The organism is Chryseobacterium sp. ON_d1 (genome assembly GCF_006829085.1).
GTDB lineage: Bacteria > Bacteroidota > Bacteroidia > Flavobacteriales > Weeksellaceae > Chryseobacterium.
The window spans coordinates 57,672-115,342 of record NZ_BJTC01000015.1 but is presented as its reverse complement, the minus strand read 5'-3'; the positions used below and the strand labels follow the sequence as shown (position 1 = coordinate 115,342).

52 protein-coding genes and 1 riboswitch (2 of these 53 cut by a window edge) are annotated in these 57,671 nt (G+C 37.6%); of the genes, 25 read left to right on the top strand and 27 right to left on the bottom strand.

Annotated features, from left to right (window positions below; translation table 11 throughout):
* Both dnaG and clpP read left to right on the top strand, forming a co-directional pair.
* Positions 1 to 560, top strand: partial view of a DNA primase gene (gene dnaG / locus CRS_RS21060; RefSeq protein ID WP_142725913.1) — the final stretch only. It extends 1,423 nt beyond the left edge of the window; the window shows 560 of its 1,983 coding nt (coding positions 1,424–1,983); its start codon lies beyond the left edge, outside the window; its stop codon occupies positions 558 to 560.
* A 110-nt stretch (positions 561 to 670) separates the two neighbouring features.
* Entirely contained in the window at positions 671 to 1,357 is a 687-nt protein-coding gene (gene clpP / locus CRS_RS21055) for an ATP-dependent Clp endopeptidase proteolytic subunit ClpP (protein WP_050021502.1), read from the top strand.
* A 350-nt stretch (positions 1,358 to 1,707) separates the two neighbouring features.
* On the opposite strand, the gene CRS_RS21050 is transcribed toward clpP, so the two are convergent.
* On the bottom strand, positions 1,708 to 2,811 hold the full coding sequence (locus tag CRS_RS21050; RefSeq protein WP_142725912.1) for a T9SS type A sorting domain-containing protein: 1,104 nt from the start codon (positions 2,809 to 2,811) through the stop codon (positions 1,708 to 1,710).
* Positions 2,812 to 2,873: 62 nt separating this feature from the next.
* A riboswitch (cobalamin riboswitch) is annotated at positions 2,874 to 3,065 on the bottom strand.
* Positions 3,066 to 3,288: 223 nt separating this feature from the next.
* On the opposite strand from CRS_RS21050, the gene CRS_RS21045 reads away from it, so the two are divergent.
* Positions 3,289 to 4,557, top strand: a complete 1,269-nt coding sequence (locus CRS_RS21045) for an esterase-like activity of phytase family protein (protein ID WP_142725911.1) — start codon at positions 3,289 to 3,291, stop codon at positions 4,555 to 4,557.
* 69 nt (positions 4,558 to 4,626) lie between these two features.
* On the opposite strand, the gene tpiA is transcribed toward CRS_RS21045, so the two are convergent.
* The 5 genes from tpiA to CRS_RS21020 form a co-directional block, all read right to left on the bottom strand.
* Complete coding sequence (gene tpiA, locus CRS_RS21040; protein WP_062671267.1) at positions 4,627 to 5,385, bottom strand: triose-phosphate isomerase; 759 nt, start codon at positions 5,383 to 5,385, stop codon at positions 4,627 to 4,629.
* A gap of 63 nt (positions 5,386 to 5,448) precedes the next feature.
* Positions 5,449 to 7,575: a S9 family peptidase gene (locus tag CRS_RS21035; protein WP_142725910.1), complete on the bottom strand. Its 2,127-nt coding sequence runs from the start codon at positions 7,573 to 7,575 to the stop codon at positions 5,449 to 5,451.
* 20 nt (positions 7,576 to 7,595) lie between these two features.
* Positions 7,596 to 7,943, bottom strand: coding sequence for a TerB family tellurite resistance protein (locus CRS_RS21030; protein ID WP_123870468.1), 348 nt, complete (start codon positions 7,941 to 7,943; stop codon positions 7,596 to 7,598).
* A 119-nt stretch (positions 7,944 to 8,062) separates the two neighbouring features.
* Positions 8,063 to 9,172 (bottom strand): BT_3928 family protein, encoded by a 1,110-nt coding sequence (locus tag CRS_RS21025; protein WP_142725909.1) that lies wholly within the window; start codon positions 9,170 to 9,172, stop codon positions 8,063 to 8,065.
* A 1-nt stretch (position 9,173) separates the two neighbouring features.
* A complete protein-coding gene (locus tag CRS_RS21020; RefSeq protein WP_142725908.1) occupies positions 9,174 to 9,740 on the bottom strand; it encodes a DUF1599 domain-containing protein in 567 nt (188 codons plus the stop codon).
* A 401-nt stretch (positions 9,741 to 10,141) separates the two neighbouring features.
* Between CRS_RS21020 and folP the strand changes: the two genes are divergently transcribed.
* From folP to ilvA, 7 genes are all read left to right on the top strand, one after another.
* Positions 10,142 to 10,912, top strand: coding sequence for a dihydropteroate synthase (folP, locus tag CRS_RS21015; protein ID WP_142725947.1), 771 nt, complete (start codon positions 10,142 to 10,144; stop codon positions 10,910 to 10,912).
* Positions 10,913 to 11,281: 369 nt separating this feature from the next.
* On the top strand, positions 11,282 to 12,154 hold the full coding sequence (ilvE, locus tag CRS_RS21010; RefSeq protein WP_142725907.1) for a branched-chain-amino-acid transaminase: 873 nt from the start codon (positions 11,282 to 11,284) through the stop codon (positions 12,152 to 12,154).
* 179 nt (positions 12,155 to 12,333) lie between these two features.
* Positions 12,334 to 14,016 (top strand): dihydroxy-acid dehydratase, encoded by a 1,683-nt coding sequence (gene ilvD / locus CRS_RS21005; RefSeq protein ID WP_142725906.1) that lies wholly within the window; start codon positions 12,334 to 12,336, stop codon positions 14,014 to 14,016.
* 6 nt (positions 14,017 to 14,022) lie between these two features.
* Complete coding sequence (gene ilvB / locus CRS_RS21000) at positions 14,023 to 15,747, top strand: biosynthetic-type acetolactate synthase large subunit (protein ID WP_142725905.1); 1,725 nt, start codon at positions 14,023 to 14,025, stop codon at positions 15,745 to 15,747.
* An 11-nt stretch (positions 15,748 to 15,758) separates the two neighbouring features.
* Positions 15,759 to 16,040 (top strand): hypothetical protein, encoded by a 282-nt coding sequence (locus tag CRS_RS20995; protein WP_142725904.1) that lies wholly within the window; start codon positions 15,759 to 15,761, stop codon positions 16,038 to 16,040.
* A 44-nt stretch (positions 16,041 to 16,084) separates the two neighbouring features.
* Complete coding sequence (gene ilvC / locus CRS_RS20990) at positions 16,085 to 17,131, top strand: ketol-acid reductoisomerase (protein ID WP_142725903.1); 1,047 nt, start codon at positions 16,085 to 16,087, stop codon at positions 17,129 to 17,131.
* Between the two features lie 11 nt (positions 17,132 to 17,142).
* Positions 17,143 to 18,405 carry a threonine ammonia-lyase IlvA gene (ilvA, locus tag CRS_RS20985; RefSeq protein WP_142725902.1) on the top strand — a complete coding sequence of 421 codons (1,263 nt, stop codon included), beginning with the start codon at positions 17,143 to 17,145 and terminating at the stop codon, positions 18,403 to 18,405.
* 98 nt (positions 18,406 to 18,503) lie between these two features.
* Here ilvA and CRS_RS20980 read toward each other — a convergent pair whose 3' ends face one another.
* The 6 genes from CRS_RS20980 to alaS form a co-directional block, all read right to left on the bottom strand.
* A complete protein-coding gene (locus CRS_RS20980) occupies positions 18,504 to 19,973 on the bottom strand; it encodes a M20/M25/M40 family metallo-hydrolase (protein WP_142725901.1) in 1,470 nt (489 codons plus the stop codon).
* A gap of 8 nt (positions 19,974 to 19,981) precedes the next feature.
* Positions 19,982 to 20,218 (bottom strand): hypothetical protein, encoded by a 237-nt coding sequence (locus CRS_RS20975; RefSeq protein ID WP_110009324.1) that lies wholly within the window; start codon positions 20,216 to 20,218, stop codon positions 19,982 to 19,984.
* A gap of 74 nt (positions 20,219 to 20,292) precedes the next feature.
* Positions 20,293 to 22,623, bottom strand: a complete 2,331-nt coding sequence (locus tag CRS_RS20970; protein WP_228451316.1) for a hypothetical protein — start codon at positions 22,621 to 22,623, stop codon at positions 20,293 to 20,295.
* A gap of 292 nt (positions 22,624 to 22,915) precedes the next feature.
* Positions 22,916 to 24,730: a cytochrome-c peroxidase gene (locus tag CRS_RS20965; RefSeq protein WP_142725899.1), complete on the bottom strand. Its 1,815-nt coding sequence runs from the start codon at positions 24,728 to 24,730 to the stop codon at positions 22,916 to 22,918.
* 69 nt (positions 24,731 to 24,799) lie between these two features.
* A complete protein-coding gene (locus tag CRS_RS20960) occupies positions 24,800 to 26,278 on the bottom strand; it encodes a hypothetical protein (protein ID WP_142725898.1) in 1,479 nt (492 codons plus the stop codon).
* 419 nt (positions 26,279 to 26,697) lie between these two features.
* The gene (alaS, locus tag CRS_RS20955; RefSeq protein WP_142725897.1) at positions 26,698 to 29,301 is read right to left on the bottom strand and encodes an alanine--tRNA ligase; all 2,604 of its coding nucleotides are present in this window, start codon (positions 29,299 to 29,301) and stop codon (positions 26,698 to 26,700) included.
* 251 nt (positions 29,302 to 29,552) lie between these two features.
* Between alaS and CRS_RS20950 the strand changes: the two genes are divergently transcribed.
* The 4 genes from CRS_RS20950 (at position 29,553) to msrB (ending at position 32,021) form a co-directional block, all read left to right on the top strand.
* Complete coding sequence (locus CRS_RS20950; RefSeq protein WP_142725896.1) at positions 29,553 to 30,107, top strand: sigma-70 family RNA polymerase sigma factor; 555 nt, start codon at positions 29,553 to 29,555, stop codon at positions 30,105 to 30,107.
* A gap of 6 nt (positions 30,108 to 30,113) precedes the next feature.
* Positions 30,114 to 30,383: a hypothetical protein gene (locus CRS_RS20945; protein ID WP_142725895.1), complete on the top strand. Its 270-nt coding sequence runs from the start codon at positions 30,114 to 30,116 to the stop codon at positions 30,381 to 30,383.
* A 79-nt stretch (positions 30,384 to 30,462) separates the two neighbouring features.
* Positions 30,463 to 30,906, top strand: coding sequence for a DUF417 family protein (locus tag CRS_RS20940; protein WP_142725894.1), 444 nt, complete (start codon positions 30,463 to 30,465; stop codon positions 30,904 to 30,906).
* 17 nt (positions 30,907 to 30,923) lie between these two features.
* Complete coding sequence (gene msrB, locus CRS_RS20935; RefSeq protein WP_142725893.1) at positions 30,924 to 32,021, top strand: peptide-methionine (R)-S-oxide reductase MsrB; 1,098 nt, start codon at positions 30,924 to 30,926, stop codon at positions 32,019 to 32,021.
* 110 nt (positions 32,022 to 32,131) lie between these two features.
* Here the strand turns inward: msrB and CRS_RS20930 are convergent, their stop codons facing one another.
* Positions 32,132 to 32,977, bottom strand: coding sequence for an ABC transporter permease (locus tag CRS_RS20930; RefSeq protein WP_142725892.1), 846 nt, complete (start codon positions 32,975 to 32,977; stop codon positions 32,132 to 32,134).
* Between the two features lie 2 nt (positions 32,978 to 32,979).
* The gene (locus tag CRS_RS20925; protein WP_142725891.1) at positions 32,980 to 33,882 is read right to left on the bottom strand and encodes an ABC transporter ATP-binding protein; all 903 of its coding nucleotides are present in this window, start codon (positions 33,880 to 33,882) and stop codon (positions 32,980 to 32,982) included.
* Between the two features lie 116 nt (positions 33,883 to 33,998).
* Between CRS_RS20925 and CRS_RS20920 the strand changes: the two genes are divergently transcribed.
* The 3 genes from CRS_RS20920 to CRS_RS20910 are packed head-to-tail and all read left to right on the top strand — an operon-like array spanning position 33,999 to position 36,978.
* Positions 33,999 to 35,351, top strand: coding sequence for an ATP-binding protein (locus tag CRS_RS20920; RefSeq protein ID WP_142725890.1), 1,353 nt, complete (start codon positions 33,999 to 34,001; stop codon positions 35,349 to 35,351).
* 58 nt (positions 35,352 to 35,409) lie between these two features.
* Positions 35,410 to 36,516 carry an FAD-binding oxidoreductase gene (locus CRS_RS20915; protein ID WP_142725889.1) on the top strand — a complete coding sequence of 369 codons (1,107 nt, stop codon included), beginning with the start codon at positions 35,410 to 35,412 and terminating at the stop codon, positions 36,514 to 36,516.
* A gap of 6 nt (positions 36,517 to 36,522) precedes the next feature.
* Positions 36,523 to 36,978 (top strand): hypothetical protein, encoded by a 456-nt coding sequence (locus CRS_RS20910; protein ID WP_142725888.1) that lies wholly within the window; start codon positions 36,523 to 36,525, stop codon positions 36,976 to 36,978.
* A 16-nt stretch (positions 36,979 to 36,994) separates the two neighbouring features.
* On the opposite strand, the gene CRS_RS20905 is transcribed toward CRS_RS20910, so the two are convergent.
* A complete protein-coding gene (locus CRS_RS20905) occupies positions 36,995 to 37,273 on the bottom strand; it encodes a hypothetical protein (protein ID WP_142725887.1) in 279 nt (92 codons plus the stop codon).
* A gap of 150 nt (positions 37,274 to 37,423) precedes the next feature.
* Here CRS_RS20905 and prfB point away from each other — a divergent pair, with 150 nt between their 5' ends.
* Positions 37,424 to 38,536: a peptide chain release factor 2 gene (prfB, locus tag CRS_RS20900; RefSeq protein ID WP_131438467.1), complete on the top strand. Its 1,113-nt coding sequence runs from the start codon at positions 37,424 to 37,426 to the stop codon at positions 38,534 to 38,536.
* Positions 38,537 to 38,622: 86 nt separating this feature from the next.
* Complete coding sequence (locus tag CRS_RS20895; RefSeq protein WP_142725886.1) at positions 38,623 to 39,318, top strand: DedA family protein; 696 nt, start codon at positions 38,623 to 38,625, stop codon at positions 39,316 to 39,318.
* A 328-nt stretch (positions 39,319 to 39,646) separates the two neighbouring features.
* Here CRS_RS20895 and CRS_RS20890 read toward each other — a convergent pair whose 3' ends face one another.
* From CRS_RS20890 to CRS_RS20880, 3 genes are all read right to left on the bottom strand, one after another.
* Positions 39,647 to 40,516 (bottom strand): alpha/beta hydrolase, encoded by an 870-nt coding sequence (locus tag CRS_RS20890; RefSeq protein WP_142725885.1) that lies wholly within the window; start codon positions 40,514 to 40,516, stop codon positions 39,647 to 39,649.
* 49 nt (positions 40,517 to 40,565) lie between these two features.
* Positions 40,566 to 41,954 (bottom strand): serine hydrolase, encoded by a 1,389-nt coding sequence (locus CRS_RS20885; protein ID WP_142725884.1) that lies wholly within the window; start codon positions 41,952 to 41,954, stop codon positions 40,566 to 40,568.
* A gap of 118 nt (positions 41,955 to 42,072) precedes the next feature.
* Positions 42,073 to 42,555 (bottom strand): tetratricopeptide repeat protein, encoded by a 483-nt coding sequence (locus CRS_RS20880; RefSeq protein WP_172617128.1) that lies wholly within the window; start codon positions 42,553 to 42,555, stop codon positions 42,073 to 42,075.
* Positions 42,556 to 42,710: 155 nt separating this feature from the next.
* Between CRS_RS20880 and CRS_RS20875 the strand changes: the two genes are divergently transcribed.
* Positions 42,711 to 43,595, top strand: coding sequence for a DUF808 domain-containing protein (locus CRS_RS20875; protein WP_142725882.1), 885 nt, complete (start codon positions 42,711 to 42,713; stop codon positions 43,593 to 43,595).
* A 116-nt stretch (positions 43,596 to 43,711) separates the two neighbouring features.
* Here the strand turns inward: CRS_RS20875 and CRS_RS20870 are convergent, their stop codons facing one another.
* From CRS_RS20870 to proS, 6 genes are all read right to left on the bottom strand, one after another.
* On the bottom strand, positions 43,712 to 44,392 hold the full coding sequence (locus CRS_RS20870) for a hypothetical protein (protein WP_142725881.1): 681 nt from the start codon (positions 44,390 to 44,392) through the stop codon (positions 43,712 to 43,714).
* A gap of 123 nt (positions 44,393 to 44,515) precedes the next feature.
* Positions 44,516 to 45,631, bottom strand: a complete 1,116-nt coding sequence (gene dnaJ, locus CRS_RS20865) for a molecular chaperone DnaJ (RefSeq protein WP_142725880.1) — start codon at positions 45,629 to 45,631, stop codon at positions 44,516 to 44,518.
* A gap of 101 nt (positions 45,632 to 45,732) precedes the next feature.
* A complete protein-coding gene (locus CRS_RS20860) occupies positions 45,733 to 46,272 on the bottom strand; it encodes a nucleotide exchange factor GrpE (protein WP_373995772.1) in 540 nt (179 codons plus the stop codon).
* Between the two features lie 219 nt (positions 46,273 to 46,491).
* Positions 46,492 to 47,826 (bottom strand): Nramp family divalent metal transporter, encoded by a 1,335-nt coding sequence (locus tag CRS_RS20855; protein ID WP_142725878.1) that lies wholly within the window; start codon positions 47,824 to 47,826, stop codon positions 46,492 to 46,494.
* A 113-nt stretch (positions 47,827 to 47,939) separates the two neighbouring features.
* Positions 47,940 to 49,277 carry an OmpA family protein gene (locus tag CRS_RS20850; RefSeq protein ID WP_142725877.1) on the bottom strand — a complete coding sequence of 446 codons (1,338 nt, stop codon included), beginning with the start codon at positions 49,275 to 49,277 and terminating at the stop codon, positions 47,940 to 47,942.
* A 118-nt stretch (positions 49,278 to 49,395) separates the two neighbouring features.
* Positions 49,396 to 50,871, bottom strand: coding sequence for a proline--tRNA ligase (gene proS, locus CRS_RS20845; RefSeq protein ID WP_110009327.1), 1,476 nt, complete (start codon positions 50,869 to 50,871; stop codon positions 49,396 to 49,398).
* Positions 50,872 to 51,015: 144 nt separating this feature from the next.
* Here proS and CRS_RS20840 point away from each other — a divergent pair, with 144 nt between their 5' ends.
* Together CRS_RS20840 and CRS_RS20835 are read left to right on the top strand one after the other, a co-directional pair.
* Positions 51,016 to 52,137 (top strand): prolyl-tRNA synthetase, encoded by a 1,122-nt coding sequence (locus tag CRS_RS20840; RefSeq protein WP_142725876.1) that lies wholly within the window; start codon positions 51,016 to 51,018, stop codon positions 52,135 to 52,137.
* A 53-nt stretch (positions 52,138 to 52,190) separates the two neighbouring features.
* Positions 52,191 to 53,576 (top strand): OmpP1/FadL family transporter, encoded by a 1,386-nt coding sequence (locus CRS_RS20835; RefSeq protein ID WP_228451315.1) that lies wholly within the window; start codon positions 52,191 to 52,193, stop codon positions 53,574 to 53,576.
* Positions 53,577 to 53,639: 63 nt separating this feature from the next.
* Here CRS_RS20835 and CRS_RS20830 read toward each other — a convergent pair whose 3' ends face one another.
* Together CRS_RS20830 and CRS_RS20825 are read right to left on the bottom strand one after the other, a co-directional pair.
* Positions 53,640 to 54,371 carry a ZIP family metal transporter gene (locus CRS_RS20830; protein ID WP_142725874.1) on the bottom strand — a complete coding sequence of 244 codons (732 nt, stop codon included), beginning with the start codon at positions 54,369 to 54,371 and terminating at the stop codon, positions 53,640 to 53,642.
* Entirely contained in the window at positions 54,371 to 55,096 is a 726-nt protein-coding gene (locus CRS_RS20825; RefSeq protein ID WP_142725873.1) for a class I SAM-dependent methyltransferase, read from the bottom strand. The genes CRS_RS20830 and CRS_RS20825 overlap by 1 nt, the downstream gene beginning before the upstream one ends.
* A 137-nt stretch (positions 55,097 to 55,233) precedes the next feature.
* Between CRS_RS20825 and CRS_RS20820 the strand changes: the two genes are divergently transcribed.
* Positions 55,234 to 56,403: a class I SAM-dependent RNA methyltransferase gene (locus CRS_RS20820; protein WP_142725872.1), complete on the top strand. Its 1,170-nt coding sequence runs from the start codon at positions 55,234 to 55,236 to the stop codon at positions 56,401 to 56,403.
* Between the two features lie 14 nt (positions 56,404 to 56,417).
* Positions 56,418 to 56,843, top strand: coding sequence for a branched-chain amino acid ABC transporter substrate-binding protein (locus CRS_RS20815; protein WP_142725871.1), 426 nt, complete (start codon positions 56,418 to 56,420; stop codon positions 56,841 to 56,843).
* A 112-nt stretch (positions 56,844 to 56,955) separates the two neighbouring features.
* On the opposite strand, the gene CRS_RS20810 is transcribed toward CRS_RS20815, so the two are convergent.
* On the bottom strand, positions 56,956 to 57,099 hold the full coding sequence (locus tag CRS_RS20810; protein ID WP_185150437.1) for a hypothetical protein: 144 nt from the start codon (positions 57,097 to 57,099) through the stop codon (positions 56,956 to 56,958).
* A 154-nt stretch (positions 57,100 to 57,253) separates the two neighbouring features.
* On the opposite strand from CRS_RS20810, the gene CRS_RS20805 reads away from it, so the two are divergent.
* Positions 57,254 to 57,671 carry the 5' end (the start) of a glycosyltransferase family 2 protein gene (locus CRS_RS20805; RefSeq protein WP_142725870.1) on the top strand. The gene runs 587 nt beyond the window's last position, so 418 of the gene's 1,005 nt are visible here — the first part of the coding sequence; the start codon lies at positions 57,254 to 57,256; its stop codon lies beyond the right edge, outside the window.

Genomic DNA, 57,671 nt, shown 5'->3' with positions numbered 1-57,671 from the left:
TCATGGAAAACAAGCTTGTGGATCATATGCTGATGTTCGGAGACATTATCCTGAAAAGGAGAAATGACCAGAATGAAGAATACCAGATTACGGTAATTGAAGAAATTCTTCATCATTTTGAAGAGGAGCAGTATCAGTTTTTAGTTAAAGAAAATGAGATTATTATCAATCAGGTGAAAGAGGGAATTCAAAAAGATGAGCTGAGAAGTGGAAACTTTTTTGTATCTTTTATGGATGAAGAGATTACCACGAAGGTAGTAGATGCTCTGATCCCGCTTGATGAGCTTGAAAACTGGGCTTCCAGAAATATTTACCCTCCCAATTATGGAGATAAAGTGGCAGATCAGATTAAGGGAGATATTTTATTGCATAAATACAGATACATTGATTATCTGATCAAAGAAACGGCTAAGGCGCTTGATCAGTACAGCAATACAGATGAAGTGAAGTATTATGAGCTGATCAAAAAAATCACTTTACTGAAGCAGGCTTCCATCCGGTTGAGCAATATCATCGAATATTCCCCGATCAAAGGGATTTATGTAGATAGGAAGAGATAAACCGAAGTCAGATTTTTGGGTATTCTGTGACAAAAAGTCCTATAAAATTTTAGGAATAAATATTGTAATTTAAACTTCGAGAATATTTAAAAATAATACATAATAGAAATATGGACATTAAAAAAGAATTCAGAGACTTCTCTGTAAAACATTTAGGAAACAACGGTTTGGTTACCGATCAGTATATGGGAATGTATGGGCCTACGAATCTTACTCCGTACATCATGGAAGAAAGAAGATTAAACGTTGCTCAAATGGACGTTTTCTCCCGTCTGATGATGGACAGAATTATCTTCCTTGGAACAGGTATTGATGATCAGGTAGCCAATATCGTTACGGCACAGCTTTTATTCCTGGAAAGTGCTGATCCTTCAAAGGACATACAGATCTACATCAACTCTCCTGGCGGGAGTGTTTATGCAGGTTTAGGTATTTATGACACAATGCAGATCATTAAGCCGGATGTAGCAACAATCTGTACAGGGATGGCTGCTTCTATGGGAGCTGTATTGCTGGTTGCCGGAGAAAAAGGAAAACGTTCTGCGCTTAAGCACTCAAGAGTAATGATTCACCAGCCTTCAGGAGGAGCTCAGGGAGTTGCTTCTGACATGGAGATCAACCTGAGAGAGATGTTGAAATTGAAGCAGGAGCTTTATGAGATCATCGCTCATCACTCAGGACAAACTTATGAGTGGGTGGAAAAATCTTCTGACAGAGATTACTGGATGACTTCTGAAGAAGCTAAAGGTTACGGAATGGTAGATGAGGTTTTACAAAGATCCACAGAGAAAAAATAATTGATGATAACATCATCAGAAAACCGCACCCATCTGGTGCGGTTTTTTGTTGGATTTATATTTTAATCACTCATTTTAAATTATTTATCACATGCTTATATTCCTACGGAATGACACAATTGGAATGATGGTTTATCCATGCAGTTTGTTATTCCGCGGGAATCCAGTCATAATGATCCAAGAATTAGCTGCGAGAGAAAAATTACAATCCTGACTAAAATTCAAACTGAAGACGTAAAGATTCCCCTCCGCTGGAGGGGTGGCAAAAATTCTTTGAATTTTTGCCGGGGTGGTTTTAACAGTATATTTTACCTATATCCTCACAAAAAAAGCGCCTCATGGCGCTTTCTCTATTTCTTAACAATCTTATGTATTGTCGTATTTTCAGCTGTTTTAATCTCCACAAAATAAACTCCCGTGTTTAAAGAATGAATATCAATCTTAGTAATCTGAGAAGTCATTATTTTTTGTCCTGTCACAGAGTAAATATTCACTTCTTTCAGTTTCTCAGCCGTTTCAATCTGAATGAAATCACTTGCAGGATTTGGATAAATATTGAATTTTTTCTTGGTCACAGAAGAAATTCCTAAAGTCAGCTGTGCCTCGGTGGGGGTAAATGGTCTTCTTTGCCCGAAACTTAATCCAAACCAGTCATTGTTACTCAGTTGAATCTGAGAAAGATTGGCTTTTGTTTGCCAGCTTGATAGATCTTTTCCTTTATATAACTTCCAGCTGTCTGATCCGGAAGTATTTCCAGTAAATGAATTCAATGTTAAATTAGTAATCTGATTATTCGCTGATGCAAAATTGAAATAGGAAGCTTGAGACTGGATCAGTTGTAACGCCTGTTCAGCAGTTATGCTTCCGTTATATTTAATTCCAAAAACAAAAGAATTGGCATTTCCGTTGGCATTATCAGTTCCGAAATCAATAACGACAAGACTTTTATTAGTTCCGCTTCCTACCCAGTTTGTAACCTGCGAGGGAACAAACCAAGCAGAACTGTAGGCTGCAACTGGTGGGGAAGGCATTGTAGGAGGGGAAAAACTATAAGAAGCTCCATACCATCTTCCGTCCACTAAAAGATCATTGTTCACACCATTATTGAATGCCATAGTTGATGGAGTGTTTCCTGACCAGGTTGACCAATAGTCGTCAAGGCCGGGAGTATGATGATTGTAATTTAAACTGTACAGAAATCCGGATGGTATTTCAATTTCCATTTTAGGTTCTGCAGCGGCAATAGCAGTAATCATGTCTTCCATGGTTAAGCCATTTCCGTCAAAACGGTATCCCCAAGCATAAGAATTTGGGGTGCTGTCATCATTAAAGTCTGCAATGAAATATGCTTTTTTAGAACCGGTTCCTACCCAAAATTTAATGTCGTTTTCTGTGAATTGGGCCGACAATACCTGCATGCAAAGCAGTAAGAAAAAAAGATAGATTTTTCTCATGATATAATTAATTTAAAGTTTTATTCCCGAAACTTATCTTCAGAGCAGAACTAATTCTTTCTCTGAATCTGGTGTTTTAAGGCAGGTCTCCTGGCTCACATCTTACAACTTCCTTCCCGGATTTTCAGATCCAGTGGTTTTTGTGCAGTAAGTTTAAACAGTTTACAGTTGCGGGTACAGCTCAAGATTTGAATATTATTCTCACTTGATTCCCTATTAATGAACATTGTTCAGCCTTAAAACGCTGCAAATATATCATATAAATTGATAAGTCCGTTTTGTGAATTATTTTCCTTTAAAAAAATGATTTTCAAATTGATTAATAATTTGGTTGGATTGTTGGTTTTTCATTTTAAATAGATTCTTTTCTTATTTATCTTCAATGTATTCTGTCTGTTCAATTGTTAAAAAACAATTATCATTGCATTTAAGATCAGTTTACAATCAAATCCTATTTTCGCAGCCATAAAATAGCATATGAAAAAATTACTATGTTCTGTGGGTATACTGGCTGTATTGGCTTCATGTAAAAGTGATGACGATACCACAATGGTTAATCAGGATATTAATTATTACAAACTCCCTCAGGAATTTCCATTTACAAAGCTGGCCACGATAAACGGAGTAGATGTTATCAATGGCGGATTTGGTTCAGGAGCAGCCGCCCATCCTACAAGAAAAGGTGAGTTTTATGTCATTACAGACAGAGGTCCTAATACTGATTTCCAGAACGGGAAAAAATTCCTTGCACCTAATTTTACTCCAACCATTATGCATTTTAAAATCAATGCTGACGGAAATGTAGAGGTCATCAAATATATTAAACTTAAAAATCCATCCGGGCAGCTTATTACAGGATTACCAAACCCTGTAGGAATGGGAAGTACCGGAGAAATAGCCTATGATGCTTCCGGAAATGTTTTAGGGACAGATCAATATGGATTAGACAGTGAAAGTATTGTAGCAGCAGCAGATGGTACATTTTGGGTTTCTGATGAATATGGTCCTCATATCGTGCATTATAGTGCTGACGGAGTGGAGATGGAAAGAATAAGCCCGGTAGGTGTAAATACCGGACCAAGAAAGTTACCTGCCGTTTTAGCAAAAAGGAGAGCCAATAGAGGCATGGAAGGACTTTGTATTACTCCGGATGGAAGAACACTGGTAGGAACCATACAGTCGATGATACATGTACCCAGCAAAGCATTGGCAACCAATACTACTTTAACGAGAATCGTAACTTTCGATATTATAACAGGGCAGACCAAGCAGTTTTTATACAAGCAGGAGGGAGGAGCTTCTGATTCAGTATGTGATATTACCGCACTAAGTAATAACGAGTTCCTGGTGATCGAAAGAGATGGAAATTTCGGTTCTCAGGGAGGAATCAAAAAAGTATATAGAATCAATCTGAGCAATGCTACCGACGTAAATGGACCTGATATTAATGCCGTGGACGGAATGAAAGTGAATGGTAAAGCTTTGGAACAATGTTCATGGGATGAAATTACAAATGCCGGAATCAAAGCCGTTACCAAAACATTAGCGGTAGATCTGGTGGCAAAGCTGGGATACGAACATGATAAGTTTGAAGGAATCGTTTATCTGGGAAATAATAAGCTGGCAGTTTTCAACGATGATGACTTTGGGGTAGTGGATGATGGAAACGGAAATCCCAAAGCCAAAATTTTACCTAAAACCGGTAAAGTAGACAAAGGAACTATGTACGTAGTCGATATTCAATAATTAGATTTTTTTAACGGAAAACGGCGACATCGAAGATGTCGCCGTTTTTATTGTTAGATACATGAAATTTTAGTTAAAAGCTTCAATAATCTTAGAGAAATCCTCTAATTTCAAAGCAGCTCCTCCGATAAGACCTCCGTCGATATCCGGCTGAGAGAAAATTTCTTTAGCATTGTCCGGTTTTACAGAACCTCCGTAAAGGATTGAAACCTCGTCAGCAACTTCCTGTCCGTATTTTGAAGCGATAATGTTTCTGATATGAGCGTGGATTTCCTGAGCCTGCTCAGGACTTGCTGTTTCTCCCGTTCCGATCGCCCAAACCGGTTCATAAGCAATCACCACTTTTTTGATCTCTTCTGCAGAAAGTGTAAAAAGAGCTACTTCAGTCTGGTTTTTTACAACTTCAAGGTGTTGTCCTGCTTTTCTCTGTTCAAGCGTTTCTCCGTTACAATAAACAGGAATAAGACCTTTATCAAGAGCTAATTTGATTTTTCTGTTACAGTGAGAATCTGTTTCTCCATGGTATTGTCTTCTTTCAGAATGCCCGATTAGTGATCCGGTTGCATCAATAGATTCCAGCATATCTGCAGAAATTTCACCAGTATAGGCGCCACTTTCATGCTCGCTCATATCCTGAGAAAATACTCCGATTTCATCCTTTTCAAAAACGTCTTTTGCCATCATCAAATACAATGCAGGGGGAGCAATCCAAACCTCACAGTTCGTAGCATTGTTGTTTTTATAGCTTAGTAACTGAATCATTAATTGTTGTGCATCAATTACATTTTTGTTCATTTTCCAGTTTCCTGCAACTATTTTTCTTCTCATAAGATTTAAATATAGATTTATTTATTTTTTAATTTTTCTTTTTTGGATAATCTGCGAGGCATACTACTTAGTAATCCCTTCCAGTTTAAACATGAAAGCATATACCAAAGCCACATCCTTCAGATAATCAAACCTTCCGGAAGCGCCACCATGGCCATATTCCATATCTGTTTTTAATAACAGTACATTTTTGTCCGTTTTCATATCTCTTAGCTTGGCAACCCATTTCGCTGGTTCAAAATACTGTACCTGAGAATCGTGTAATCCTGTTGTTACCAAAAGATTCGGATAGCTTTTCTTCTCTATATTTTCATACGGAGAATAAGATTTCATATAGAAATAAGCTTCTTTATTATTCGGGTTCCCCCATTCGTCATATTCATTGGTCGTTAGTGGAATACTTGTATCAAGCATGGTGTTCACTACATCTACGAACGGAACCTGAGAGATCACTCCATTCCATAAGTTAGGACTCATATTGATGACCGCTCCCATTAACAGTCCTCCTGCGCTTCCTCCCTGAGCATACAGATGCTTGGGTGAGGTATATTTTTCTTTAACCAGATATTCTCCGGCATCGATGAAATCTGTAAATGTGTTTTTCTTTTTCATCATTTTACCGTCTTCATACCACTGTCTTCCCATTTCCTGACCGCCACGGATGTGAGCGATAGCCATTGCAAAACCTCTGTCCAAGAGACTTAGCCTGTTACTGTTAAAAGTGGCATCTGTAGAACTGCCGTAAGATCCATAAGCATATAATAATAAGGGATGGTTACCGTCTTTCTTAAATCCTTTTTTATAAACTATTGAAACCGGGATCTGAGTTCCGTCTTTGGCCGTAGCAAAAAGTCTTTCTGTGATATAATTTTCTTTGTTATATCCTCCTAAAACTTCCTGCTGCTTCAGCAGAATTCTTTTTCCGGTTTTTAAATCCTGTTCATATTGAGAATTTGGGGTGATCATGGAAGTATATCCAAAACGGAAATTATCCGTATTGTATTCCGGGTTTCCTGATGAATAAACCGTGTAAACAGGTTCATCAAATTTCAGAAATTCTTTTTTACCCGTTTTTCTGTCGTAAACAACCAATTGTGAAAGCCCGTTTTGCCTTTCGCCGAAAACCAGAAAATTTTTAAATACACTTACACTTTCCATCAGAACATCATTTCTGTGAGGAATAAAATCTTTCCAGTTTTCAACTCCTGTTTTATCTATAGGAGTTTCTACAATTTTGAAATTCAGGGCGTCCTTGTTGGTTTTGATCAGGAATTTATCTTCCAATGGAGTAACGGTATATAAGACGTTCTTCATTCTTGGCTGGAAAACCCTGAATGTTCCATTTGGATTGTCCGCATCCAGGTATCTTGTTTCGGAGGAAGTTGTTGCCCCTGAGTAAATCAGGAGAAATTTTTCATTCTTGGATTTGTATACGGAAATGTAATTTGTTTTATCTTTTTCCTCATACACTGTAGCATCCTTACCGGGATCCGTTCCAAGAATATGTTTTTTTATTTTTTCAGATAAAAGGGTTACAGGATTATTCTCTGTATAAAAAATGGTTTTGTTGTCGTTGGCCCATTCTGCTGACCCACCTGTATTTTTTATACCAAGGTCTATAATATTTCCGGTGGTAAGATCCTTCAGAAATAATGAATACTGCCTTCTGGAAATATTGTCTACACCAAATATCATCTTGGTATTATCAGGGCTGATACTGAAGCCTGAAGCTGCATAATAAGGATGGCCTTCCGCCATTTTATCAACATCCAGAAGAATCTCTTCCGGAGCAGTAAGACTGCCTTTTTTTCTGCAGTATTTAAAATACTGTTTTCCAGTTTCCGTACGGCTGTAATAATAATACCCCTTTTTAAAAACCGGTACAGATTCGTCTTTTTCCTTTATCCTCGCTTTCATTTCCTGGAAAAGCTTTTCTCTGAAGGGTTCCGTATCCTTCATCATGCCTTCCCAATAGGTATTTTCTGCCTTTAGATAATTAACGACTTTCGTGGAGTCTTTTCCTTTTTTAAAATAATCGATCATCCAGTAATAAGGATCATTGACCTTATCGCCATGGATTTCTCTGATATGTTCCTGCTTTTCTGCAACAGGAGCTTTCATGTCCGGAAATTTCTGAGATTGAAATGTTGATGCACTCATTAATAACAGTCCTAGGTAAATTCTTTTCATGGTTTTTATTTTTTGATGGGTTATAATCCCCAAAGATTTTTCAGCAGAACGTAGAACGTATGTTCTTCTTCAGTTACTTTGTTATCTGCTTTGATCAGAGATTTTGCAAACTGAACAAATTTCACACGTTCGTCTTCCGTAGAATCTTCATGGAAACATCTTGCATGGAATTCAAAATGATCTTTCCATTCTTCCGGCTGTAAAAGAGCCAGCGTTTCCAATTCGTTGTCAAGATTCATTCTGAAAGGAAATTCATCTGCCAGATATTGCTGCACCAGCATTCCTTCCTCAGGAGCAAACTCTCCGTCTACAGAAGAAAGGATCATTAATAAGTGGTAACCGGCAATTGATTTATTTGATTTTTGCATGTGCTTTTATGTTTAAGTTTAGTTTAAATTTGATAATTGATTGATAATTGATTGATAATTGATCCAAGATTAGCTCTCTTCAAAAAGATCATTTATAATTCATCATTCATCATTTATAATTAGTTAACGTAGTCTTTGGCAGGCTGTTTGTCTACAATTTTTCCGTTTTCAAGGATCAGTACAAATGGGTTGCTTCTTGCTATCGTTTTGATGGCAGTTCCATCCATCAGGACATTTTTGATGGTCTTGAAAGTATTGGGCTCAGTGGAAACTCCATAGATAAGAGCTCCTTTCTGTGCCTTTACTTTTGCCTCTACTTTCTGCAGCAGATCAGCAGAAACCTCTTTTGGATGATAAGAGAACACCAGAACAGCTTTTGGTGCATTAACGATCTCATTCGTAACCTCCATTCCGGTAGGATCTTCAATTTTGAATTTCACAATTTCAGACTTATAACCTTCTTTCACCAGTACTGATTCATTTTTTCCATCTTCAATTTTCCAGGGAGAACCTTCTGCCCAGTATTCTGTTTTTTTGATATAATCATCCTGGTTTACTTTTACAACCTGTCCTGTTTTCTGGTTTTTCAGAGAGTAAAATGTCTTATATTCAGAAGGGTTTTTCTCAATTTTTGCTTTTTCTCCTTTAATGTCTGTCCCTATTTTATAATCCCGGAAGTCAATGATCGGTTCATGCATAATTCCCTGCGCCATTACATAAATCATACCCAGTGAAAAAACGGCTAAAAGAATGTATTTAAATGTATTGGAGGATTCTTTCTGAGTAATTCCATAAGCATCTTTTTTGCGGAATTCTTTTCTGTACAGAATGAATAAGATAATCAGTCCCACAAGAAGCACAACATCTTTAAGGAAGCTTTGCCAAGGAGTGAATTTAATGGCATCCCCAAAGCATCCACAGTCTGTTACGACATTAAAATAGGCAGAATAAAATGTAAGAAATCCAAAGAAAATGCAAAGGGCAATTAATACGGATAAGGTAAATTTAAGCTTTAATTTAAGCAGCAGCATAAATCCCAGGAAAAGTTCCAGTATCACCACTATAACGGAAAACAGCAGAGCAAACTTTTCTAAAAACGGCATATTGAAAACAGCAGGAGAAAAATATTCTTCCATTTTGAAAGAAAAACCTACAAGATCCACGGCTTTCACAAAGCCTGAAAGGATAAAGATAACAGCAATAATAAAGCGTAATAAACCTTTAAGCATATTAAATAATTTTGGGTTCGAATTGATTTTCTTTTTCTGAGAACTTGATCAGGCAGAAAACCGCATAATTCAGCATATCAAAATAGTTGGCATCAAGTCCTTCTGACACAATTGTTTTTCCCTGGTTGTCCTCAATCTGTTTGGTTCTTAAGACTTTCTGATAAATAAGATCCGTGATGGAAGAGATCCTCATATCTCTCCATGCCTCACCGTAATCATGATTTTTTCTTTCCATCAAAGCCTTAGCTTCATTGGCATATTTATCATACAGACCTAAAATTTCTTCTTTATTTTCATTAAAATCATTGGAAAACCCTTTTTCCAGCTGAATAAGTCCAATGATAGAGTAGTTGACAATTGCGATAAACTCATCTTCCTCACTCTCGTCCACCATTTTTTTATCAGTCATCTGCAGCGTACGGATTCTATTGACTTTAATATAAATCTGATCTGTAATGGAACTGGGTCTCAACACCCTCCATGCTGCTCCGTAATCCTGTAATTTTTTACTGAAAAGATCACGGCAAAGACTGATAACTTTCCCGAATTGTACTGATGTTTTTAGCATAAATTTTCTTAATCTTCCAAATATACGAATTCGGTTTCAGATTTTTGAATTTGAAGAGCTGAGTTTGTGAGTAAGAAAGTTTGAGGGTGGGAGCGTTTGAGTTTTTTAGAGTTTCGGGATTCGAATTGTTGGGTTTAGAATTTTAGAGTAAGAGGGCTTTAGGGGTAGAGAATGGGAGTGTTTGAAAATATAAGAGTCTAATTTATAACTCATAATTCATAATTTCCAGACTCTTTTTCATCTTAAAAACTCATAAATCACTAATTTTGCAGTACAAAAATCATTTATCAATCATCATCCAACTCATGCTTTCCAATTCTCCAACACTCCAGCCCTCCAACGCTCCCATCCACTCAATCAACTGCAATGGCCGTTTAGTACAATTGGATACACCAAAGATCATGGGAATTCTCAATCTGACACCGGATTCTTTCTCTGATGGCGGTAAATTCAATAATGAAAAGTCAGCGTTGAAGCATGCCGGAAAACTGTTACAGGACGGGGCTGAAATACTGGATGTCGGACCACAGTCTACACGCCCCAATGCGGAATTTTTAAGTGCTGAAGAAGAAATAAACAGGATTGGAAATATCATTTCTCTGATTAAAAAAGAATTCCCGCAAGCATTGATTTCGCTGGATACTTTTTATGCAGAAACGGTGAAGTTCGGCTTTAATGAAGGAATTGATCTGATCAATGATATTTCCGGAGGTCAGTACGATGCTGAAATGTTTGAAACAGCAGCTCATACAAAGCTTCCCTATATCCTGATGCATGTAAACCCTTCCTACAAAACCATGCATGATAAAACCGGATTTGAAGATATTACGCTGGAAGTTAACCGGTATTTTTCCCGAAAAGCAAAAGAACTTTTAGAAAAAGGAGTAAATGATATCATTCTTGATCCCGGTTTTGGCTTCGGAAAAACAGTAGAAGACCAGATGAAAATGATTCACGAGGTTGATTATCTCGGATTTGAAAGGTTTCCTTTATTGATAGGTATTTCCAGAAAGTCATTTATTTATAAACCTCTTGGTAAATTACCTTTGGATATTAATGAAGAAACACAGAAACTTCATATGAAAGTGCTGGAACAGGGAGCAAAGATTTTAAGAGTTCATGATGTGGCTGAAACTAAGGAAACACTGACCGAATTTTTACGAAAAAAATAAAAAGTGTAAAAAAAGCTTGTGAGTATTTAAAAAGTTTATACATTTGCAGTATGAATTTTAAGAATCAGAAAAATATTATTGTCATTTCTATTATTGCTGTTGTCATTAACAACAGTACGGAAACGGCATTTTAAATAGATTTTAATTTAAATTATATATAGGCCGTTTCATATTTGAAACGGCTTTTTTGTTTTAATTTTTATAAAGTACAAAATATGTATCAGTTATTATCAGTAATTATTATCGTCATTATTATTCCCTTGCGTCTGTGAGAAGGAAGATGTATGACTATACATATATTAAGCCCTCTCACGTTGTGAGAGGGCTTTTTTTATTCCATTTGTTAATTTTTTTTAAATCTCTTATAACATGTATTACAACGATGACACGACCATCTATTTTGACGGAAAATTTATGAAAGCGAAAGAGGGCGGAACAGATCTTTACGGGCAATCCCTTCACTATGGCTATTCGGTTTTTGAAGGAATTAAATCTTACAATACAGATCATGGAACCAGAATTTTCAAAGCAAAAGAACATTATGAAAGGCTGAAAAGATCAGCAGAGCTGATGTACATTCCCTTCGATTATTCTGTAGATCAGCTTACAGATCTTACCTATGAGCTTCTGGAACGTAATGGCTTTACTGATGCCTATATCCGCCCTTTGGTCACGTGCTCCCCCAATATGTCACTTTCAAAAGGACAGAAATCTTATCTGTCACTTCTTGCCTGGGAATGGAATAACGGATATCTGGCAGATAAAATGAAAATTATGACCTCTCCTTTTCAGCGTCCTAATCCTAAAGCTTTCAAGGTTGAAGCAAAAGTAGGAGGACATTATGTAAACTCAATATTGGCCTGTCAGGATGCCAAAGATAAGGGGTATGATGAGGCGCTGGTTTTGGATGAAAACGGAAACGTTGCCGAAAGTTCAGGAGCTAATGTTTTCTATGAAAAAGATGGAGTTTTGTATACGCCGGCTAAAGGAAGCATCCTTCCGGGAATCACAAGACAAACTGTTATGGAGATTTGTAATGAGCTTGATATTCCTGTAAAAGAAACATTCTTTAAACCAGAGGAAATGCGTGGTGCCGATGCCGGTTTTTTCTGTGGTACAGCAGCAGAAATCGTTGCTCTTGACTCACTTGATGACGTTCCTTTTACCAAAGATTGGAAAGATACAGCTAGCGGGAAGGTACAGGAGGCATATTTGAAATTGGTAAGAGTTCTGTCATTGTAAATTTTTGTAATTTAAATATTTGATTATTAGTTAAATAAGTCTGTTTTTCAAACAATTGAATATTGTAGTTTTAGTGAAAATGAAAATGAAAAGAATATTACAAAATGTAGTTTTGGATAAAAATTTAGTAAAAAACTTCATCTTAAATAGATAAAAAGAACAGGAAAAGTAGCAGAAATATGTTAAATAAATATTCAAAAACATTCACGCAGAACAGTGAACAGCCCGCCGCCAAAGCTATGTTGTACGGGATAGGATTTACAGAAGAAGATATGCACAAGGCACAGGTTGGAATTGCCAGTATGGGTTATGACGGGAATACCTGTAATATGCATTTGAATGATCTGGCTCAGGTTGTAAAAAAAGGAACATGGGAACATGGATTAGCCGGATTGATTTTTAACACCATTGGAGTAAGTGACGGAATGAGCAACGGAACAGATGGAATGCGCTATTCTCTGGTAAGCCGTGATGTGATTGCAGACAGTATCGAGGCGATCTGTGGCGCACAGTATTACGACGGGCTGATCGCATTGCCGGGCTGTGATAAAAATATGCCGGGAACTGTTATTGCCATGGGAAGACTGGACAGACCATCCATTATGGTATATGGAGGAACTATTGCACCCGGCTGTTACAAAGGTGAAGCATTAAATATAGTTTCTGCTTTTGAAGCTTTAGGAAAAAAGATTGCAGGAGAAATCACTGAGGAAGATTTTGACGGTGTTGTGAAGAACTCCTGTCCCGGAGCCGGGGCATGTGGCGGAATGTATACTGCCAATACCATGGCCTCTGCGATAGAAGCATTGGGAATGAGTCTTCCGTATTCCTCTTCCAACCCTGCTTTAAGTAAAGAAAAAAAAGAAGAATGCCTTGAAGCAGGAAAATACCTGAAAGTATTATTGGAAAAAGATATTAAGCCTTCTGATATCATGACCCGCAAAGCATTTGAAAACGCCCTTCGTCTTATTGTTATTCTGGGGGGAAGCACGAATGCCGTTCTGCATTTTATAGCAATGGCGAAAAGTGTCGGGGTATCTCTTACCCAGGATGATTTCCAGAAGATGAGTGATCAGACCCCGGTATTGGCAGACCTCAAGCCGAGTGGAAAATACCTGATGCAGGATCTGCATGAGCACGGAGGAACTCCTGCAGTGATGAAATATTTGCTGGAGCAGGGTCTCCTGCATGGGGACTGTCTTACTGTTACCGGAAAAACCGTCGCCGAGAATCTTCAGGATGTTCCGGGATTGAATTTCAATACACAGAAAATTATAAAACCACTTTCAGAACCTGTAAAAGCTACCGGGCATCTGAGAATATTATATGGTAATCTTGCCGAAAAAGGAAGCGTTGCTAAAATTACAGGAAAGGAAGGAGAACGTTTTGTAGGAAAAGCCCGGGTATTTGATGGTGAAAAAAATCTGATCAGAGGAATCCAGGATGGAACGGTACAGCATGGTGACGTTATTGTCATCCGCCATGAAGGTCCGAAAGGAGCTCCCGGAATGCCGGAAATGCTGAAACCTACAAGTGCACTGATTGGCGCAGGCCTCGGAAGCAGCGTAGCTCTGATTACAGATGGAAGGTTTAGTGGAGGGACTCATGGTTTTGTAGTAGGGCATATCACACCGGAAGCCCATGAAGGAGGTCTGATAGCCTTTGTAAATAATGATGACCTGATTGAGATAGATGCGGTAAACAACACTATACAGCTCAAAGTTTCAGAAGAAGAAATAGAAAGAAGAAAAAAAGGATGGCAAAAGCCTCCTCTTAAAGTACAGAAAGGATTGCTTTATAAATATGCATTAACAGTATCATCAGCCGCAGAAGGTTGTGTAACGGACGAAATCACTCAATAAAAGTATATGGAAAACCCGAACTTATCAACAGCAACACAACTTACCGGAAGCCGGATTATTCTTGAGGCATTTCTTCATGAAGGGGTAAAAACTATTTTCGGATATCCTGGAGGGGCTATTATTCCTATTTATGATGCACTTTATGATTATCAGGAAGCGTTGAAACACATCTTGGTACGTCATGAACAGGCTGCGGTACATGCAGCACAGGGACTGGCAAGAGTATCGGGAAAGGTCGGTGTTGTACTGGCCACCAGCGGTCCCGGAGCTACCAATCTTGTTACAGGATTAGCCGATGCCCTGCTGGATAACACTCCTCTGGTTTGTATTACAGGGCAGGTTTTTGACCATCTTCTGGGAACCGACGCCTTTCAGGAAATCGATGTGATGAACATCACAAGCCCGGTCACCAAATGGAATTATCAGGTGACCGATGCCAATGAGCTTCCTGAAGTATTGGCAAAAGCATTTTATATTGCAAAGTCGGGGCGTCCTGGACCAGTACTGATAGATGTTACCAAAAATGCCCAGCTGCAGTCTGTTGATTATACAGGATATTTCCCATGCCATTCGTTGAGAAGCTATAAGCCGGATCCGGATCCCAGTATTGAAAATATTGAAAAAGCAGCAATGCTCATCAATAATGCAGCCAGGCCATTTATTATCGCCGGACAGGGGATTATGCTTGGAAAAGCTGAAAAAGAATTTTTAGAATTTGCTGAGAAATCAGGGATTCCTGTGGCATGGACGGTTTTAGGAATGAGTGCTATTCCTACCGATCATCATCAGGCTGTTGGGATGGTAGGAATGCATGGAAATTATGGACCGAATATACTAACCAATGAATGTGATGTTTTGATTGCTGTCGGAATGCGTTTTGACGACCGTGTGACTGGAAGATTAGATCAGTACGCAAAACAGGCAAAAATCATTCATCTGGATATTGATAAAGCAGAAATCAATAAAAATGTAAAAGCTGATGTTCCGGTTCTGGGAAACTGCAAGCATACACTTCCTCTTCTTACAGAAAGGATTACCCACAGAGAACATCTTGACTGGCATGAAAAATTTAAAAAATGCTATGAAGTTGAACATCTCAATCTGATCAGCAGGGAGCTTTATCCTGAACAGGGAGAGATTACCATGGGGGAGGTGATCAGATACCTTAATGAGATGACAGAAGGAGAGGCAGTAATTGTAACAGATGTAGGGCAGCATCAGATGGCAACATGCCGTTACTCTCATTTCAGACATTCCCGAACCAATGTCACCAGCGGAGGGCTGGGAACGATGGGGTTCTGTCTTCCCGCCGCGATAGGAGCATCCTACGCAGAGACTGGCAGACCTGTTATTGCAGTAATGGGTGATGGTGGTGCACAGATGAATATTCAGGAGCTTGGAACTATTATGCAATATCACCCGGAGGTGAAAATCTTAATTCTAAATAACTGTTACCTGGGAATGGTGAGACAGTGGCAGGAATTGTTTCACGAAGAAAGGTATTCTTCAGTAGATATTCAGAGCCCTGATTTTGTTCAGGTAGCAAAAGGATATAATATCCCGGGAAATAGAGTCTCCGAAAGAGAAGATCTGAAATGGGCACTCCGCGAGATGCTGGATCACAACGGAGCTTTTCTTCTTGAGGTCATGACGGGAAAAGAACATAATGTATTTCCAATGATCCCGCAGGGGAAAAGTGTTTCAGAAATCGTATTAAATAATAACGCTTAAAAAATATAAAAATGAAAACAGATCATAAAGAATATACCATTACTGCGTATACAGAAGACTATTTAGGATTGATCAACAGAATTAATGCTATTTTTTCAAGAAGGAGAATTGCTATGGTGACTTTCAATGTAGGGCCTTCCGAAATAGAAAAAGTGAAAAAGTTTGTCATTGTGATCAGAGAAACAGAAGATTCTGTACAGAAGATCAGCAGACAGATGGAGAAACAAATAGACGTTCTGGAGGTACATTATCACAGAAACCCATATCTGACGGCGGTAGAATATGCCAGCTAAATACAACAATTAATCATTATAATCAATAACAAAAAATATATAAAATGGCAAAATTGAATTTTGGAGGAGTAGAGGAGAATGTAGTGACAAGAGAAGAGTTCCCGTTAGAAAAAGCTCAGGAAGTATTAAAGGATGAAGTTGTAGCAGTGATAGGATATGGAGTACAGGGACCCGGCCAGGCTTTGAATCAGAAAGATAACGGAATTAAGGTTATTGTAGGGCAGAGGAAAAACTCCAAATCATGGGATAAAGCAGTAGCAGACGGATTTGTTCCGGGTGAAACCTTATTTGAAATTGAAGAGGCATTAGAAAAAGGAACGATTATCTGCTATCTTCTGAGTGATGCAGCTCAGATTGAGTACTGGCCTAAAGTAAAACAGCATCTTACCCCTGGGAAAGCGTTATATTTTTCTCATGGTTTCGGAATTACATTCAGCGAGCGTACAGGAATTGTTCCTCCAGCCGATGTAGATGTATTTCTGGTTGCACCAAAAGGTTCAGGGACATCATTAAGAAGAATGTTTCTTCAGAACAGAGGTTTGAACAGCAGTTTTGCCGTATATCAGGATGCTACAGGAAAAGCCAGAGAAAGAGTCACAGCATTAGGTATTGCAATAGGAAGTGGATATCTGTTTGAAACCGACTTTAAAAAAGAAGTATACAGTGATCTTGCAGGAGAACGTGGTACATTGATGGGAGCTGTACAGGGAATTTTTGCTGCTCAGTATGATGTGCTAAGAAAAAATGGACACAGTCCTTCTGAAGCGTTTAATGAAACTGTTGAAGAACTTACTCAGTCATTAATGCCATTGGTGGCAGAAAACGGAATGGACTGGATGTATGCAAATTGCAGTACAACCGCTCAGAGAGGTGCTTTAGATTGGTGGAAACGTTTCAGAGATGCTACTTCGCCATTATTTGAGGAACTCTATGACAACGTTGCCAAAGGAAATGAAGCACAGCGTTCAATTGACAGCAACAGCAAGCCGGATTATCGTGAGAAATTGGAAGCAGAACTTACTGAGCTGAGAGAAAGCGAAATGTGGAAAGCTGGTAAGACCGTACGAAGTCTGAGACCCGAAAACAATTAATAAGGAAACGGATGATGAAAGAGGAAACAGACTCCTCCGTTTTAGAGCATGTTTATAAAGCGGAGGAACGATTAAAAAATGTAGTGGTAAAAACACCTTTGGCCGTCAATAATAACCTGTCTGCCATCTATGATGCTAATATCAGCTTTAAAAGAGAAGATCTGCAAAGGGTTAGATCCTATAAAATCAGAGGAGCATACAATAAAATGGCAACCATGTCACAGGAAGAACTATCCAAAGGAGTGGTTTGTGCCAGTGCCGGAAATCATGCGCAGGGGGTTGCTTTTGCATGCCATACAATGAAGGTGAAGGGAACAATTTTCATGCCTTTGCCAACGCCCGGACAAAAACTTGAACAGGTAAAAATGTTCGGTGGAGAATATATAGATGTTATTCTTTTCGGAGATACTTTTGATGCAGCAAAAGACGCTGCGATGAGGTTTTGCAAAGATCATAACAGTGTGTTTATTCATCCTTTTGATGATCCGGCTATTATTGAAGGACAGGCAACAACGGCACTCGAGATTCTGGAACAGGCAGAAGGTATTGTTGATTATCTTTTTGTCCCAATTGGTGGTGGCGGTCTGGCAGCAGGCATCTGCACTGTCTTTCAGCATCTGTCTCCGCAAACAAAAATCATAGGTGTAGAACCCTCCGCAGCAGCAAGCATGAAAAAAGCACTGGAAAAAGGGGCACCTGTTCTTCTTGAAAAGATCAGCCGTTTTGTGGATGGGGCAGCTGTACAGCAGGTAGGGAATCTCACTTTTGAACGCTGTAAAGACAGACTGTATGATATGGCTTTAGTAGATGAGGGGCTTGTCTGTGAAACCATACTGTCATTATACAATAAAGATGCTATTGTGGTAGAGCCGGCCGGAGCACTTTCAGTAGCAGCATTGGACAAGTATAAAGAAGAGATACAGGGTAAAAATGTAGTGTGTATTATCAGCGGAAGCAACAATGATATCACCCGTATGGAAGAAATCAAGGAAAAAGCACTGCTGTATGCGGGATTAAAACATTATTTCCTGGTCAGATTTCCGCAGCGTCCCGGAGCATTGAAAACTTTTGTAATGGATGTACTGGGACCGGATGATGATATTACCTATTTTGAGTATACTCAAAAAAATTCAAAAGAAAAAGGAATTGCAGTGGTGGGAATTGCTCTGAAACAGAACAAAGATTTTCCCCCTTTGATGAGTAAGATGAAGGAATATGATTTTTTTGTCAACTATCTTAACAATGATCCTTCGCTGATGAATTTGCTTATTTAAAATCATATTCAATATTAAATTACTTCGTTTTCAAACCGATTCTAAAAACACAATGATGAAAACAAAAAGCTTCACAATATCTGTGAAGCTTTTGTTATTTATCTTTCCAATGAAAAATTCGGAATTACTTTTGGCCGTTCATTTTCATTAGCAACTTTCCAGGATGTTCTGTACATCCATTCGGTCATTTTATAAAGTTTCTTGTAATTGATATTTTCAGATTCATCCTGTGGGGTGTGGTACTGATCATGCAGCACACTGGTGAAAAATATTGCGGGAATCCCAATCTTAGCATACGGAAGGTGGTCACTTCTGAAATAAAAATATTCAGCATGGCTAGGAGAATCCCAATCCTTCAGGTATTTGAATTTCGTACTTTCATTATTGGCTTCTTCAGCCATTTTTACAAGCTCTTCAGAATTTTTATGAGGAGCATTTCCCCCTAATAAAGCCGCCTCATTATTATCATTTCTCCCGATCATATCACCGTTCAGAACGGCTACAATATTCTCTTTCGGGACAACGGGATGGGCTGCATGCCATCTGGAGCCCAGTAATCCGCGTTCTTCAGCGCCATGGAAAACAAAAAGTATGCTTCTTTTTGCCGGCTGCTTCTTATATGCTCTGGCCATCGCCAACATAGCAACACAGGTACTTGCATTATCATCAGCACCATTATAGATGGTGTCGTTTTTTACCGGATGCCTGATTCCGTCATGATCCTGGTGTCCGCTTACCAATACATATTCGTTTTTAAGAACAGGATCTGTGCCTTCTATTTTTCCGATAATATTAACGGATGGATATTTGTAGGTTTCAGTGATCAGGTTCAGAGAAGCTTTAGGGTTGTTTTTTACCCAGCCGGCATTTTCCCTTTTGATCCATAAAACAGGAATGTTATTGGTGATTTTCTCTCTTAATCCTTCCACCCCGTAGCTTCCTCTTGTCATTTGAGGCAGTACCTCCACCCAGCTTTGTTCAGAGAGGTCATCGGTAACGAAAATGATTGCCTTAGCTCCCAATTCAGCCGCTTTATTGTAATATTTATTTCTTACAAATCCCGGATATCTCCTTACAAAAAGGGTCATGTCTTTCGATATATTTTTGTCAGAAGCATTGACGGCAAGAATCTTCCCTTTGATATTCAGTTTGGCAAGATCACCGGGCTCTGCATTTCCTGCGTACACTATTTCTGCATCTACAGAAGCATTTACGGGTTCAGCAACAAGGAAATCTTTCCATAGCTTAAGACTGGTATCGCCAATTTTCAGGCTGCTTTGCAGGATAACCTGATGTCTGTACATGTCAAAAAACTGGAAAAAAGTTCCATGATCTCCGGCGGGTTTCATTCCTGCTTCTTTAGCTTTGTCAGCAAGCCACATGGAGACTTTTAATTCATCCAGCGTTCCGGCTTCACGACCCCAGAACTGGTCTGCTGCAAGCTGGTACATATCGGTTCTAAGATCAGATTCTTTAATGGCGGACACCAAAGGTTTTTTATAGTTCTGAGCACTTCCAAGGCTAAACAGGAAAAAGCTTAACAGAGAAAAAACATAATTCTTATTCATAGTAACACTTAATTAAAGTTAGCCAACTTCTCTGAAAACTGTTTTGAAAATTCTTTTCTGTCTTCTTCCAGTTTTTCCTGTGTAGAAGGTAAAATATAATTAAAAAGGATTTTGTCTTCATGATCCAAAAAGATAATTTCCTTCTCATTTCCATCGATCATCTGCGAGAAAATTTCCCACATTGGAGTGTCTTTTAATTTTAATAATTCAAAAAACTGTTCTGCTTTGATTTCGATTTTCTGCATGTTCTTTTTATATATTGTCGTTGAATATTTCTGGATTCTTATTCAAAAATAAAGATTTTGCCTTTCCTGTCCGATTAAAATTCAAGAAACTTCAGCTTAAACTGAATTGCAAAATTTTCTTTGAAATTAGGAGTTGCATAATAGCCTACTCTGTAGAATAATCCCAGATTAAAATAACTGGAAAGGAAATTGTTCCATTCTACACCAACTTCCTGATACAGGTGATCCAGCTTTCTGAACTTAAACTGGTGGTATTCCGGATGTTTCATATCTCCGATTGTTCCTCGCAGGACAAAATCAAAGCTGGAAATATTGTGTCCGAAACTTTTCAGATACCATGGGAGTTTGTGCGTAAAGTAGTACGCTACGAATCTGTCATTATAGTATTTTCCACCTTCCAGCGTTGCAAACCCGAGGTAAGAAGTAAGGTTAAAGTTAAAGTCTTTACCCGGAGAGGCAAGCCCGTTCATCGTAAAGTTTTTCCAGATAGGTGCACCGCCCAGAACAAGACCTCCGTACAATCTGAAACCTGTAGTCCCGATAGGTGTTTTGAAATTGTGAACAAACAAGGCATCAAAACGGGAATAATTAAAATCTCCCTGCAACAGTTTGTAGCTCTGCTCATAATTAAAATATAGCTCAGGATACTTCTGATCGATCAGAGATTTTCCCTGAGGAGTCATTATATTAGTTGAATTCGGAGAATATTTCAGTGTAAACAGGGTATTGAAATTTCTGTACGAAGTTCCCCTGTCTCTGAATTGATAGTCAAATTCAGCTTCTTCTGTGTTTCTTCTTACGGCAAGGGCAACCGTTAGACCGTTTGTGACATCGTTCAGATAAGATAATGACATTCCTTTAAAGTGAAAATACCTGTCATTATTCAGGTTATTCCCGAAATTCATCATTCTCATCTTGAAATTCCAGAGTTTCCGGTTGAATTCTCCGGAAGCTGTCACATCATCATATACTTCAAATCTGAAAAATGAATTTTTTTCCAGGGTGGTTTTCATATCAAGCCCCATTCCGTACTTCCATTTTCTGTCTTTCACCCCATATGCAAAGTAATAGTCCGGTGAAAAATAAGGATTGAAGTTTTCGTTCAGCTTAGCTTTTAAACCTAATCTGAAACCTTCATAGGAGTTATAATTGACAATTTCATCTACAGCAAAGTCTACAGAACCTACTCTGATCTGTCCGTTCAGTAATCCGGATAATATCTGAGCTTTGCGGTCTATTTTATATTTTTTACCTAAGCTGTCAATGGTTTTATAGGTATTTTGTTCCCTTTCAGTAAGAGGATCTGTCCTGTATTGATCCAGAGAATGTCCGTCAATATTTTTTACTGAGAAAGTGTAGCCTTTGAAATCCTTAGCATCTTCTTCAATAGGTGATTCGAAATCAAAATATTTTGAAGTAAGGAAAGCATAGGTTCCGAAGCTTTTTTTATCTTTCTTATCGTCGTCAGCATGTACTTTGTCATCCATGGCCATTTTACCCATTTTAAGCTTGGCTTTTTCGTGGGCAAGGAACCATTTATTATTGTAGAATACCCAGGTACTGGTGATAATTCCTTCGTTTTTGTTTTTACTGAAGTTTTCGATTTTCTTGATTCCGTAAGTTTCGGTATCTACATAGATAGCACCATTATATTTCCGCTTTCTGTCCGGTTTTTTGTAATTGACTTCACGGAAGCGGATCACGAAATTTTTCCTGCCATCCAGGGTAACGGTATCCGAGAGGAAAAATCTGTAAAGCCCTCTGTTCTCCGGTTTTACCTGTTCAGGAACCACATCCCTGTTGCTCTGCTGGAGAGCGATCATTTCATAAATAGGCTGTTTCAGCCCGGAAATTCTGTTGTCCAGAATATTGATCTTTTCGCCATACTTTTTGGAGTATAAAAACTCCTGAGCCCTTTCCCAGAGAAAGAGTTTGCTTTTTGAAAATATTTTTCTTGCAGTAATGTTGTTCAGAGAGTCCTTTTCTCTTTTTTTCTTGAAAATATTTAAATCGTTAAAATACTGATTAAACTGAGAAATACTGTCCTCATCAATATCGAGGGATATTTTTTCATAGGATTTGTAGGAATAGGATCCTAAACTTTTTGGCGAATTTTCTTTAAAAAGCTTATTTACTTTTTTAAGGATTTCCAAAGCTCTGGGATCACTTTTATCCTCAATCACCACGGCCTCAATATTGGTGGTTTTTAATGTTTTCTTAAGCAGGGAAACTTCCATACTGCTCTCTACGGTAACGCTTTCTTTCTGATAAGACTCTGCTTCAACATCAATATTTTTACATCCCGTTTTAAATTCCAGAATGCCCTGTTCATTGGTATATCCGATAACGCTATTGTCACAGGATATCTTAGCTTTAAAGACAGGTTTTTGACTGGCGTCATCCACAACCTTAATTTTTGTTTGTGAATACCCCAAAAAGCTGAGTATAAAAAATAATAACAGTAAACCCCTTTTCATGTAAAAAAACTAGGTCAAAATTAATAATATTTATTGTGGTAGAAAAGTTTTTAACAGAGTATAACATTGATTTAATCTAATGTTTTTATGGATTTTGCACAGATATAATTCAATAATGAATTCAATCAGATCTTCTTTCTGTTTTTTCTGAAATTTACCAATAAAAAAACTCCTGAAGTAGTAATAATCAGGAGTTTTAATTGTAATGCGCTTAATCGTTTTATTTATCGTCCAAAGCTTTCAAAAACTCAATGATATCATCAGTTTCCTGTTCAGTGAGCTGCAGCGGTGCATCAGAAAGGGTCTGGTTCTCTATTTTAAATCCCAAACCTTTTCCACCACCTTTGTTATAGAAAATCATAACATCTTTCAACGTTTTATAACCGCCATTGTGCATATAAGGTGCCGTTTTATTGATATTTCTAAGAGTTGGTGTTTTGAATGAATGCTGTAATGAAGCAACTGTTTCATGAAACTTTCCCCGTCCCAGGTCTGTGTCAAATGCTTTATTCTCTCCGTTCATTGCTGCCCCTAGAACTTCCTGTTCCGTTTTTTTGAAATTCGGAGGAACTGTTCCATTGAATAAAGGAAGAAAATGGCATATGGCACACTGGGCTTTTCCAACAAAAAGATTAAACCCTCGTTTTTGGCTGTCCGTCATTGACGATTTATTTCCCCTCATGTATTCATCAAAACCAGAATTGAACTTTGCCAGAGAACGGATATAGGTGGCCAGTACATTCTGCAATTGCCAGACCTCCGTTTTTTGAGAGCCATATATCTTTTTGAATGCTGCCTGGTAGTTTTTATCCTGATTGATCCTGGCAAGAATAATATTCAGATCACCATGCATTTCTTCTTTATTGGAGATTACATCTGAGCTCTGTCCTTCCAGATCATCCTTTCTCATGTCCCAAAACTGACCATGCTGGTATCCGGCATAGTTGAGGGATGGTGTGTTGCGGGGCAGTTTGGAGTTTTCAAGAGACATGGATCTGGCAAGTCCGTCAGTAAATGCTTTTTCCGGAATATGACATGTGGCACAGCTTCGGTTATTATTGTTGGATAGAATTTTATCATTGAAAAGCTGGTGCCCGAGGGCAGCCTTTTCTTCAGAATAGGCATATTCTTTTCCAGGGGTAAAGGCATTGGGATTAAATGCGTTTTTGGCAAAGAAAGTAGCTGCATTTTTGTTTAAAGCTGTGGTTACTTCAACATCAGGAATTTCCTCCTGATTTTTAAAATCAAGCATCAGAGCTGTTATTTTGTTCAGATGATCCGGAATAAAATTGACATAATCAAATGTATTTTTATCCGTGTTTTTTTTTAGAAATTCAATAGCTGAGTTGATTTCCGTTATGATACTTTTTAATGCTTTGCCTTTTGACCGGCTTGTGGAAATTTGTTCAAGCGTTTCTTTGACTCCCTGAAGGGAAGAAGGCATTTCCTGTAAAAATGTTCCGGAAACAGGGGTGTCAAAACCTGAAATTCCCAGGCTTGAAATTCTGAACGTTTCCTGCCTTAACGCATCAAAAACCTGATCTTTACTAACGGTAATTACCTGAAAGTTGGTGTCTATGGTATTGCTTTTATTGATGAGCTTGTTGAGCATTCTGATCACTTCCTCCTGATTGCTTTTATTATAAGGATACAACAGCTCTTCCAGAACCTGAAGTCCTTCAGGCTCTATTTCGGTATGCTCATCCATTTCGATCTCAGGAAGGGCAGGTCCATTGATAAACCTCGCAGAGTGGGGGAGGAAATACTCTACAGCCCATTCCATTTTTTTGTAGGTTTTTCTGATGCCCTGAAATTTTTGCTGAAGAAGTTTTTCCCCAGAATCTTTGGAAACAAGGGTTTTCAGTTCATTGATTTGTTTTTCAAAATCAGTGTTGGTTTTAATGATTCTGTTTTTTACAGAACCAAGATCTTCATATACCGGCTGCTGTTTATCATTTTTACAATATGAAAGAATGAATAGTGCTGCTGCAGAGTATAAAAAGAGAAGTATCGGGTATTTTGAAAGTCTATTCATAAGTATGAAAAGTATCAACAGATATTTTCTATTGATACTTTAATTGAATTTGATATGAAGAATTTGAAACTATTTTTCTACGTTTCTGATGATCACAATCTGTCCGCCCTCCTTATTGGTATTGATTCCGGAACCGTCAGGATTTTTGAATTTATCCAGTTGCCATGTATGAGAATGGATATTGACAGAGAATGTATTCGGAACTCCGATGATGTCTGAAATATCAACCATTGCCCCGAATTCCCATGAACCGAACTTCTGAAGATCCCCGGACTGGTTGTAAGCAGTCTGCCATGCAGAATCATTTCTGTTGTGCTTCATATTCAGCCATGGCTTATATTGTTTGGTCGCGATATTCAGCTGCCAGATATAAGAATCGTGATTGGCATTTTTATAGTAAGAATCTCCGTCTTCCTGGATGTACACAAAGTTTTCAGTAACACATAAGTTGTCAGGATTGATAAGATTATTTCCCGGATTAGAGTCTCCTTCTGCTACCACTTCTAATTTTCCTGTCAGCATATTATTGGAGTTCAGAACAAGTTTGTACACTCTTCCCCACATCGTTAATCCTGCTTTTGGGTTGACACCGTCAGACGATTCTCCTGTTGCCGTAAAGTAAATTTCTCTTCCTTTTCCTGCTCCTTTTCTGTAATCTACATCTTCCACTCTTGAAAAACGGATTGCGTTATTATCAATATTTTTCTGGTTGATCTGAGCTCCTGTAAGGTTTTTAGCGTTAGGGATTTCAACAAACTCCACATCATAGCTGTTTCCTTTTGTCATGTCCGTTTCTGTATAGTTGCTGTTTGTTCTCCTTAAAGAATACAGCTTACCGTTATCCAGATCTCCCTGTGTATCGGCTACATACATGATCAGCTGTCCTGCAGACTGGTGAGAAGAAGAATAAGACTGATCTTCACCAATAATGATATAAGTTTTTCCGTTAGAAACATCCTTAGGAAGCGGAACTGCATTTTCCATAGAAGCTTTTCCCAAAGCAGGTTTTACTCTTGTTTTATCTGATGCCTGAGATACCGGTGCCAAAGGATTCAGAGCGTGAACCATACTTTCTTCACCTGATTCGCCTGCCGTAAGAAACGCACTGAAACCGTGAATCTCAGGAGTTGCTAATGTGGCGGAGCATAACCTAGTCATTCCTCCGGTTCCGTTCAATATATATTCTCCTTTTACAGGTTTAAAAGTTTTGTCTAAATACACTCTGGATACTGACTGTTTGATTTCATGGTTAGTGATCATCAGATAACCGTCAGAATTGGGGTCTTTCATAAGTCCCATCCCATCCGGCTGGCCTCCGAAAACGAAATCAGGAGAACCTGGAAGAACATCAGAACTGGAGATCAGGGTAGTAATATTTAAATTTTCAAAACCTGGCATTCCAAAAACGAAAGCGGGTTCTTTAGAAAAATTTTCAATTTTGATTTTGTCGTTGGAAGGGGTATTCGAATCCCCGTTATTATCATCGTTGCAACCTTGAAATACAAGGGCAGCAAACAATAATACTCCCATAGTTTTGTTAATTTTCATAATTCTTTTTTTTGAAATTTCGATTATGGCAAAACTAATGGTCTGGTGTTAACTGAGTTTTAAGAAGATAAAACAAATAGTTTAAGATTAGGTGATGATTTGTTAAGATAAGGTCAATAATTAGAACGGATATAAATAGAGAAACTTTGATGAAAATATTCGGAATAAGAATACTATATTATAACGCAGTGTACGCAAAGTTTTTATTTCCTGCTTTTCTCGTTCGCAAAGGCATTCCATTTAGCAAAAAACGCAATCATTTCATAGCTGAGTGTAACGTCTTTGCGAACGGAAATATTTATGATAGCATGAGAATTTCTTGTGATCTTAGCGTTAAATAAAAGATAATAGTTAAAACGAAAACAGGCTGTCTCAAAATGAAACAGCCTATTCTAAAATTTATAATAGGTATACTATTCTTAAATATTCAAAGCTTTTTGGTAAGCGTTTTCTAACCCTTCAAGGTTTTTACCCCCTGCTGTTGCAAAACCTGGGTTTCCACCACCACCACCTTGGATTTCTTTGGCAAGATCCTTTACAATAGCGCCAGCCTGATAATCTGCAGCCAGATCATCAGAAACCCCAACGGTAATCATCGGTTTTCCGTCTGCATCCGAAAGAATGATCGTTACTGAAGCTGGGATTTCTCTCTTCAGCTGGAATACGATGTCTTTTACAGAACCGGCATCCAGGGAAGTTTTCTTTACAAGAAGCTGCTTGTTGCCTTTCTGCTCATAAGCATTCTTCCATTCTCCGATTTCTCCTTTTGCTTTTTCCTTTTTAAGGGCATCTACCTCAGCTTTCAATGAAGTGTTTTCTTCAATCAGTTTCTCGATAGACCTTACTACATCTTTAGACTTCAATAATTGAGAAAGTTCAATGATCTGTTTTTCAAGATTTTTGAAATATTCTTCAGATTTATCTCCTGAAATCGCCTCAATCCTTCTGATTCCCGCAGCAGCAGAACCTTCGGAAGTGATCTTGAAATGACCGATTTCGCTGGTGTTTTTTACGTGAGTTCCTCCGCAAAGTTCCTTTGAACTACCAAACTGGATCATTCTCACATGGTCACCATATTTTTCACCAAATAAAGCCATGGCACCTTTATCCAGAGCTTCCTGAATTGGAATACTTCTGAATTCCTGTAACGCAATGCTTTCTTTGATCTTTTGGTTTACTTTATCTTCAATCAATGCCAGTTCTTCCTCAGTCATTTTGTTGAAATGAGAGAAGTCGAAACGCAGATAATCAGGCCCTACATAAGAACCTTTCTGCTCCACGTGAGTTCCCAGAACATCTCTTAAAGCTTCATGCAGAAGGTGGGTGACAGAGTGGTTAGCCTGAGAATTTTTTCTTTCAGAAGCGTTTACTTTAGCATAGAAAAGAGCACCTGCATCTTTTGGAAGACCATTGATTAAGGATATAATCAATCCGTTTTCTTTTTTAGTTTCCAACACCTCAAAGCTTTCAACAGCATTCTCAAGAACTCCTTTGTCTCCAACCTGACCTCCTCCTTCAGGATAGAAAGGAGAACTGCTTAATACCACCTGGTAAAATTCTCCGTCTTTATTTTCTACCTTTCTGTATCTCGTAATATAGGTTTCAGATTCAGTCTGATCATAACCCACAAAGTTTTCTTCTCTTTCCTCTAAAGTAACCCAGTCATACACTTTCTGAGCAGAATCCGCTTTTGAACGAAGTTTTTGTTTCTCCATTTCTGCCTTGAAACCTGCTTCATCAATGGTTAACCCTTTTTCTTCTGCAATAATTCTTGTCAGATCATCAGGGAATCCATAAGTATCATACAGCTCAAATACTTCTTCACTTGGTAATACTTTAAGGTTATCAGCAATGGTCTGCTGAATCAGCTTTTCAACTCTGATCAAACCGTTCTCAATGGTTTTTAAGAATGAATCTTCTTCACTTTTAATCACTTCAGCAACCAGTTTACCCTGCTTTTCGATTTCCGGGAAGAAAGATCCCATTTGTTCCTGAAGAACGGCCACAAGCTTGTAAAGGAAAGGTTCTTTCATATCCAGGAATCGGTAAGAATAAGAAATTCCTCTTCTTAAAATTCTTCTGATTACATAACCTGCTCCTCCGTTGGAGGGTAACTGTCCGTCTGCAATAGCAAAAGAAACCGCTCTGATATGGTCTACCACAACACGGATGGCAATATCTTTTTCATTTTCTAAAATTCCGGTGTATTTTTTACCAGAAAGCTCCTCAACTTTAGAAATAAGCGGAGTAAAAACATCGGTATCATAGTTGGAAGACTTCCCTTGAAGCGCCATACAAAGACGTTCGAAGCCCATTCCTGTATCTACATGCTGAGCAGGAAGCTTCTCTAACGATTTATCTGCTTTTCTGTTGAATTCCATGAAAACCAGGTTCCATACTTCCACGACCTGCGGGTGATCCTGGTTCACAAGGGAAATTCCCGGAACGGCTGCTTTTTCTTCAGGTGTTCTCAGGTCAATATGGATTTCTGAACACGGTCCGCACGGTCCGCTTTCACCCATTTCCCAGAAATTATCTTTTTTATTTCCATTGATGATTCTGTCTTCCGAAATATGGGATTTCCAGAAGTCATAAGCATCCTGGTCCCTGTCCAGATTTTCAGAAGCATCACCCTCAAAAATCGTTACATATAAATTTTCTTTTGGAATTCCGTATACTTCAGTCAGTAATTCCCAGGCAAAAGCAATAGCCTCTTTTTTGAAGTAATCCCCGAAAGACCAGTTTCCCAACATTTCAAACATGGTATGGTGGTAAGTATCTCTCCCCACATCATCCAGGTCATTGTGCTTCCCGGAAACTCTCAGACACTTCTGTGTATCAGCAATTCTCGGGGCGGTAGGCGTTTTGTAGCCAAGGAAAAAATCCTTGAACTGTGTCATTCCGGAGTTGGAAAACATAAGGGTAGGGTCGTCTTTCAGCACAATAGGAGCTGAAGGAACGATTAAATGCTCCTTACTTTTAAAATAGTCTAAAAATTTTTGACGTATTTCTTGTGATGTCATAGTATTGCTTTTGCTTTTTTAAATATCAAATTTTTGATAAGTTGCAAATTTAAGATTTTTAAGCGATTTGTAATAATTTTATACTATGTTTTGAATGGTGAAGAGTTGGGCTAACGGATGTATCGTAAACCTTATAGGTTTTTAAAACCTATAAGGTTTGTGGCAAAAACAATCAATAATAATCTAATTTTGGAATATCCGTTTAACTTACTACCTTCGTTGTGATCTGAGAAAAGACAGAAATCCTTCCTATGACAAAAGATGAAGAATTGAAAAGCTGGATAGAGCAATATTCAGGGCCGCTTTTGAAGCGGGCGCTGTATGTGCTTTCGAATAAAGAAGATGCACAGGATGTAGTTCAGGAAGTTTTTCTTGCGGCCTACTCAGCCTATGATTCTTTCGAAGGGAAAAGTCAGGCATTGACCTGGCTGATGGCGATTCTGAACAGGAAAGTGGCAGATTTTTACCGGAAAAAATATAAATCAGAACCGAATATAAGACTTGATCATTTCTTTGATGAAACAGGTTCATGGAAACATAATGATGTTCTGAATGACTGGAATGTATCCGGTGAAGGCGATGAACTTTTAGACAGTGCAGATTTTAATAAAACCTTGGAGGAATGTATTGAAGAATTACCCTCCAGATGGAAGATCCTGCTGAAAATGTATTATATCGAAGAAAAAAAAGCACCGGAAGTAAGTCAGGAATTGAATGTTTCCACGACTAATCTTTGGAAGATTTTGCAACGAAGCCGGATGCAGCTCAGAGAATGTCTGGAGTTTAACTGGTTTTCAAAATCATAAGGAATAATGATAAAAAGAATACTACATATACTATTTTTACCATGCAGTGAAGCTACTTTACTGATGGAAAAAAGGAATGCCCAATCCATTTCTCCCAGAGAAAACAGGATGCTTAGCATGCACCTGATGATTTGCAAATGGTGCAGGATGTACAGTGAAAAGCTGGCTCTTCTGGATAAAGTTTTTAAAAAGACTTTTTCTGAGAAAGAGAAAGAAATAAATGAGTCTGAAATTCAGGACTTTAAAAATAAAATGATCGATAAGTTAAATTTCTGATAAAAATTCTGTCAGGATTTTAAAAAGCCTCCGACTATACTTCTGAAAACAATAAAGTATTCAATTAAAATCTTAAAATATGGTCGGAACAGTACAGGAATCTAAAAATCAATTAGCCCGAATCGGGTATTACATTTCACTTTTCGGAGCAGCGCTTATTTTGCTGTGGATTGGTATTTTCAAATTTACCCCTACAGAAGCAGCAGCAATAAAACCTTTGGTAGAAAACCATTTCTTAACTTTTTTCGTATATAAAATTATAAGCGTCCAGGCAGTGTCAAATCTTATCGGAGCGATAGAAATTATCATTGCATTACTCCTGATATTTAGTGCGAAATTTGCTGTACTGAAGAAGTACGCAGGAATAGGAATGATTGTAACTTTTCTGGTGACATTAAGCTATTTATTTACCACACCGGGAGTTTGGAAAATAGTGGATGGAGTGCCTGTGACGGATTTCTTTATTTTAAAAGACCTTATGCTTTTAGGATTTGGAGTCATGATCGTTCAAAATAATAAGTAATGAATAAAAAGGTAAAAATGAAAAATATATTAATAGTACTCGGAATCATTCTGGGTATCGCAGTATTTGCTGCAGGATCCGGGCTTTTCAAAAAAAACAAGCCTAATGTAGTGGAAATAAAAAAAGAAAATGAGAAAATTATGGATAACAAAAACGTTAGAGAGATTTATTTTGCAGGTGGATGTTTCTGGGGAACAGAACATTTTTTTCAACAGATTCGTGGGGTTGTAGGAACAGAAGTGGGGTATGCCAATGGAAATACCCAAAATCCTACTTATGAAGAGGTCGTAAGTCATACAACAGGTTTTGCAGAAACCGTAAAGGTAAAATATGATCCTGAACAGGTAGACCTGAAACTGTTGATTGATCTGTATTTCAAAACCATTGATCCTACTAGTAAGGATCAGCAGGGAAATGACAGAGGAAACCAGTACAGAACAGGAATTTATTTCACAGATAAAACAGACGAAGCCACTGTAAAAGGTGAAGTTCAGAAACTGGCCAAAAATTATAGCAAACCGATATTGGTAGAAACTATTCCGTTGAAAAACTTCTACAGAGCAGAAGATTATCATCAGGATTATCTGGACAAAAATCCTGGCGGATACTGCCACATTGAACCGGGACTTTTTGAAATGGCTAAAAAAGCCAATCCTCTTCCAAAACCAGCTTATCAAAAACAGGATAAAAAAGTTTTAAAGGAGAAACTGACCGCTGAACAATATAATGTTACTCAGGAAAACGGTACAGAAAGACCTTTCCAGAATGAATACTGGAACGAAACCCGAGAAGGAATTTATGTAGATATCACCACAGGAGAGCCTTTATTTGTGTCTACAGATAAATTTGAATCCGGATGTGGATGGCCAAGTTTTTCAAAACCGATTACAAAAAGTTTAATTGACGAAAAAATGGATCGTTCCCACGGGATGACAAGAGTAGAGGTAAGAAGTAAAACCGGCGACGCCCACTTAGGGCACGTTTTCACAGACGGACCACAGGATAAAGGAGGACTTCGTTACTGTATCAACAGTGCTTCGCTGAAATTTATTCCGAAAGCGGAAATGGAAAGCAAAGGATACGGAAAATATCTTCCGTTGTTAGATAAAAAGTAATGTGAAAGGAAGGCTGCCGGATGGCAGCCTTTTTATTTTGAACTAATTATAGTCATTAATAATCTTTAAATATTTTAATGATTAAATCTTTTAATCTTCAGAATTGAAATCTACCAATCTCTTTTTCTCAGAATCCAGTACGATCCGAATATAAAAACAGCACACCATACCAGACAGGCAATAAGACTTTCTGTAGGGTAATGGAAATCATATTTTACGCCCATCACTTTGGCCATATTTAATCTCATCATTGGGTTAGGAATAAGGCTTGACATGCTTTCCAGCGGTAAAAGATGCGAGATAAAAAAATCATTCTGAAGAACCTCATTTCTTTGGGGTCCCTGCATTCCCTTTACTTTTGAATACGTTTCAAAAGCGGTTAAAATTCCTTCGCCAATCCAGAAAACGAAAAGGGCAAGAAAAACAAAAATAGATTTTCTCAGTAAAATTGAAAGGAACATTAAGAAGCAAAAGAAGGTAAATAGCTTCACAAAATAATTTCCAATAAAGAAAATTTCAGCAAAAACCTTTGTAGATTCCGTCGTATTCGAATATTGATATCCCAGAAATAAAGTAATTCCCAATACAATAGCTGTTGAAACAATAGTGAAAATACTTATTGTCAGCAATTTTGAAGTGATGAATTCCTTTCTGCTCAATCCATCAATCGTATTCTGCTTGAACATTCTGTTACTGAACTCCTGTGAAATGGAGAAGACAATAATCAGCCCCAGGAAAATTTTCAGTAAGGCAACAATCCAGGTGGTGAAATTCCAGATTTCCGGGAAATTATAAATCCCTTGTTCTTTTAAGTTTACGGTTCCCCCAAAAACATCAAAGTCAACCAGTCCGATGAAAAGTAAGGCGATAAGAATGGCGAAATAAAGTATGGTGAAAACCTTAAAAGGTTGGTAGTTCAGGTTTTTGTAATATTCCAGTTTTAATAATTTGATCATGACTAATTGGTGTTTTTTACAAGTTCAAGGAATTGAGATTCAAGGGACAGTTTTTTCTTGGTCAGATGGGAAAGATAAATCCCTTTTTCTGCCAGTTTCTGATTCATTGCGGAAGCTGAAATTGAAGCATCATCACGAATCTGAGCTTTGATAAGGTCACCGTCCTGATTGATGGAGGAAAACCATTGAAGTTCATTTAAAGCATTTAAAAGTATTGTATTGTTATCTGCTTTCAGTTCAAAATAGCCATTATTGGAAGTCATTTCGTCCACCCGTCCACAGTAAATGGAATTTCCTTCTTTCAATACAATCACATGACTGCAGATTTTTTCAATTTCATCCAGAAGGTGGCTTGCAATAATAATGGTGATTCCTTGTTTGGCAATATCACTGATAATTTCTCTGATCTGTATGATTCCTTCAGGATCCAGCCCGTTGGTAGGTTCATCTAAAATCAATACTTCTGGGTTGTTCAGCATAGCAGAAGCAATGGCAAGGCGCTGTTTCATACCTAAAGAAAAAGTTTTGAAAGCATCCGTTCTTCTTTCATACAGATTAACCGTTTTCAAAACTTCATCAATCCTTGAATAAGGCGCATTTTTAATTTCTGCGACAATCTTAAGGTTGGTTTCAGCGCTTAAATAAGGGTAAAAGTTAGGCTGTTCAATAATAGCTCCTATCTTTTTTAAAGTGTCCGGATCAGTTCCTTTCTTACCAAACCAGAACCAGTCTCCGCTGGTGGGGTTAATGGTTGAAAGCAGCATCCCAAAAGTAGTGGATTTCCCGCTTCCATTAGGTCCCAGAAGCCCATAAACATTACCTCTTTCGACGTCAAAAGAAATATTGTTGACTACAACTCTCTTGAATTTTTTCGTCAAATTTTTTACTGATAAAATCTTTTCCATGTAATTTGTTTTACATAGTAGTAGTCTATGTAAATTAGAGAATGTTACAGAATTATCATAAATCAATATTAATTTATAGGTAAATACATTAAATTTGATAGAATTAATCAACAGTTATGAAGCTAATTGAACTGGCAGAAGAATTAAATGTTTCTGCAGAAGCCATCAAACAGTTTATTCAGGATTTTGATCTTGAACTGGTAGACTGTATAAGCACTAATTTTGAAGTAAAAAAGGATTTTGAAAAATTCGCCCGCGAAAATATCGATTTTTTAAGGCTCTATGAAAAAGATCTTGATAAAAATAAAACGCTGGAACAGATTGCTGAAGTCATCAAACAGCCCAAAGATAAGGTAGAAAAGGTGATCAAAGACAATAATCTCAATATCTTCGACAACGGTTTTTTCAAATCTTCCGTATCAAGTTATGGAATTGATAACAAACTGGGAGGAAACTATCAGTTTGTGTATGACTATTTCGGACATAAAACCAGTCTGCAGCAAAGGGATTTCATAGGATACAGAGATCTGTTTTTTTATACCTCCAGCGTTTTGGAACCTTTCCTTAATCCACAGCAGATCAAAGACTGGGGAATCAACAAGCCTGCAGGCATTATTCTGTACGGGCCTCCCGGGAGCGGTAAGATATTCTGGGCCAACAAGATTGCTGAAATCATCGGATATCAGTTTAAAGAAGTTAAAAAACACTACCTGGGAACATCATTGATTGATGGAAATGAAATCAATTTCAGTGATTTCCTGCTGAGCATGATGAAGGAAAATAAAATGCTGCTTTTCCTGGATGACTTTGATGAAATTATGATGCAGCGAAGAGCAGAAACGGATATTGCTTCCTGTAATCTGGAAGCCCAGGAGCTTATTCTGCATTACATCAGCAAATTTGAAAAAGAAGGAGTTCTGATGGTAGGCTCAGCTAATTCTGTAGCAGAAATTGATGAAGAAATTCTTGCTCCCGGAAGATTTGACGTGCTGATCCCTATTTTTCCTCCTAATGCCTCTGAACGTTCAGAAATTATTCTTTACGCAATGACCAGGGGACTTGAAGAAGACTCTTTGCTCTACAAAATTCTTAAAAACAACAAAGCAGATAAAGTTCCTTTCTGGCATGACATCTCTTCAAAAATGAAGGCCTTCAGCAATACCATGCTGATCGATTTTACCCAAAGCTTAAAGAAAAGAATTAAAAACCTTTACCAGAAAACCAGAAACGAAAAACTGAAGATCGACCAGAATCTTTTAAACGGAGCTTTAAGAGATGCAGGGTCTAAGCTTACTGAAGAATATCTTGATCAGGTAGCAAGATTCCTGGCTGATGTTATTATCAATAATTTTGATGACTTTCAGTTCAGAATTCAGGCATTGAAAAATGAACTGGAGACTTACAGAGTAGTGGAAGAACCACAAAGAGCCATCGGGTTTCAGCATAATGATGGGGGAGATAAAGGGTAATTGTTCAACGTTTAAAGACTGAGAGGTTTAAAGTTTAAAGTTTAAGGTTTAAAAAATTATGAACAGCATCTGGGAACTGGACACTTTCTACAGAAAAAGGGATATTATCATCATAGGTGCCGGATTTTCGGGGCTGTGGACTGCTATATCTGTCAAAGAAAAGTATCCGGATAAATCTGTTTTAATTATTGAAAGGAGTACCATTCCATTAGGAGCCTCAACAAGAAATGCAGGGTTTGCCTGCTTTGGAAGCCTTACTGAAGTGATTGCAGATTCGCAGACAATGGGTTGGGAAAAAACATTGCGTCTCGTTAAAATGAGATTTGACGGCCTTCAGAAAATCCGACATTATTTTAAAAATGATGAAATTGATTTTGAACTTACAGGAGGCTATGAAATTGTAAATAATGAAGAGCCTTTATCTCATATCGCTATTGTTAATGAAAAGCTGAAAGCAATAACCGGCCTGGATAAAACATACAGTCTGAAAAAGGATAAAATACAGGAATTCGGACTTGGAAAATCTGAATTTCTCATCGAAAACCCTTGTGAAGGAAGTCTGCATTCAGGAAAACTGTTACAGAATTTGCTGGAAAAGTGTCATGAACTGAAAATTGAATTTTTATTCGGAACAGAAGTTAGTAAAGTTGAAGAAAGAACAGGAGATATTGAGGTTCATCTCTCGGATCATCTTTCCGTAAAAGCGGATAAAATGATTTATTGTACCAATGCTTTCACTTCAAAGTTTCTGGAAAAAGAAAATATCGTTCCAGCCCGTGGACAGGTCCTTTTGACAGAGCCTATAGACGGATTAAAACTAAAAGGAACCTTTCATTATGATGAAGGTTACTATTATTTCAGGAACTTGGGAAACAGAATATTACTGGGGGGCGGGAGAAATCAGGATTTTAAAACCGAAGAAACCATAGCTTTTGAAACGACAGAATTTCTGCAGGATCATCTGGAAAACTTTTTAAGCGAAGTTATTCTTCCTCATAATGACTTTAAAATTGCACTCCGCTGGTCAGGAATAATGGCAATGGGCCTGGAAAAAACACCCATTGTAAAACAGATTTCGGAAAGACAGTTTTGTGCAGTAAGACTTTCAGGAATGGGAGTGGCTCTGGCTCCAAAAATTGGAGAGGAGATAGCAAAAATGATTTAGATACAAATGAAATATTTACCTTTTGAACGTATTACCTACAGGACAAATTTGTCTGAACAGGAAGTTTTTACAAGACTTTCAGGTTTTGTAGAACCTAAAAAATTTGGTTTTGGAAGGAATTATACAAAAGACTATGAAGGATCTGTAAATAATGACAGCTTTGAAATAAGCAGAGTTATTCAGTATAGAAATTCTTTTCTTCCCCAAATAAGCGGAATTATTCAAAAAAATAACTACGGGACAGAAATAGAGGTGACCATGAAGTTACATGTATTTGTACTTGTATTTTTACTATTCTGGTGCTCCATTGCAGTAGGGATATTCATTATGATCGGTTCAACAGAGAAAAAAATGTCTGTAGAATTTTTCATGCCTCTGCTGATGTTACTTTTTGTTTATATCTTAACAATGGCAGGCTTCAAAACAGAAAGTAAAAAATCAAAAGAATACCTTAGAAGCTGAAATAACAAAGGAGTAATCAATGACTGTTATTTTCCCACCAGCTAAAAATTTCCGATGCCACTTCTTCGGAATCGAACTCAGACTTATAAAGGCCATAAGAAACACATAACTCAGTTTCTATAACTTTTTCAAGCTTATCTTGATCCGTTCCTTTTTCCAATTGTTGAAAAAGCTTTTCAGTTAGATGATCAAAACTGCTTTTGGAAAGTCCGGGCATTAAATTCATTGAAATAATAAGCTTTTTTAACCTAGCAATGTTTCCATTGCGCTCGTTAATCAAATCATTGATATTCATTCAAATCTTTTTTAAGCATAAATATAAAGTAAAAATACACTTCTCTTCCTAAATTAAATTCTAAACCTTAATCAAATCCAAAACCAGGAACTTTAAACTCAAAACGCTCCACTCTAAAAGAATTCCTTATTTTTGCAAAAAGAAAAATTCGTGATTAACAACGACCAGATAAAAGAAGTTCAATCCAGAATTGAAGATTTACACAGATATCTTCAGATTGAGAAAAAGAAGATTGAAATTGCCAATGATGACGAAAAAACTGCGGCTCCGGAATTTTGGGACAATCCAAAAACGGCTGAAGCATTTTTAAAACAGCTCCGTTCCAAAAAAAAATGGGTAGAAAGCTATGATGAGATCCAGACACAGTTTGAAGATCTGCAGGTGTTAGCTGATTTTGCCAAAGAAGATCCGGATTCTGAAAAGGAACTGGATGAAACATTTCCGCAATTGGTAGAAAAAATTGAAGACCTTGAATTCAAAAATATGCTTTCCAATGAAGGGGATGAGCTTTCTGCAGTCCTTCAGATCACTGCCGGAGCAGGAGGGACAGAAAGTTGTGACTGGGCATCTATGCTGATGAGGATGTATACCATGTGGGCAGAAAAGCAGGGTTATAAAATCCGCGAACTGAACTTTCAGGAAGGGGATGTAGCAGGAGTGAAAACCGTAACACTGGAGATTGAAGGGGAATATGCTTTCGGATATCTGAAAGGAGAAAACGGAGTACACAGACTGGTAAGAATCTCACCTTTTGACAGTAATGCAAAACGTCATACAAGCTTTGTTTCGGTATATGTATATCCTTTGGTAGATGATACCATTGAGATCAATATCAACCCGGCTGATATCAGCTTTGAAACCATGAGAGCTTCCGGAGCAGGAGGGCAGAATGTCAACAAGGTAGAAACAGCTGTACGTCTTCGTCACGCACCAACCGGTATTATCATCGAAAATTCAGAATCCCGTTCCCAGCTTCAGAATAAAGAAAAAGCCATGCAACTCTTACGTTCAAGACTTTACGAAATGGAACTGGAAGAACGTATGAAAGCCAGAAATGAGATTGAAGCCAACAAGATGAAGATCGAGTGGGGAAGCCAGATCAGAAATTACGTAATGCATCCTTACAAGCTGGTAAAAGATGTACGATCAGGTCATGAAACTTCAGATGTGGATGCTGTCATGAACGGGAATATCACCCCTTTTCTGAAAGCATTCTTAATGGCCGATGGAACGGCTGTTTCCGATGATGATCTCGACTTATAAAATTCGTTTTTGAATTTTAGTTAAAATCTTATAATTAATTTTTGTTTCAGACATTTTAGGCTTACTTTTGTTGTTCATCGATATTTATGGAAGATTTCAATAGCTGGAAGGATTTATTAAACCCTGAGTTTTATATTAAAATGGGAGGGTTTTGGCTTATTTTATTCATTGTTTTTGCTGAAACAGGTCTTTTTGTAGGGTTTTTCCTGCCTGGAGATTCACTTTTATTCGTTTCAGGAATTTATGCCGTTGAAATCATCAAAGAGACTTTTGGATCTACAGGGAGTGATTTCCTGGATACTACACTTCTGGCTTCAGGTGTGGCACTGGCTGCTGTGATTGGAAATGAAGTAGGATATTATTTCGGAAGAAAAGCGGGTCCTGCTTTATATAAAAGACCGGATTCAATGCTTTTCAAAAAGAAATATCTTTATCAGGCACATGATTTCTTTGAGAAACACGGTGCTCTTGCCATTATCATGGCAAGATTTTTACCGGTTGTAAGAACGTTTACGCCAATTGTAGCTGGTATCGTGAAGATGGATAAAAAAGAGTTTTTAAGAGATAATATTATCGGAGCTGTGCTATGGTCTTTCATTCTGATCTTTGCAGGACATTATCTTGATAAATTGTTTTTGGAACAGTTTGGAATCAACTTAAAAGAAAAACTGGAATATATCATTATTGTCATTGTACTGGTAACAACTCTTCCGGTAATCATCAAGTTTGTTTTCGGAAAAAAGGAGGATTTATCCAAATACGAAGATCAGGACTTTGAATAAATAAAGAATTCAATTAAAATTATAGAGCCGTCTCAATCATGAGATGGCTTTTTTTGTGTGTATAAATATTTTTTATCACGCAAAGCTCGCAAGGTTATTATCATGATCCGTTACTTTTCGTTCGCAGAGTCGCTTCACTTAGCTAAGTACTATACCTTGCTAAACGAAGTGTCTTTGCGATCGATAGAATATAAGCTTTAAAATTGCTTTGCGGACATAGCATTTTTTAGATACATCTACCAGATAAAATTTTTTATACCGGATATGTAAAAAATTCTTATGGACGAATTGTTTAAAAAGCAGTTTATTTATTGGATTAAATTGATAACTATTTTTTAATCCATTCCAGGATATTAGGATAAATAATACTGTCTCTTTTTCTTTTGCTGAAGAACCTTGGGGCATGTCCGGCTCCTTTCATGAAAACGAACTTGTGTGGAACATTCATGTGGGTAAGCGCTGAATCCATGGCTATTCCCTGATGCTGATTGACCAGCACATCGTTGTTTCCCTGAAATAACAGCGTAGGGACATTGGTGATATTCGCAATAGGACTGGCTTCCTTAAAGGCTTCAGAAATATTTTTGCGGTCAAATTTGGTGCCTACTACTTTCTGAATAGTAGGAGAGGTGTATTTTGAATAAAAAGATTTAAGATATTCTGAACTGAAAAAATCGGTTGGCCCACTTAGTGAAATGATTTTTTTGATCTGTTCAGGATGTTGGTATCCATAAAGAAGAGCCAGATGTCCGCCGGCACTTTCCCCCAGAAGGATATAATTGTTGGGCTGAAGTTCCGCTTTGTCTGCCAGTGAGTTAAATTTTTCAATCACCAGACCAATATCTTCAAGCTGTTGTTTATAAGTGATTTTTTTCTTTGTAGAAACCAATCTATAGTTCATATTGATGCTTGGGATCCTGTTTTCAAAAAGCATTTTCTGAATTTGGATCATATGTTCTTTTTTACCTAATGTCCAGGCTCCGCCATGAACAATAAGCACTACAGGGGAATCTTCAGCATAATCTTTGGGAAGAAAGACATCCATTTTCTGTCTTTTGTGCTCGCCGTATTGCAAGTTATAAATCTTCTGCTGACCACCCGGACCTACCCAGACTCTGAATTTTGTATTGCAGGACTGCAGCATAAAACCAATGCATCCCATAGCGAAAAAATGATACCTCAGAATAAGTTTTTTCATTAATTAAATTTACTGAAAATTCATTGATTATTTCATGATCAATGATCGATTAAAGTCTTTCTGCTGTTTTTGATGAAAGCCCTTTTTTGATGGTTATAATGTCCTTTTCTCCCTTTTTGACAGTAAAGGAAATCTCACTGTCATCATCCTGCAGGAAAAATGCATCCTCCTTTTCAGGCAGCATTTTTACTTTAGGATCATTATTGTTCTGAATAAAAAGCTGACCGTTTTCGTAAAGAATATGAATAATACTGTTATCAGGAAGGCCATAATTACCTGCATATCTTTGTAGTTGATCAGGATTTAATATTATTTCTTTCTTTGGCTCCGGAAGCGTGTAAGGCTGTCCTAAAATAGCAGCTAAAATAGTATTCCCTGCTTTCTCCAGTTTTTTACTCGTGATATTGTTGAGAAGGATAATACACAGATCATCATTAGGGAGCATGGCAAAATAACTTGTGGAACCTTCTATATTTCCACCATGGTTGATCAGCTTTTTTCCGTAAAGATCATCAATGAACCAACCGTATCCATAACCGCTTAGATATGGGGTTGTCGCTTTCATAAATGATTCTTTGGAAACTATTTTATAATCTCTCAATCCTTTATAATAATTATACAGGTCTTCAGCGGTACTGTAGATCTGTCCTGCAGGGCCGGTCAATGTGGAATTCCAGACTTCGGTTTTTTCCTGTTTTGTTTTTGAAATATAAGAATAAGGAACTGTTTTATACGGACTTTTCAGAGCCATATAGTTAAAGCCGGTATGAGTCATCTTTAAAGGATTTAAGATGATTTTCCTTACTGCATTTTCATAAGAAAGTCCAGTCAGTTTTTCAATGATAAGACCCAATAAAATATATCCTGAGTTGGTATAGGAAAACTGAGTACCGGGTTCGAAATCCAGGGGTTCATTCTTAAAAAAAGAAAGTTCTTTATCTTTATCAATGATCTTTCCGGTATGAAGAAGGCTGAAATATTCTTTATTGCGTAATACTTCATAAATTCCGGAGGTGTGGGTAAGGAGATGCTCAACGGTAATTTCTTTTCCTCTGGGATAATCAGCAATAAATTTTGATATAGGATCTTTAAAAGACAGCTTTCCCTCTTCACTGAGCTTTACAATAATTAAAGCGGTGAAAGATTTGGTTAAAGAAGCAATCTGATAAACACTTGTGTTCTGATTGGGAATCTTTTTTTCTGCATCCTGCCAGCCATATGATTTTTCAAAAATATTTTTATGCTGATAATGGATGAAGGCAGTTCCATTAAACTTATTAATTGCAGCATATGCCTTTATAATGCCATCTATTTCTTCTTTTTTCTTATCCTGATTAATATTGGCGATATCTGGTTGTGTCTGTGCTTTTAAAGCAGGACAGAATATACTGAAGAAGAACAGATATCCTAAAGTTAAAATATGAAATTGATGTCGCATAATATGATATTTAAAAACGGTTAAAAGTAAGCAGATTTTCTGTTATGTTAATACAATTCTGTGTCTGTAAGAAGCTGAACCCTTAATGGGAAGAAACCCCGGCGGTTGTTTGAGGAAATTATAGGTTTTCAGCATAGCGATGCAAAGAATTATTGTATCTCGGTAAATGTTTTGATATGGCTTTCAGGGCAATGGATAGTGCTTCTTTGTGTTCTCCTGCTGAAGAAAGAGAAAGTGCTAAAAAAGAATCTACCGCATCATCCAGCTCGTCAGAATAATTGGCTTTTTCTTCTCTTAAAATACGGATGCTTTCTTCTGTTTTTCCATTATTTCTTAAGGTACTTGCCAGCTGAATCCTTGCTCTCCTTCTTCGTAAACCGGTTAGTCCCTTATCCAATGCAGATCTGTACAGAGGTTCCGCTTCCTTTTCATGTCCGGTGGAGTCAAAAGCACAGGCTCTTTCAAAATCAGCAATAGCCTGGTGATCCGGATCTGTAAGTAATTCTACATGATTTTTAATTTGATGAATAAATGCTTCACGGGTTATTGTTCCCAGTTTTAGCCATATACTTTGTAATTGGGTTTCCCAGTTTTCATCCATCGGATAGATTTTAAACAAAGATATAAAATATTGAAAGCTAAGCACTACTTAATCAATCTTATCATTTTCAAAATTATTGTCAGTTTATGAATCCAAAAACGGAATTAAATATTTATTTTTGCTGAACTTAACAAAGATTAAAAAAATATTAAAATATGGCATCAGGCTTTTTTGCAATTTTAGACGATATTGCAGCATTGATGGATGATGTAGCGGTTACCAGTAAGGTTGCTACACAAAAGACAGCAGGGATTTTAGGAGATGATCTGGCTGTAAATGCAGAAAAAGCCACTGGCTTTCTTTCTTCAAGGGAAATTCCGGTTTTATGGGCAATTACAAAAGGTTCTTTTATCAACAAACTGATCATTCTGCCTATCGTTTTTTTACTCAATTGGCTGTATGCTCCGGCTATTAATTATGTATTGATCCTTGGAGGATTCTATCTTGCTTTTGAAGGGGTTGAAAAAATAATAGAATTTCTTTTTCACCGTGACAAAAAGGGACATGAAGTTATAGAAGAAATTGCAGAAGACAAAAAAAGTTCTGAAGAAATAGAAAAAGAGAAAGTGAAATCGGCAATTACAACAGATTTTATTTTATCAATTGAGATCGTTATTATTGCTTTAGGAACTGTACTGGAAGAAAGCCATCCTTTCATTACGCAGATTTTAGTAACGAGCTTGGTGGCATTTATGGCTACTGTTGGAGTGTATGGAATTGTAGCTTTGATCGTAAGAATGGATGATGCAGGGTTTAAATTAATAAAAAAAAGTCATGATAAAGGTTTTTTCGGAAAGCTTGGCCATCTATTAGTGAAGGCTTTACCTATTGTTATTAAAATATTAGGAGTAGTCGGAACAATTGCTTTAATAATGGTTGCTGGTGGAATTTTTCTGCACAGGATTGAATTTTTCCATGGCATATTTCCAACTTGGCCGGATGTTTTGAAGGAGCTTACGCTTGGAATTGCTGGCGGATTGGGAGCCTTTGCAGTATTTACGTTAGGAAAGAAGGCATATTCCCTGGCTACCCGTAAATAGTTCCTCTAAAAAATTAAGCTTATGTTAGTCCATGAATGCATTTACCCTGTTAAGGGTAAGTCTGGTATTTGTTTTCTTAACAAAAAAATAAAATATCTGCTGTAGTTATAATAAAGTTATTTTATTTTCAACCCTTTTATATAGGCTAATTTAATGATATCAGCTCCATGAAACTCAGAATAATTGAGATCAATATCATTCTCAGATTTTAATTTCTCATACAACTTGAGAATATTTCCTTTGTAGGGGCAATTATGTACAAAATTGTTTAAAAAGATTCCAGCAGTCTCTTTTTCAGAAAAACAGAGCAGAAATTCTAAAGGAGAAATGGAATCTTCTGTCCATAGATTAAATTTTGTCCCATTGTTCTTTAAAAAATCGATGGCATTTTCTTTAGAACTGAAAATTTCAAAAATAGAGAATATGTATTGTTTTATGCTTTCTGTAATTTCAATAATTGAGTTTTTATAAGATAAACCGGCTAAATTCCATTCTTTCCATTTATTATAGGGAGTTAAATAACCAATCTGATTCCCATAGATCAATCCTTGCGAATATTCATTTTTTCTCTGTTCAATTTGCCATTTTTTTAATATTTTAGAATATATATTGATATGGGGAAGTATCTGAATAGATGAAGAATCATTCCTGAAACTTGACTGAAAATAAATCTCAAAAGAGATATCTTTATCCATCGAAATTTTCTTAAGCCTTTGACCTTTTTCAAGTGTTTTGAAGCCCTCAAGCTGAGCAGCAATTTCGTTGCAGGCATTTAAAAATACTATTCTGGTATCCATTTTTCTTACAGTAAATTTGATCAGTGTAATTTAAAACCAAATATAAAAAAATAAGAAGTCATAGAAAGATGAAACCAGGCAATTACAGAAAAAGGATTCCCTTAAGAATCCTTTTTTATATTTTTAGTTGAATAAATCTTTTACTTTATCAAAAAAAGTTTTTTCCTTTCCGGATGGCTCTGCAACCATTTCTCCGCTGGACATCTGCTTTTCAAAGAAGTCTTTCTGTTCTTTGGTAAGTTTCTGTGGTGTCCATACATTGATGTGAATAAACATATCTCCTTTTCCGTAGCTGTCAATACTTGGAAGTCCCTTTCCTGCCAATCTTAAGATCTTTCCGGACTGTGTTCCCGGATCAACAGTAATTTTTACTTTTCCGCCTACTGTAGGGATTTCCTTTTTGGTTCCCAAAGCAGCTTCAGCAAATGAAACGTAAAGCTCCTGGTGAAGATTGTCTCCTTCTCTCTTGATAGTTTGGTCTACTTCCTCTTCAATGATTACCAATAAATCCCCCGGAGTTCCTCCGAACGGCGCATCATTTCCTTTTCCTCTTACATTAAGCTGAATACCGTCTCTTGCCCCTGCAGGAATGTTGATTGTAATTTCCTCCTCATCTTTAACAAGCCCCTGTGCGTTGGCACCCGCAGGAATTTTATCGGCGACTTTACCGATTCCCTGGCAGGTACTGCAGGTAGTCTGCGTCTGCATCTGGCCAAACATCGTATTCATTACTTTCAGCTGAACACCGGAACCGTTACAGGTTGGACATGTTTTTGAAGTAGCGCCTTCCGCCATCTTCATTTTTTTCACTTTAATGGTTTTCTGAGTTCCGTTGACCATTTCTTCAAGATTCAGCTTGATTCTGATTCTTAAATTGGAACCCTTCACCTGCTGGCGGCCGCCACCACCACCAAATCCTCCGAAACCGCCTCCGAAAATATCTCCAAACTGGCTGAAAATATCTTCCATATTCATTCCGCCTCCGAAGCCTCCGCCTCCGAAACCTCCATTTCCGCCCATTCCGGCATGGCCGAACTGGTCATATCTGGCACGCTTCTGATCATCGCTAAGAACTTCATAAGCTTCAGCAGCTTCTTTAAATTTTTCTTCAGCCTCTTTATCTCCTGGATTTTTATCCGGGTGATATTTGATGGCCATTTTACGGTATGCTTTTTTTATTTCGTCGCCTGATGCAGATTTGCTGATCTCAAGAACCTCGTAATAATCTCTTTTTGACATGACAATTTTATAATTGATTATTGATAAATGATAAAAGATACATTAAAGCTAATAAGTGAAATATTCATCAATTATCACTCATCATTTATCATTTATGAATTTTAATTTCCTGTTACTACTTTTGCAAAACGGATTACTTTATCATTTAAAGTATATCCTGTTTCAATAACGTCTACGATTTTTCCTTTCAAATCTTCCGATGGAGCAGGAATCTGGGTAATCGCTTCATGGAAATCAACATCAAAGCTATCACCAGCCTTTACTTCCATTGTTTTTAAGCCTTTTTCGGTAAGTTTATTCTTGAATTTCTGATAGATCAGTTCAACACCCTGCAGATCAGCCGGATTTCCGTTTTTAGCAATTTCTTTCAGTGCTCTTTCAAAATCATCTAAAACGCCTAACATTGAAACCATCATTTCCTGATTGGCATACTGGAAGAATTCCATCTTCTCTTTAGTCGTTCTTTTTTTATAATTTTCGAATTCAGCATACAATCTGATGTAACGGTCTTTTTCTTCTGCCAAAAGTTCTTCCGGAGAAGGTGCAGCTGTCACATTGTCCTGAGAAGTTGCGTCATTCTGAACATTGTTTTCTTCCTGATTATTGATGCTTTCTTCGTTAATATCCTGGTTTTCCATAATTCAATATTTATTTACAGATTGTTTGACAAAGAGCCTGCCAAATCTAAAATCAGGACATTAAGGCAGAAAAATGGTGAGCAGGTGAGCGGAGTGATGAATAGGGAATATGTCAATTGGCTTCGCCTGTGAATTTATAAGAGTGTGTATAAAAATTGATTTTACAAAGTAAAAACTGACCATTGACCATTCACTTTAGCTATGAAAACTGAGCATCACTTTTTATTTTCCTGTAAATGTCTGATACAAAAGATACAGATTTAATACAATAATGATCATGGAAATAATCCATACACAGATTTTCAGGAAAGGTTTATTGACAAACTCACCCATTTTGGCTTTGTCATTGGTAAACATCACCAGCGGAACAACAGCAAAACTCAACTGCATGGAAAGAATTACCTGACTTAAAACCAATAATTCAGTGGTTCCCTGCTCTCCGTAAAGAATAGCAACAATAAGCGCCGGAATGACAGCAATAAGCCTTGTGATTAATCTTCTCAGCCAAGGTTTTAATCTGATATTCAGAAATCCTTCCATGACGATCTGTCCCGCAAGTGTCCCTGTCAGTGTAGAGTTTTGTCCGGAAGCCAGTAATGCAATTGCAAACGCAATACTTGCCATGGAAGCTCCCAAGATAGGGGTGAGCATTTTGTAGGCGTCATGAATATCAGCCACATGTTCATTCCCGGTAGTATGGAATGTAGCTGCTGCCAGAATAAGTATTGCGGCATTGATGAAGAAAGCCAGCATCAGTGAAACCGTACTGTCTATGGTGGCAAACTTAATGGCTTCTTTTTTTCCTTTGGTATCACGGGTATAATCTCTGGTTTGCACAATACTGCTGTGCAGATACAGGTTGTGAGGCATTACGGTAGCTCCTAAAATCCCGATCGCAATATAAAGCATAGCAGGATTCTGAATAATTTCTTTTTGTGGGACCAGCCCTCCCAGAATTTCATTGAATGCTGGTTTGGAAATTACAATTTCATACACAAAACAAGCCAGAATGATGAATATAAGCCCCCCTACAATACTCTCAATCCATCGGAAACCTTTAGCCTGAAGCAAAAGGATAATTAATACATCCACTGTTGTGATGACAATACCCCAGGTGAGAGGGATATGAAACAACAGGTTTAAAGCAATCGCTGAGCCGATGACTTCCGCGAGATCGCAGGCAGCAATGGCAATTTCACAGAATAGCCAAAGTATAAAATTGGTGGTTGGACTGAAGTGGTCCCTGCACGCCTGTGCAAGATCTCTTTCGGCAACAACTCCGAGTTTCACAGATAAGTGCTGTAAAACCATCGCAAAAATATTGGAAATAAGAATAACCGAAAGGAGTGTATATCCAAACTGGGCTCCTCCTGCAATATCCGTTGCCCAGTTTCCCGGATCCATATAGCCTACTGCAATCATCAGTCCTGGTCCTGCAAAGGCAAGATATTTTCTCCAGAAAGTTGCATTTTTGGGTACTTTGATCGATGAATAAACCTCTGATAAGGAATGATTGGTTTTATCTTTTCGCCAGGCGCTTTTTATATTGAAATTCATAAATGTTAGAAATGACTAACAAATTTAATTAAATAAATGTAAATAGAAAAATCACTGCATGAAAAAATCCCGGGAAATCATTCCCGGGATCTAATTTTTATTGAGTCTAAAGATTATTTGGCAAATCTTACAGACATTTTTCTGTCAGCAGCTCTTTCCGCATCAGAAGCTTTAGCGTCTACTTTAGCAAATTGGCTTCCGTATCCGTCAGCAGCAATTACCTGAGCTCCAACTCCTGCTTTGCCTAGAGCAGCCTTGATAAATTCAGCTCTGGCTTTTGATAATTTTACGTTTGAAGCTTCGTTTCCGGTTTTATCTGTATAACCTCCGATTTTGATTTTCGCTTCAGGGAAAGCTTTAAGGATAGCTACCAGGTTATCCAGCTGGCCTTGTGAACCTGCTTCAAGTTCAGTAGAGCTTCCCATTTTGAAATTAACGTGATCGAAATCGTACCATTTATTTTTCAACGCAGCGTCATCAGCAGCATTTTTATACCCTCCGGATTTCAGGAAAGTAATCATCTGATCTTCCATTCCGCCTTTGTACCCTTTTAACATTACTCCGTTAAGATCAATGTTTTCATCTGTTTTTGCAGTTGCAGGAGCAGGGGTTGCTGTTCCCGTTCCTGTTGCAGCAGCGGTATCAGTAGTTGAACCAGTTGCGGCTGAATCAGATGTAGCGGTAGTTGTTGTAGTTGTCTGCTTTTTCTCACACTGTTTCCATAAGAAATAAGCAGCTGCTATCAATAATAAAAGCGGAAGCAACCATTTCCAGATTGAACCTCCGCCTTGATTATTATTGTTGTTATTTTCAAATCTTTCTCTCACTTCTCTTGCTCCTTCTGCAACATTTTCTCTTGCTGTAGCAACCCCTTCTGCAATATTATCTTTAGCAGTGGATGTTACTGAAGAAACTGTTTCTTTTGCCTGGCCAAACCAGTTTTCAGCTCCTAATCCAAAGGAAGCTAAAGAAAGACCTGCGGGCAATAGAGAAGAAATAATGCCTTTCTGATCATTCAGTAAGCTGGAAATACCTGAAGCACCCAAATTATTGTCTGCTGCGTATTTTCCAACAGTGCCTACTGTAGCTCCAGTCACCAGGTTTAATAAAGAACCTGCAGTGGTGTTACTCACTCCTGAAAAACTGGCAATGGAATTTACCAATGCACCTACCTTATCTCCAAAAATTGAAGACAGCAGGTTTGAAATAATAGAATTATTAGACGAACCGCCCAATAAGTTTCCTAAAATTCCGCTTGAAGATGCTTGTGTAATTGCATCCACAACGCCAGGCTTATCTGCATTATTGGCCAATCCACCTACTACCGCAGGTAACAATCCGCCAATTGCTTTAGAAATACCGGATTCACTTTCTCCAAACTGCGATGCAGCTTGTGAAACCAGAGCGGGACCTAATTGTCCTTTAATTAAATCAATGACATTTAAAGACATAATAATAAATTTTTTTGATTAATGTTGAGATAAATTTAAACAAAAATCCGTCCAAATGTCACTTTTTTTTGAATATTTCTTTGAAAATTAATGCTTTTTTTTTAAATCATTAAAATTATTAATAAGCTTTTGCGAATAACACACGTCTCTTAGACGGTTTTCCGGAGATCAATGAAATTCCTTCTTCTACATCATCATCCAAAGGAATACATCTGATGGTTGCCTTTGTTTCATCTTTAATCTGTTCCTCTTCCTCAGCAGTACCATCCCAATGAGCATAGATGAAACCACCTTTCTCTTCAAGAACTTTTTTGAATTCTTCATAAGTATCCACTTTTGTGATATTATTTTTTCTGAATTCAAATGCTTTATTGTAAATATCCTGCTGAATGGTTTTCAATAGATCTTCAATATACGAATCCAATCCTTCAATAGAACGAACTTCTTTAGTCAGGTTATCCCTTCTTGCGATTTCCACAGATTTATTCTCCAGATCTCTTGGTCCCATGGCAATTCTTACAGGTACCCCTTTCAATTCATATTCTGCAAATTTCCATCCTGGTTTGTTTTGAGTGTCGTTATCAAATTTCACAGAAATTCCTTTTGCTCTCAGTTTAGCCTGAATATCCAAAGCGACTTCGCTGATCTGCTCCAGCTGCTCTTCCCCTTTGAAGATAGGTACAATCACTACCTGGATTGGGGCAAGAGTAGGAGGCAGTACCAATCCGAAATCATCAGAATGCGTCATAATCAAAGCTCCCATCAGTCGGGTTGATGTTCCCCATGAAGTAGCCCATGCATGCTCAATTTTGCCTTCTTTATTGGTGAATTTTACGTCAAATGCTTTTGCGAAATTCTGACCCAAGAAGTGTGAAGTTCCGGCCTGTAAAGCCTTTCCATCCTGCATTAAAGCTTCTATGCAATACGTTTCATCAGCTCCTGCAAATCTCTCAGAAGGAGTTTTTAATCCTTGAATAACTGGGATCGCCATAAAGTTTTCTGCAAAATCAGCATATACTTTATTCATTTTTTCTGCTTCTTCAACTGCTTCATCTTTTGTAGCGTGAGCAGTGTGCCCTTCCTGCCATAAGAACTCTGCTGTTCTTAAGAAAAGACGTGTTCTCATTTCCCAGCGAACCACATTAGCCCATTGGTTGATCAATATCGGTAAGTCTCTGTAAGACTGGATCCAGTTTTTATATGTATTCCAGATAATTGCTTCTGAAGTAGGACGAACGATAAGTTCCTCTTCCAGTTTTGCATCCGGATCTACAATCAGTTTGGATGGGTTGTCCGGATCGGTTTTTAACCTGTAGTGGGTAACAACAGCGCATTCTTTTGCAAAACCTTCTGCATTTTTTTCCTCTGCCTCAAACAAGCTCTTGGGCACAAAAAGCGGGAAGTATGCGTTAACGTGACCTGTTTCTTTGAATTTTTTATCCATTTCATCACGCATTTTTTCCCAGATTGCATAGCCGTACGGTTTGATCACCATACATCCGCGCACACCTGAATTTTCAGCTAAATCAGCTTTTACAACCAACTCATTATACCATTTGCTGTAATCTTCGCTTCTTGAGGTTAATTTTGCCATTATTTTTTTAAATTTTTTTAACTTTTGTACATTATTGTTATCTAAAAATAAAAATCTATTTTTGATAGATTTTTCTACCGGTGTTTTGGTACATTTTTGGTACAGATTGCAAATATAATTTAAATTAAAAATTTTTACGTTATCATGAAAAGAAATATACATAAAAATTTGCTTGATCTGCTAAGATCCAAAGGGATTCTGGCTGTGTCAGGCGGATTATTGCTTGTGTCTTGTGGTGCTCAGATGGGAGGGTATAGCGAGACAGACGGGGTGTATTACGACCCCAATAAGGATACGCTACCTGAAGGAGTTATCATCAATGATAGCGGAAACAGAGTAGGAGAATATTATGACTACTATCAGGATTCCAATGTTATTCAAAATGCAGAAGCGAATTCCAGAGAGCAACAGAACAGATATAATGACTGGAGTAATACAAATACCAACTGGAATTCCAATGCAACGGATTCTGATTGGGGAATCTATGCCGGATCCCAGACCAACTATTATGACAACTCATGGGGATGGGGATCTCCTTGGGGCTGGTATGGCGGTTATAGCCCATATTGGGGCTGGAACCGTGGCTGGGGCTGGGGTGCAAACCTATCCTGGGGTTGGGGCGGATCATTCGGATGGGGCTGGGGCGGCTCTTTCGGATGGGGAAGTCCATATTGGGGCTATTCTCCTTATTGGGGAGGCTATTATGATCCATTCTGGGGAGGTTATTATGGAAGTCCATACTGGGGCTACGGAGGTGGCTACTGGGGTGGAGGTTACTACAACAGACCTGTCTACAGAAGAAGTGGTGTGAGTGGCGGTGGATTCCAGAATACTGGTGTCGCCAACGCAGTATACAGAACGAATACCAATAATTCAGGTTTCAGAAACAGTAACGGAAATGGCGGTTTCAGGAATACCAATAACGGAGGCTTCAGAGATGCTAACTCAAATGGTGGTTTCAGAAATAGTAATGGAGGTTTCAGAGATGGGAATTCAGGTGGTTTCAGAAACAGCAACTCAGGTGGCTTCAGAAATTCACAATCCAATGGAGGATTCCGTAATTCGGCACCACAAACAAGACCTAACTATAATTATCAGCAATCACAGCCAAGATATAATAACAGCAATGGAGGCTTCAGATCTAATGATTCAGGAGGCTTCAGATCCAGCGGAGGCTTCAATGGCGGCGGAGGCGGCTTCAGAGGTGGTTCCGGCGGCGGAGGCGGAATGAGATCCGGCGGCGGAGGCAGAGGTGGCTTCAGATAATTTTCAAACTAATAAACTATTTAAAAATAATGTTAAAAAAATCTTTAGTAATAATGAGTATTTCTGCTGCATTTTATGCGCAGGCTCAGGATGTTTCTGTGATAAGAAATACCGTGGATGTTTACTCAAATACTCCTATGGTGGGATCGGCTAAGTTTAATGCAATGGCTGGAGCTAATGGTGCGCTTGGTGGGGATGCAAACTCATTGCTTACCAACCCGGCAGGTTTAGGGGTAGCTATTTCAGGAGAGGTTTCAGGAACTTTATCTATTTTAGGAAATAAAAACAGCAGTTCCTGGGCAGGATCTACAATAGATTATAGTAAAACAAAAGGTGATCTTGGTAATGCAGGAGGGATTATTGCATTTCCTCTGATGACAGAAACGGCATGGAAGTTTATTAATATTGGTATCAATTTTTCCAATCAGCAGCTGGATAATGTTATTCAGTCACCGGGTAATAATAATATCGTGTATGCTTTTGATAAAGATGATATCACTAAAGATGCTTCTTTGGCAGGGCATATGTATGAAAGATATGGTAACCTGTCTAAAATGAGCTTTGGGGTTGGGGCGAATTATAATCATAATTTATATTTAGGAGCAGGCTTCAATTTCTTTAATGCTTCTATTGATCAATATGATACTTTATTTTACCGTAACCTTACCAATAATTCTACAGAGGCATTCAGTAAGCAGGATACTCCTTATTCAGAACGATCTTCAGGTTTTTCTGCTTCATTAGGGGTAATTGGAAAGCTAAGTCCGAATTTCAGGGTGGGAGCGTCTCTTGAAACTCCTACATTCTGGTCAATAGACAGAAATTATTATTTCTATAACGATGCTACTTACGGGGATGATATAGGAGCTGAAAACAGAAAATTTACTTCACCGCTTAAAGCAACTGTGAGTGCGGCTTTTGTAGCAAGTAAAAATTTCTCATTGAACGTAGATTATACACTGGGACTTACAAAACCTGATTATAAAGTATATGGAGGTGCAGAAAGGGAATTGAATGATTTCTTTAAGGAGAACTACAAGAATCTTTCTGAAGTAAGAGTAGGAGCTGAGTACAGAGTACAGCAGTTCAGATTGAGAGGAGGATATTCTTATCAGTCCAGTCCTTTTGATGCGCTTACCATCAGCAGATTTAATGATGCGGGAGCCGTAGGAGATCAGTCTTACAGCAACCTGATGCTGAGTGACAGAAATACACTTTCATTGGGTATCGGATATGACTTCAAATCGTTCTATGTAGATGCATCTTATCAGAATATTTCATCAAAATATACCAATCCTTTTATGAGAGGCTATATGGGTGATAATTTTGATTCATCTTACTATTCTTCGAGTAAAATCTTTGAAAGTGATTCGTATGCAGTAAGTGATGTAAAAAGTAACAGAAATAATTTCTTCCTTACTGTAGGATGGAAGTTCTAAGCTTTGATAACTAAGAATATATGATAAAAAAAGTTCCGGATTCCGGAACTTTTTTATTTTTATTTAATGAGAATGAACGTCAGCAGGATGCTGGTGAAAAACATGCATCATCAATGCAAGTGAAACTCCTAAGACAACCAGCCCGATCTTTACCCAGTCTATATTATGATTTTTATTGCTTTCAAAAATAATAACAGATGAAATATGCAGGAAAATCCCACCTACGACAGCCAGGAAATAAGGCTGAAGATCCGGATTGAAATAATTTCCTAATAACATTCCCATGGGAGACGCCAGAGCAAATAAGGCTACAATAAGAATGGAAGGGTAAGATGAAGAAGCTTTTGATTCTCCTTTCCTGTTAAATAAAAATGCTCCTAAAATAAATGAAATCGGAAGATTGTGAAATACAATCCCCCAAAGATAAGGAGAAAGTTCATGTTCTTCATTGGCAAGAGGAATTCCTTCAATAAAGGCATGAATAAATAATCCCACCATTAAAGCAACAGGGAGGATATTATGCTCACTGTGATGATGGAAGTGTCCATGTTCAAAACCCTTGGTAAGAGCTTCCAGAATCATCTGGAGCAGAACTCCTGCGATCACAAATATCCCAAGGCTACTGCTTCCGGAAGAGGTATAAACCTGCGGAAAGACTTCATTGAGACAGATCGTAATTAAAAAACCAGCACTTAATATCAGAAGATTTTTGGCCAGTTTTTCTTTTTTACCAAAGTGCTTTCCCAGAAATACTCCTGTAATTACACTTAAAATCAGTAAAAGTACTGTTGTCATTATTTTTTCTTAAATAAATTGATGCAACGCGGGGAATTTTCTTTTTTAAATTCATTCAGCTGATAATCCCCCCAGATTTTTATTCTTTCAAAGCCGCATTCAGATGCATAGGCATGGATGGCTTCCAAGGTGTGAAGTTTTACTTTTTCAAAGAAATGAAAAGGCTTGCCATCTGCTTCAAAACGGATATCTTTGATGATATGTCTGCCTTCGATCTTTTTCAGGATCCTGAATTCGATATCACCACGGGTAATCGTAGTTTCAGGGACTAAGGTACTTCTTACAAACTCTTCATTCAAATAATCCAGTACAAAATATCCTCCGGGTTTCAATACATTGTAAACGGATTGAAACACTTTTTTATCATCGCTTTCATTATCAAAATACCCGAAACTTGTAAATAAATTGAATACTGCATCCATCGGATCTGCATCAATAGGGTTTCTCATATCATGAACTTCAAAAATCAAAGTTTGATTTTCATACTGTTTGTCAGATTCAATACTTTGTCTTGAAAGGTCAAGACCCAGAACGTCATACCCTAATTTATTAAGGAAAACAGAGTGTCTTCCCTTACCACAGGCAAGATCTATGATTTTCGACTGAGGCGGAAGCTGAAGGTCCGCAGTAAGCTTTGTGATGAAGTTTTCAGCTTCAGTATAGTCTCTGTTGCTATAAAGCAAATGATAATAAGGGGTATCAAACCAAGATTCAAACCATTCCATAATGCAAAAATAACTAAATTTGTGCGGTTAAAAGCAAAGTATTTTACAACATTAAAAGATTGAAAAATTCAATTGGACAAGAAGTTGGATGGCTAATCTTTTAATTTTTAAAGCTTTAAATCTTTTAATTCATACGTATGGATACAGAAAATATAAAAATACAGATAAAAACTTTCTTCGGACTGGAACAGATTCTGGCAGAAGAAATCAAAAAATTAGGGGGAAGAAATGTTGAAATCAAAAACAGAGCAGTAAATTGCGAAGGAGATCTTGGTTTTCTTTATAAAATCAATTACTCTGCAAGAACAGCATTGAAGATTCTGGTGCCCATCCATGAGTTTAAAGCCTTCAACCAGCATCAGTTTTATGACAGATTATTTAAATTCGACTGGGAAAATTTCATGGATGTTGATCAGTCGTTCTCTATCGATGCAACGGTAAATTCTGAAACCTTCAAACATTCTCAGTTTGTGACCTTAAAAATGAAGGATGCGATCGTGGATTATTTCCAGGAAAAATTCAAAAGGCGTCCTAATGTAGAAACGAGAAATCCGGATATCAAATTCCATCTTCATATTGACCGGGAACTGGTGATGATTTCTATGGACTCTTCAGGTGATCCCCTGTTTAAAAGAGGGTACAGAAGAGAGCAGGGAGAAGCGCCTATCAATGAGGTTTTGGCAAGCGGAATGCTTCAGCTGGCAGGCTGGGACGGAAAAGGTAATTTCCTTGATCCGATGTGCGGTTCAGGAACATTGTTGATTGAAGCAGCAATGATTGCGATGGACCTTCCAGCTCAGATTTTCAGAAAGAGATTCGGGTTCCAGAACTGGAATAACTATGATGCAGACTTGTTTGCAAAAATTAAAGAATTCAGAATTAACAGAATCAGACAGTTTGACGGGAAAATTGTTGGGTATGATATTGATGCCAGAATGCTGAATGCCGCAAGAATGAATGTGGAAGCTGCGGAAATGGAAGATGTTATTGAAATTAAAAAGCAGAATTTCTTTGATTCCAAAAAAGAGCTTTTTCCATTACTAATGGTATTCAATCCACCATATGATGAAAGAATTTCCATCAATGACGATGATTTTTATAAAAAAATAGGAGACACCTTTAAAACAAATTATCCGAATACATTGGCATGGCTTATCTCTTCAGATCTTGAAGCGGTGAAGAAAATCGGTTTACGTCCTTCGAGAAAGATCAAACTTTTCAACGGAAAGCTGGAAACGAGATTTTTACAATACGAAATGTACGAAGGGACGAAAAAAATACATAAATTAGAAGATAATAAGTCATAAACTCTGAGATTAAAATGTCCTGGAATTTTTTAGATGTATTGGATGTAGTTGTAGATGTGCTGGAATTATTCAGTTCCGGCTCTGGTTCAAGTTCTTCTGACAGAGAGAGTTTAAATTATGATGAAAGACTTCAAAAGAAAGAGTCAAAAAAATCCAGATATTTCACCGAGAAGGTAAGTGCAGTGGCGCTGGCATTGTCAGCATTTTGTTTTTTTATTGTTTTTAAAGATCCTTTACCATCATACAATTATGTACAAACTTTAGTTGTAACGTCTTTAATAGGAACCGGAATTTCGTTTTTAATATTTTTTGTTCTGTATGTGATGGAGCTTTATTATTTTAAAACACTGTTCAAGCTGCTTCTTTTCAGCTGTTCCGTTATTGCATTTTTTATATCTGCGGTCATGTATATTTATTTTAAGTCAGGTTTGTTCGTCTAGAAATTAAATATAAATTAGGCTGTACTCATGAGGCACAGCCTATTTTGTTTTATCGTACCAGTGAAAGCGCAAAACCCATATTGTTTTTTAAAAGTGTGTGAATGTTGTATTCCTAATGTCCGGTTTTTCTCTGTACATCAGCAGAATAGTAAAAATCTTTCAGCCGTTCTTTGGTAAGATACATTACTACAGCCTTATGCAGAAGTCTGTCCTTAGAATAATTGATGATCATAGCAAGATGACTCCGGCTGTTCATTTTGTTTAAAATGTCAAATAACCTTGCTCAGAATTTCACTGGTAAAATGCATACAGTGAGAAGGATAGAATGTAACTTCGTTAATTTCTCTGAATAAGCTGTTAAACTGTTTGTAGGTTGTCCTGCGAATAAGTAATTTTGAAAAATTTTCAATTTGAAGCCTACTATTTCCATTGTTGTTGCCATTTATAACCGAAAAGATGAACTTTTTGAGCTGTTGACTTCGCTTACCCTGCAGACGGATAAGGAGTTTGAGATTATTATTATAGATGATGGTTCTCTGATCGATCTGAAACCTACCATTAAAAATTTTGAACAAGGGTTAGATATTAAATATTTCAGAAAAAATAATTCAGGACCGGGACTTACGAGAAACTATGGCGCAGCAAGAGCAGCCAACGAATGGCTGGTATTTGTTGACAGTGATGTCATTGTTGAAAAAGATTATATTGAACATATTAAAAATGATATCCTGACTATTCCATGTGATGCGTTTGGAGGGGCAGATAAAGCACATAAAGGATTTAATCTGATGCAGAAAGCTATCTCCTATTCTATGACTTCAGTATTTA

What these genes read in the sequence shown, in the direction of transcription:
- clpP (WP_050021502.1), top strand. Translation starts at nt 671, where the DNA reads ATGGACATTAAAAAAGAATTCAGAGACTTCTCTGTAAAACATTTAGGA.
- CRS_RS21050 (WP_142725912.1), bottom strand. Translation starts at nt 2,811, where the DNA reads ATGAGAAAAATCTATCTTTTTTTCTTACTGCTTTGCATGCAGGTATTG.
- CRS_RS21045 (WP_142725911.1), top strand. Translation starts at nt 3,289, where the DNA reads ATGAAAAAATTACTATGTTCTGTGGGTATACTGGCTGTATTGGCTTCA.
- tpiA (WP_062671267.1), bottom strand. Translation starts at nt 5,385, where the DNA reads ATGAGAAGAAAAATAGTTGCAGGAAACTGGAAAATGAACAAAAATGTA.
- CRS_RS21035 (WP_142725910.1), bottom strand. Translation starts at nt 7,575, where the DNA reads ATGAAAAGAATTTACCTAGGACTGTTATTAATGAGTGCATCAACATTT.
- CRS_RS21030 (WP_123870468.1), bottom strand. Translation starts at nt 7,943, where the DNA reads ATGCAAAAATCAAATAAATCAATTGCCGGTTACCACTTATTAATGATC.
- CRS_RS21025 (WP_142725909.1), bottom strand. Translation starts at nt 9,172, where the DNA reads ATGCTTAAAGGTTTATTACGCTTTATTATTGCTGTTATCTTTATCCTT.
- CRS_RS21020 (WP_142725908.1), bottom strand. Translation starts at nt 9,740, where the DNA reads ATGCTAAAAACATCAGTACAATTCGGGAAAGTTATCAGTCTTTGCCGT.
- folP (WP_142725947.1), top strand. Translation starts at nt 10,142, where the DNA reads ATGGGAATTCTCAATCTGACACCGGATTCTTTCTCTGATGGCGGTAAA.
- ilvE (WP_142725907.1), top strand. Translation starts at nt 11,282, where the DNA reads ATGTATTACAACGATGACACGACCATCTATTTTGACGGAAAATTTATG.
- ilvD (WP_142725906.1), top strand. Translation starts at nt 12,334, where the DNA reads ATGTTAAATAAATATTCAAAAACATTCACGCAGAACAGTGAACAGCCC.
- ilvB (WP_142725905.1), top strand. Translation starts at nt 14,023, where the DNA reads ATGGAAAACCCGAACTTATCAACAGCAACACAACTTACCGGAAGCCGG.
- CRS_RS20995 (WP_142725904.1), top strand. Translation starts at nt 15,759, where the DNA reads ATGAAAACAGATCATAAAGAATATACCATTACTGCGTATACAGAAGAC.
- ilvC (WP_142725903.1), top strand. Translation starts at nt 16,085, where the DNA reads ATGGCAAAATTGAATTTTGGAGGAGTAGAGGAGAATGTAGTGACAAGA.
- ilvA (WP_142725902.1), top strand. Translation starts at nt 17,143, where the DNA reads ATGATGAAAGAGGAAACAGACTCCTCCGTTTTAGAGCATGTTTATAAA.
- CRS_RS20980 (WP_142725901.1), bottom strand. Translation starts at nt 19,973, where the DNA reads ATGAATAAGAATTATGTTTTTTCTCTGTTAAGCTTTTTCCTGTTTAGC.
- CRS_RS20975 (WP_110009324.1), bottom strand. Translation starts at nt 20,218, where the DNA reads ATGCAGAAAATCGAAATCAAAGCAGAACAGTTTTTTGAATTATTAAAA.
- CRS_RS20965 (WP_142725899.1), bottom strand. Translation starts at nt 24,730, where the DNA reads ATGAATAGACTTTCAAAATACCCGATACTTCTCTTTTTATACTCTGCA.
- CRS_RS20960 (WP_142725898.1), bottom strand. Translation starts at nt 26,278, where the DNA reads ATGAAAATTAACAAAACTATGGGAGTATTATTGTTTGCTGCCCTTGTA.
- alaS (WP_142725897.1), bottom strand. Translation starts at nt 29,301, where the DNA reads ATGACATCACAAGAAATACGTCAAAAATTTTTAGACTATTTTAAAAGT.
- CRS_RS20950 (WP_142725896.1), top strand. Translation starts at nt 29,553, where the DNA reads ATGACAAAAGATGAAGAATTGAAAAGCTGGATAGAGCAATATTCAGGG.
- CRS_RS20945 (WP_142725895.1), top strand. Translation starts at nt 30,114, where the DNA reads ATGATAAAAAGAATACTACATATACTATTTTTACCATGCAGTGAAGCT.
- CRS_RS20940 (WP_142725894.1), top strand. Translation starts at nt 30,463, where the DNA reads ATGGTCGGAACAGTACAGGAATCTAAAAATCAATTAGCCCGAATCGGG.
- msrB (WP_142725893.1), top strand. Translation starts at nt 30,924, where the DNA reads ATGAAAAATATATTAATAGTACTCGGAATCATTCTGGGTATCGCAGTA.
- CRS_RS20930 (WP_142725892.1), bottom strand. Translation starts at nt 32,977, where the DNA reads ATGATCAAATTATTAAAACTGGAATATTACAAAAACCTGAACTACCAA.
- CRS_RS20925 (WP_142725891.1), bottom strand. Translation starts at nt 33,882, where the DNA reads ATGGAAAAGATTTTATCAGTAAAAAATTTGACGAAAAAATTCAAGAGA.
- CRS_RS20920 (WP_142725890.1), top strand. Translation starts at nt 33,999, where the DNA reads ATGAAGCTAATTGAACTGGCAGAAGAATTAAATGTTTCTGCAGAAGCC.
- CRS_RS20915 (WP_142725889.1), top strand. Translation starts at nt 35,410, where the DNA reads ATGAACAGCATCTGGGAACTGGACACTTTCTACAGAAAAAGGGATATT.
- CRS_RS20910 (WP_142725888.1), top strand. Translation starts at nt 36,523, where the DNA reads ATGAAATATTTACCTTTTGAACGTATTACCTACAGGACAAATTTGTCT.
- CRS_RS20905 (WP_142725887.1), bottom strand. Translation starts at nt 37,273, where the DNA reads ATGAATATCAATGATTTGATTAACGAGCGCAATGGAAACATTGCTAGG.
- CRS_RS20895 (WP_142725886.1), top strand. Translation starts at nt 38,623, where the DNA reads ATGGAAGATTTCAATAGCTGGAAGGATTTATTAAACCCTGAGTTTTAT.
- CRS_RS20890 (WP_142725885.1), bottom strand. Translation starts at nt 40,516, where the DNA reads ATGAAAAAACTTATTCTGAGGTATCATTTTTTCGCTATGGGATGCATT.
- CRS_RS20885 (WP_142725884.1), bottom strand. Translation starts at nt 41,954, where the DNA reads ATGCGACATCAATTTCATATTTTAACTTTAGGATATCTGTTCTTCTTC.
- CRS_RS20880 (WP_172617128.1), bottom strand. Translation starts at nt 42,555, where the DNA reads ATGGATGAAAACTGGGAAACCCAATTACAAAGTATATGGCTAAAACTG.
- CRS_RS20875 (WP_142725882.1), top strand. Translation starts at nt 42,711, where the DNA reads ATGGCATCAGGCTTTTTTGCAATTTTAGACGATATTGCAGCATTGATG.
- CRS_RS20870 (WP_142725881.1), bottom strand. Translation starts at nt 44,392, where the DNA reads ATGGATACCAGAATAGTATTTTTAAATGCCTGCAACGAAATTGCTGCT.
- dnaJ (WP_142725880.1), bottom strand. Translation starts at nt 45,631, where the DNA reads ATGTCAAAAAGAGATTATTACGAGGTTCTTGAGATCAGCAAATCTGCA.
- CRS_RS20855 (WP_142725878.1), bottom strand. Translation starts at nt 47,826, where the DNA reads ATGAATTTCAATATAAAAAGCGCCTGGCGAAAAGATAAAACCAATCAT.
- CRS_RS20850 (WP_142725877.1), bottom strand. Translation starts at nt 49,277, where the DNA reads ATGTCTTTAAATGTCATTGATTTAATTAAAGGACAATTAGGTCCCGCT.
- proS (WP_110009327.1), bottom strand. Translation starts at nt 50,871, where the DNA reads ATGGCAAAATTAACCTCAAGAAGCGAAGATTACAGCAAATGGTATAAT.
- CRS_RS20840 (WP_142725876.1), top strand. Translation starts at nt 51,016, where the DNA reads ATGAAAAGAAATATACATAAAAATTTGCTTGATCTGCTAAGATCCAAA.
- CRS_RS20835 (WP_228451315.1), top strand. Translation starts at nt 52,191, where the DNA reads ATGAGTATTTCTGCTGCATTTTATGCGCAGGCTCAGGATGTTTCTGTG.
- CRS_RS20830 (WP_142725874.1), bottom strand. Translation starts at nt 54,371, where the DNA reads ATGACAACAGTACTTTTACTGATTTTAAGTGTAATTACAGGAGTATTT.
- CRS_RS20825 (WP_142725873.1), bottom strand. Translation starts at nt 55,096, where the DNA reads ATGGAATGGTTTGAATCTTGGTTTGATACCCCTTATTATCATTTGCTT.
- CRS_RS20820 (WP_142725872.1), top strand. Translation starts at nt 55,234, where the DNA reads ATGGATACAGAAAATATAAAAATACAGATAAAAACTTTCTTCGGACTG.
- CRS_RS20815 (WP_142725871.1), top strand. Translation starts at nt 56,418, where the DNA reads ATGTCCTGGAATTTTTTAGATGTATTGGATGTAGTTGTAGATGTGCTG.
- CRS_RS20810 (WP_185150437.1), bottom strand. Translation starts at nt 57,099, where the DNA reads ATGAACAGCCGGAGTCATCTTGCTATGATCATCAATTATTCTAAGGAC.